The 57,671-nt window shown below is 69.9% G+C and carries 38 protein-coding genes and 2 riboswitches (1 of these 40 running past the window's edge); of the genes, 27 read left to right on the forward strand and 11 right to left on the reverse strand.

The genetic code is table 11. The annotated features are described in order from the left end of the window. Positions 1–241 (forward strand): hypothetical protein (locus H0X95_RS36065; protein WP_230878295.1); only part of this gene is annotated, 241 nt, incomplete at its 5' end. Positions 242–267: 26 nt separating this feature from the next. On the opposite strand, the gene H0X95_RS26590 is transcribed toward H0X95_RS36065, so the two are convergent. Further along, a complete protein-coding gene (locus H0X95_RS26590; RefSeq protein ID WP_006499094.1) occupies positions 268–915 on the reverse strand; it encodes a TetR family transcriptional regulator in 648 nt (215 codons plus the stop codon). Positions 916–1,066: 151 nt separating this feature from the next. On the opposite strand from H0X95_RS26590, the gene H0X95_RS26595 reads away from it, so the two are divergent. From H0X95_RS26595 to H0X95_RS26630, 8 genes are all read left to right on the forward strand, one after another. Continuing rightward, complete coding sequence (locus H0X95_RS26595) at positions 1,067–2,269, forward strand: MexX/AxyX family multidrug efflux RND transporter periplasmic adaptor subunit (RefSeq protein WP_006487246.1); 1,203 nt, start codon at positions 1,067–1,069, stop codon at positions 2,267–2,269. 15 nt (positions 2,270–2,284) lie between these two features. After that, positions 2,285–5,425, forward strand: a complete 3,141-nt coding sequence (locus H0X95_RS26600; RefSeq protein ID WP_006499092.1) for a multidrug efflux RND transporter permease subunit — start codon at positions 2,285–2,287, stop codon at positions 5,423–5,425. Then, positions 5,425–6,885: an efflux transporter outer membrane subunit gene (locus H0X95_RS26605; RefSeq protein WP_062911434.1), complete on the forward strand. Its 1,461-nt coding sequence runs from the start codon at positions 5,425–5,427 to the stop codon at positions 6,883–6,885. Before H0X95_RS26600 ends, H0X95_RS26605 begins: the two co-directional genes overlap by 1 nt. An 861-nt stretch (positions 6,886–7,746) precedes the next feature. Then, complete coding sequence (locus tag H0X95_RS26610; RefSeq protein ID WP_006486075.1) at positions 7,747–8,259, forward strand: fimbrial protein; 513 nt, start codon at positions 7,747–7,749, stop codon at positions 8,257–8,259. 122 nt (positions 8,260–8,381) lie between these two features. Continuing rightward, entirely contained in the window at positions 8,382–10,835 is a 2,454-nt protein-coding gene (locus tag H0X95_RS26615) for a fimbria/pilus outer membrane usher protein (RefSeq protein WP_006499088.1), read from the forward strand. A 15-nt stretch (positions 10,836–10,850) separates the two neighbouring features. Beyond that, entirely contained in the window at positions 10,851–11,597 is a 747-nt protein-coding gene (locus tag H0X95_RS26620; RefSeq protein ID WP_006486088.1) for a fimbrial biogenesis chaperone, read from the forward strand. Continuing rightward, positions 11,594–12,619: a fimbrial protein gene (locus tag H0X95_RS26625; RefSeq protein WP_006486070.1), complete on the forward strand. Its 1,026-nt coding sequence runs from the start codon at positions 11,594–11,596 to the stop codon at positions 12,617–12,619. Before H0X95_RS26620 ends, H0X95_RS26625 begins: the two co-directional genes overlap by 4 nt. A gap of 183 nt (positions 12,620–12,802) precedes the next feature. Beyond that, entirely contained in the window at positions 12,803–14,074 is a 1,272-nt protein-coding gene (locus H0X95_RS26630; protein ID WP_230878296.1) for a calcium-binding protein, read from the forward strand. Between the two features lie 155 nt (positions 14,075–14,229). Here H0X95_RS26630 and H0X95_RS26635 read toward each other — a convergent pair whose 3' ends face one another. Both H0X95_RS26635 and H0X95_RS26640 read right to left on the reverse strand, forming a co-directional pair. Further along, a complete protein-coding gene (locus H0X95_RS26635) occupies positions 14,230–14,994 on the reverse strand; it encodes a class I SAM-dependent methyltransferase (RefSeq protein WP_006499084.1) in 765 nt (254 codons plus the stop codon). A gap of 42 nt (positions 14,995–15,036) precedes the next feature. Further along, entirely contained in the window at positions 15,037–15,564 is a 528-nt protein-coding gene (locus H0X95_RS26640; RefSeq protein ID WP_059723767.1) for a DedA family protein, read from the reverse strand. A gap of 275 nt (positions 15,565–15,839) precedes the next feature. On the opposite strand from H0X95_RS26640, the gene H0X95_RS26645 reads away from it, so the two are divergent. Both H0X95_RS26645 and H0X95_RS26650 read left to right on the forward strand, forming a co-directional pair. Further along, entirely contained in the window at positions 15,840–16,505 is a 666-nt protein-coding gene (locus tag H0X95_RS26645; protein WP_006486077.1) for a response regulator transcription factor, read from the forward strand. Beyond that, positions 16,502–17,881: an ATP-binding protein gene (locus tag H0X95_RS26650; protein WP_034201801.1), complete on the forward strand. Its 1,380-nt coding sequence runs from the start codon at positions 16,502–16,504 to the stop codon at positions 17,879–17,881. Before H0X95_RS26645 ends, H0X95_RS26650 begins: the two co-directional genes overlap by 4 nt. Positions 17,882–17,956: 75 nt before the next feature. On the opposite strand, the gene H0X95_RS26655 is transcribed toward H0X95_RS26650, so the two are convergent. Together H0X95_RS26655 and H0X95_RS26660 are read right to left on the reverse strand one after the other, a co-directional pair. After that, complete coding sequence (locus tag H0X95_RS26655) at positions 17,957–18,094, reverse strand: HHHH-motif protein (RefSeq protein WP_171983991.1); 138 nt, start codon at positions 18,092–18,094, stop codon at positions 17,957–17,959. A gap of 46 nt (positions 18,095–18,140) precedes the next feature. Continuing rightward, complete coding sequence (locus tag H0X95_RS26660) at positions 18,141–18,362, reverse strand: hypothetical protein (RefSeq protein ID WP_059723583.1); 222 nt, start codon at positions 18,360–18,362, stop codon at positions 18,141–18,143. 293 nt (positions 18,363–18,655) lie between these two features. Between H0X95_RS26660 and H0X95_RS26665 the strand changes: the two genes are divergently transcribed. From H0X95_RS26665 to H0X95_RS26695, 7 genes are all read left to right on the forward strand, one after another. After that, a complete protein-coding gene (locus tag H0X95_RS26665; RefSeq protein ID WP_006486089.1) occupies positions 18,656–19,324 on the forward strand; it encodes an RNA polymerase factor sigma-70 in 669 nt (222 codons plus the stop codon). Positions 19,325–19,409: 85 nt separating this feature from the next. Beyond that, positions 19,410–19,652: an MbtH family protein gene (locus tag H0X95_RS26670; protein ID WP_006476052.1), complete on the forward strand. Its 243-nt coding sequence runs from the start codon at positions 19,410–19,412 to the stop codon at positions 19,650–19,652. 45 nt (positions 19,653–19,697) lie between these two features. Then, entirely contained in the window at positions 19,698–20,705 is a 1,008-nt protein-coding gene (locus H0X95_RS26675; RefSeq protein WP_006486082.1) for a TauD/TfdA family dioxygenase, read from the forward strand. Beyond that, complete coding sequence (locus H0X95_RS26680; RefSeq protein ID WP_006486076.1) at positions 20,705–21,553, forward strand: ABC transporter ATP-binding protein; 849 nt, start codon at positions 20,705–20,707, stop codon at positions 21,551–21,553. The genes H0X95_RS26675 and H0X95_RS26680 overlap by 1 nt, the downstream gene beginning before the upstream one ends. After that, on the forward strand, positions 21,550–23,640 hold the full coding sequence (gene fhuB / locus H0X95_RS26685) for a Fe(3+)-hydroxamate ABC transporter permease FhuB (protein ID WP_196446282.1): 2,091 nt from the start codon (positions 21,550–21,552) through the stop codon (positions 23,638–23,640). Before H0X95_RS26680 ends, fhuB begins: the two co-directional genes overlap by 4 nt. Next, positions 23,637–24,437, forward strand: a complete 801-nt coding sequence (fhuF, locus tag H0X95_RS26690) for a siderophore-iron reductase FhuF (RefSeq protein WP_125333107.1) — start codon at positions 23,637–23,639, stop codon at positions 24,435–24,437. Before fhuB ends, fhuF begins: the two co-directional genes overlap by 4 nt. Further along, positions 24,434–25,462, forward strand: coding sequence for an ABC transporter substrate-binding protein (locus H0X95_RS26695; RefSeq protein ID WP_060211504.1), 1,029 nt, complete (start codon positions 24,434–24,436; stop codon positions 25,460–25,462). Before fhuF ends, H0X95_RS26695 begins: the two co-directional genes overlap by 4 nt. A 191-nt stretch (positions 25,463–25,653) precedes the next feature. Here H0X95_RS26695 and H0X95_RS26700 read toward each other — a convergent pair whose 3' ends face one another. Next, the gene (locus tag H0X95_RS26700) at positions 25,654–27,399 is read right to left on the reverse strand and encodes a cyclic peptide export ABC transporter (protein ID WP_006499077.1); all 1,746 of its coding nucleotides are present in this window, start codon (positions 27,397–27,399) and stop codon (positions 25,654–25,656) included. 274 nt (positions 27,400–27,673) lie between these two features. Here H0X95_RS26700 and H0X95_RS26705 point away from each other — a divergent pair, with 274 nt between their 5' ends. The 8 genes from H0X95_RS26705 (at position 27,674) to H0X95_RS26740 (ending at position 50,350) form a co-directional block, all read left to right on the forward strand. Further along, a complete protein-coding gene (locus H0X95_RS26705) occupies positions 27,674–37,342 on the forward strand; it encodes a non-ribosomal peptide synthetase (RefSeq protein ID WP_196446283.1) in 9,669 nt (3,222 codons plus the stop codon). 9 nt (positions 37,343–37,351) lie between these two features. After that, entirely contained in the window at positions 37,352–42,361 is a 5,010-nt protein-coding gene (locus H0X95_RS26710) for a non-ribosomal peptide synthetase (RefSeq protein ID WP_196446284.1), read from the forward strand. Next, positions 42,351–43,388, forward strand: a complete 1,038-nt coding sequence (locus H0X95_RS26715) for a GNAT family N-acetyltransferase (RefSeq protein ID WP_125333104.1) — start codon at positions 42,351–42,353, stop codon at positions 43,386–43,388. The genes H0X95_RS26710 and H0X95_RS26715 overlap by 11 nt, the downstream gene beginning before the upstream one ends. Before the next feature lie 32 nt (positions 43,389–43,420). Beyond that, positions 43,421–44,797 (forward strand): lysine N(6)-hydroxylase/L-ornithine N(5)-oxygenase family protein, encoded by a 1,377-nt coding sequence (locus tag H0X95_RS26720; RefSeq protein WP_048986556.1) that lies wholly within the window; start codon positions 43,421–43,423, stop codon positions 44,795–44,797. A gap of 22 nt (positions 44,798–44,819) precedes the next feature. Continuing rightward, positions 44,820–47,087 (forward strand): TonB-dependent siderophore receptor, encoded by a 2,268-nt coding sequence (locus H0X95_RS26725; RefSeq protein ID WP_163123639.1) that lies wholly within the window; start codon positions 44,820–44,822, stop codon positions 47,085–47,087. Between the two features lie 86 nt (positions 47,088–47,173). Further along, entirely contained in the window at positions 47,174–48,013 is an 840-nt protein-coding gene (locus tag H0X95_RS26730; RefSeq protein WP_059723764.1) for a N(5)-hydroxyornithine transformylase PvdF, read from the forward strand. Continuing rightward, positions 48,013–49,029 (forward strand): GNAT family N-acetyltransferase, encoded by a 1,017-nt coding sequence (locus H0X95_RS26735; RefSeq protein ID WP_006496452.1) that lies wholly within the window; start codon positions 48,013–48,015, stop codon positions 49,027–49,029. The genes H0X95_RS26730 and H0X95_RS26735 overlap by 1 nt, the downstream gene beginning before the upstream one ends. Before the next feature lie 157 nt (positions 49,030–49,186). After that, positions 49,187–50,350 carry a M20 aminoacylase family protein gene (locus H0X95_RS26740; protein ID WP_125333103.1) on the forward strand — a complete coding sequence of 388 codons (1,164 nt, stop codon included), beginning with the start codon at positions 49,187–49,189 and terminating at the stop codon, positions 50,348–50,350. A 215-nt stretch (positions 50,351–50,565) separates the two neighbouring features. Here H0X95_RS26740 and H0X95_RS26745 read toward each other — a convergent pair whose 3' ends face one another. The 5 genes from H0X95_RS26745 to H0X95_RS26765 form a co-directional block, all read right to left on the reverse strand. Further along, the gene (locus H0X95_RS26745; RefSeq protein ID WP_059723572.1) at positions 50,566–51,870 is read right to left on the reverse strand and encodes a cobyrinate a,c-diamide synthase; all 1,305 of its coding nucleotides are present in this window, start codon (positions 51,868–51,870) and stop codon (positions 50,566–50,568) included. 2 nt (positions 51,871–51,872) lie between these two features. Continuing rightward, positions 51,873–52,475, reverse strand: a complete 603-nt coding sequence (gene cobO, locus H0X95_RS26750) for a cob(I)yrinic acid a,c-diamide adenosyltransferase (protein WP_006476035.1) — start codon at positions 52,473–52,475, stop codon at positions 51,873–51,875. 35 nt (positions 52,476–52,510) lie between these two features. Then, a complete protein-coding gene (locus H0X95_RS26755) occupies positions 52,511–52,888 on the reverse strand; it encodes a cobalamin biosynthesis protein (protein WP_006496449.1) in 378 nt (125 codons plus the stop codon). Further along, entirely contained in the window at positions 52,885–53,694 is an 810-nt protein-coding gene (gene cobA, locus H0X95_RS26760) for a uroporphyrinogen-III C-methyltransferase (RefSeq protein WP_230878297.1), read from the reverse strand. Before cobA ends, H0X95_RS26755 begins: the two co-directional genes overlap by 4 nt. A 109-nt stretch (positions 53,695–53,803) precedes the next feature. Continuing rightward, a riboswitch (cobalamin riboswitch) is annotated at positions 53,804–54,041 on the reverse strand. Positions 54,042–54,109: 68 nt separating this feature from the next. After that, complete coding sequence (locus tag H0X95_RS26765) at positions 54,110–56,248, reverse strand: TonB-dependent receptor (protein WP_059723568.1); 2,139 nt, start codon at positions 56,246–56,248, stop codon at positions 54,110–54,112. A gap of 152 nt (positions 56,249–56,400) precedes the next feature. Beyond that, positions 56,401–56,666: riboswitch (cobalamin riboswitch) on the forward strand. Positions 56,667–56,996: 330 nt separating this feature from the next. On the opposite strand from H0X95_RS26765, the gene cobW reads away from it, so the two are divergent. Beyond that, on the forward strand, positions 56,997–57,671 hold the 5' portion of the coding sequence (cobW, locus tag H0X95_RS26770; protein WP_006484022.1) for a cobalamin biosynthesis protein CobW. The gene runs 414 nt beyond the window's last position; the window shows 675 of its 1,089 coding nt (coding positions 1–675); it begins with the start codon at positions 56,997–56,999; the stop codon falls past the right edge of the window.

The raw sequence follows: 57,671 nt of genomic DNA on the forward strand, positions 1-57,671 counted from the left end.
GACGGGGCGGGCGGCGGGCGTGCAACAAAACAGGCCCCGCCAGGGGCCTGTGTCGTTTCCGTTCGACCCAACCTGCGGGGCAGTGCCCGCTTCGAACGGCGGCGTGCCTACCGGGTCGAACCCGGTTATCACGAAGACGCTAAAGAAAGATGACAGCGTCAGTCTACCGATGTTCCGCAAAACGTTAAAAATTTTAAAGGGGGTCAGCTCATTCGTTTCGCAGTGCGGTAAATCGGGTTAAATCAGCATTTGTTACGACGATTTTCGTCAGTCCGGCAATTTTTGCGCGCGCCCACGCAGCGCGGCGGAGGTCCGGACGGCGTCGAAGCCGGCGTCGAGCATCGCCTCGGCGTCGTTCCACAGGTTGCCGCGCAGCCGGTTGGTCCAGATCATCGACGCGAACACGCCTTCGAGCAGCGACACCAGATAAACGGCGGCCAGATGCACGTCGAGATCGGCGGCGAGCTCGCCGGCGGCGATCGCGCGACGCAGCAGCGCCTTCGTGATCCGCAGCATCTGCAGCTCGAGCAGCATGCGGCGCCGCTGCAGCGCGCCGTTCTCCTCGCTTTGCTCGCACTTCGTATAGAGAATCACGAGCACGCGCTGCATCGGGCCCGGCTCGCCGCATTCCTGCAGGTAGTGCGACGCGGCGCGGCGCAGCGTCGCGAACGGCGGCAGGCCGTCGCCCGCGTCGAAGCCTTCCGACGTGCGCGCGAACGCGCGGTCGCACATCGCCAGACACACTTCCATCTTGTTGCGGTAGTGGCCGTAGACGGCGCCCCGCGACATCCCGGCGGCCTCGGCGAGGTCCGCCATCGCGGTCTGCGCGACGCCTCTTTCGAGCAGCACGAGCTCGGCGGCGTCGAGGATCCGGTGCTTGATGGCGAGCGATTCTTCCCGGGTCTTGCGGGCCATGTCGTGAAATTCCTTACAGTTCGCTGTCGTTTTATTGAGACAGTGTGTCGGTCAGATTGAAACAGCATGTATTTAATCAGTCGTGACTGATTATAATCGGCCACCCTGAGCCGCCGCATTGTATCGGCGGCGAATGATCCGAGGTCAGAACATGAATAACAAACGCACCCTGTGGCGCCGCATGCGGCTGGCGCCGTTCGCGCTCGCGGCCCTGCTGGCCGTGGCCGGATGCGGAAAGGGCGACAAGGACGCCGCGCCGGAGACCGCGAAGCAGGCCACCGTCGTGACGGTGCGCCCGACGGCCGTGCCGATGACCGTCGAACTGCCGGGCCGGCTCGACGCCTACCGGCAGGCGGAAGTCCGCGCGCGGGTCGCGGGCATCGTCACCGCCCGTACCTACGAGGAAGGCCAGGAAGTGAAGCAGGGCGCGGTGCTGTTCCGCATCGATCCCGCGCCGCTGAAGGCCGCACGCGACGCCGCGCAGGGTGCGCTCGCGAAGGCGCAGGCCGCCGCGCTCGCCGCGACCGACAAGCGCCGCCGTTACGACGATCTCGTGCGCGATCGAGCGGTGAGCGAGCGCGACCACACCGAGGCCGTCGCGGCCGATACGCAGGCGAAGGCCGAGGTCGCATCGGCAAAAGCCGAACTCGCGCGCGCGCAGCTGCAGCTCGACTACGCGACCGTCACCGCGCCGATCGCGGGCCGCGCACGGCGCGCGCTCGTGACCGAGGGCGCGCTCGTCGGGCAGGACCAGGCGACCCCGCTCACGACCGTCGAGCAGCTCGATCCGATCTACGTGAACTTCTCGCAGCCGGCCGCCGACGTCGACGCATTGCGTCGCGCGGTGAAGAGCGGGCGCGCGACGGGCATCGCGCAGCACGACGTCGCGGTGACGCTGCTGCGCGCCGACGGCACCGCGTATCCGCTGAAGGGCAAGCTGCTGTTCAGCGATCTTGCGGTCGATCCGACGACGGACACCGTCGCGATGCGCGCGCTGTTCCCGAATCCGGAGCGCGAGCTGCTGCCGGGTGCGTATGTGCGGATCGCGCTCGACACGGCGGTCGACCAGCGGGCGATCCTCGTGCCGCGCGACGCGCTGCTGCGCACGGCCGACCGCACGTCGGTGCGGGTCGTCGGCGCGAACGGCAAGGTCAAGGACGTCGAGGTCACAGCCGACCAGATGAGCGGCCATGACTGGCGCATCACGCGCGGCCTCGCGGGCGGCGAGCGCGTGATCGTCGACGACGCCGCGCAGTTCGCGCCCGATACGGCCGTCAAGCCCGTCGAGAAAGCGCCGTCGTCGAAGGCGGCGCCGCCCGCGGCCGCTTCGCAGGCGGCCGCCCGTCAAACCTGACCGGTTCAAACCAACATGGCACGTTTCTTCATCGATCGCCCCGTCTTCGCGTGGGTGATCGCCATCTTCATCATGCTGGGCGGCCTGTTCGCGATTCGCGCGCTGCCCGTCGCGCAGTACCCGGACATCGCGCCGCCCGTCGTCAGCATCTATGCGACGTACCCGGGCGCGTCCGCGCAGGTCGTCGAGGAATCGGTGACCGCGCTGATCGAGCGCGAGATGAACGGCGCGCCGGGGCTGCTGTATACGTCCGCGACGAGCAGCGCAGGGGCGGCATCGCTGTACCTGACGTTCAAGCAGGGCGTGAACGCCGATCTCGCGGCCGTCGAAGTGCAGAACCGGCTGAAGACCGTCGATGCGCGCCTGCCCGAGCCCGTGCGCCGCGACGGCATCCAGGTCGAGAAGGCCGCCGACAACATCCAGCTCGTCGTGTCGCTGACGTCCGACGATGGCCGGATGACCGACGTGCAGCTCGGCGAATACGCGTCGGCGAACGTCGTGCAGGCGCTGCGCCGCGTCGAGGGCGTCGGCAAGGTGCAGTTCTGGGGCGCCGAATATGCGATGCGGATCTGGCCCGACCCGGTGAAGATGGCCGGGCACGGCCTCACCGCGTCGGACATCGCGTCGGCCGTGCGCGCGCACAACGCGCGCGTGACGATCGGCGATATCGGCCGCAGCGCGGTGCCGGCCAGCGCGCCGATCGCGGCGACCGTGTTCGCGGACGCACCGCTGAAGACGCCGGCCGATTTCGGCGCGATCGCGCTGCGCGCGCGGCCCGACGGCTCGGCGCTGTTCCTGCGCGACGTCGCGCGCGTCGAATTCGGCGGCAACGACTACAACTATCCGTCGTACGTGAACGGCAAGGTCGCGACCGGAATGGGCATCAAGCTCGCGCCGGGCTCGAACGCGGTGTCCACCGAGAAGCGCGTGCGCGCGACGATGGACGAGCTGTCCGCGTACTTCCCGCCGGGCGTGAAATACCAGATCCCGTACGAGACGTCGTCGTTCGTGCGCGTATCGATGAACAAGGTCGTCACGACGCTGATCGAGGCCGGCGTGCTGGTGTTCCTCGTGATGTTCCTGTTCATGCAGAACCTGCGCGCGACGCTGATTCCGACGCTGGTCGTGCCGGTCGCGCTCGCGGGCACGTTCGGCGTGATGTATGCGGCCGGCTTCTCGATCAACGTGCTGACGATGTTCGGCATGGTGCTCGCGATCGGCATCCTCGTCGACGACGCGATCGTCGTCGTCGAGAACGTCGAGCGACTGATGGTCGAGGAGGGACTCGGGCCGTACGACGCGACCGTCAAGGCGATGCGACAGATCAGCGGCGCGATCGTCGGGATCACCGTGGTGCTGACGTCGGTGTTCGTGCCGATGGCGTTCTTCGGCGGCGCGGTGGGCAACATCTACCGGCAGTTCGCGCTGTCGCTCGCGGTGTCGATCGGCTTCTCGGCCTTCCTCGCGCTGTCGCTGACGCCCGCGCTGTGCGCGACGCTGCTCAAGCCGGTGTCCGGCGACCATCACGAGAAGGGCGGCTTCTTCGGCTGGTTCAACCGTTTCGTCGCGCGGGCGACGCAGCGCTATGCGACGCGGGTCGGCACGATGCTGAAGAAGCCGGTGCGCTGGCTCGTCGTGTACGGCGCGCTGACCGCGGCCGCCGCGCTGATGCTCACGCAACTGCCGACCGCGTTCCTGCCGGACGAGGACCAGGGCAACTTCATGGTGATGGTGATTCGCCCGCAAGGCACGCCGCTCGCGGAAACGATGCAGAGCGTGCGCGAAGTCGAGTCGGCCATCCGCCGCGACGAGCCGACCGCCTACACGTATGCGCTCGGCGGCTTCAACCTGTACGGCGAAGGGCCGAACGGCGGGATGATCTTCGTCACGCTGAAGAACTGGAAGGAGCGCAAGGCCGAGCGCGATCACGTGCAGTCGATCGTCGCGCGCATCAACGAGCGTTTCGCGGGCACGCCGAACACGACCGTGTTCGCGATGAACTCGCCGGCGCTGCCCGATCTCGGTTCGTCGAGCGGTTTCGACTTCCGGCTGCAGAACCGCGGCGGGCTCGACTACGCGACGTTCAGCGCCGCGCGCGAGCAACTGCTCGCGGCGGGCGGCAAGGATCGCGCGCTCACCGACCTGATGTTCGCGGGCACGCAGGACGCGCCGCAACTGAAGCTCGACATCGATCGTGCGAAGGCGTCCGCGCTCGGCGTGTCGATGGACGAGATCAACACGACGCTCGCGGTGATGTTCGGCTCCGACTATATCGGCGACTTCATGCACGGCACGCAGGTGCGGCGCGTGATGGTGCAGGCCGACGGGCTGCACCGGCTCGATCCGGACGACGTGAAGAAGCTGCGCGTGCGCAACGCACGCGGCGAGATGGTGCCGCTCGCGGCGTTCACGACGCTGCACTGGACGCTCGGGCCGCCGCAGCTCACGCGCTACAACGGTTATCCGTCGTTCACGATCAACGGCTCGGCCGCGGCCGGCCACAGCAGCGGCGAGGCGATGAGCGCGATCGAGCGGATCGCCGCGAAGCTGCCGGCCGGCATCGGCTATGCGTGGTCGGGGCAGTCGTTCGAGGAGCGGCTGTCGGGTGCGCAGGCGCCGATGCTGTTCGCGCTGTCGGTGCTCGTCGTGTTCCTCGCGCTCGCGGCGCTCTACGAGAGCTGGTCGATTCCGTTCGCGGTGATGCTGGTCGTCCCGCTCGGCGTGATCGGCGCGGTGCTCGGCGTCACGCTGCGGATGATGCCGAACGACATCTATTTCAAGGTGGGGCTGATCGCGACGATCGGGCTGTCCGCGAAGAACGCGATCCTGATCGTCGAAGTCGCGAAGGATCTGGTCGCGCAGCGCATGTCGCTCGTCGACGCCGCGCTCGAGGCCGCGCGCCTGCGGCTGCGGCCGATCGTGATGACGTCGCTCGCGTTCGGCGTCGGCGTGCTGCCGCTCGCGTTCGCGTCGGGCGCCGCGTCCGGCGCGCAGATGGCGATCGGCACCGGCGTGCTCGGCGGCGTGATCACGGCGACCGTGCTCGCGGTGTTCCTCGTCCCGCTGTTTTTCGTGATCGTCGGCCGCCTGTTCGACGTCGGCCCGCGCCGACGCGGCGGCGCGCAGCCGACGACGATGGAGGGTTCGCAACCATGATGTTTGCGCTGAATGCACGCGGCGCGCTGCGGGTTCAGGTCGCGCTGGCCGCCGCGCTGGCGCTTGCCGGCTGTTCGCTCGCGCCGCGTTACGAGCGTCCGGCCGCGCCGGTGCCGGCGACCTATGCGCCGGTCGACGCCGGCACGGCATCGGCGGCCGAACCGGCCGCGGCGCAGGATGCCGCGTTGCTCGACGACTGGCATGCGTATTTCACCGATCCGGCGCTGCAGGCGTGGATCGACGCGGCGCTCGCGAACAACCGCGACCTGCGGATCGCGGCCGGCCGGCTCGACGAAGCGCGCGCGCTGTATGGCGTACAGCGCGCGGACCGGATGCCGTCGGTCGATGCGAATCTCGGCTATGAACGCGCGCGCCAGTACGACCCGGTCGTGCGCGAAAGCGCGATCAGCGGGCTGTATCGCGCGGGCGTCGGCATCAGCGCGTACGAGCTCGACCTGTTCGGCCGCGTGCGCAACCTGTCCGACGCGGCGCTCGCCGAATACTTCGCGACGGCCGACGCGCAGCGCACGGTCCGCATCGGCGTGATCGCCGAAGTGGCGGGCGCGTATGTTTCCGAGCGATCGTTGCACGAGCAACTGGCGCTCGCTCAGCGTACGCTCGAAGCCCGCGAGCGGATGGCCGCGCTCACGCAACGCCGCTATGCCGCGGGCACGAGCGACGCGATCGAGCTGCGCTCGGCCGAGATGCTGGTGGCGTCCGCGCGCGCGTCGCAGGCCGCGCTGCAGCGCGAGCATGCGCAGGCCGTACGGGCGCTGCAATTGCTGGCGGGCGATTTCGCGCGCAACGTGCCCGACGACGCGACCGCGCTCGACACGCTGTCGATCGCGCCCGTGGCGCCCGGCGCGCCGAGCCAATTGCTCGAACGACGGCCGGACATCCGGCAGGCCGAGGCACGGCTGAAGGCCGCGAACGCGAACATCGGCGCGGCGCGTGCGGCGTTCTTCCCGCGCATCGCGCTGACGACCGACTACGGCTCGGTGAGCGACGCGTTCTCGAACCTGTTCGCGGCCGGCACGAGCGTGTGGACGTTCGCGCCGCGCATCACGCTGCCGATCTTCGCGGGCGGACGCAATCGCGCGAACCTCGACGTCGCGCACGCGCGCAAGGACATCGCGGTCGCCGAATACGAGAAGGCCGTCCAGACCGCGTTTCGCGAAGTGGCCGATGCGTTCGCCGCGCGCGACTGGATCGACCGGCAGCTTGCCGCGCAGCAGGACGTGTATGCGGCGGACGGCGCGCGGCTGAAGCTCGCGGAGCGTCGCTATGCGGGCGGCGTCGCGACGTATCTCGAACTGCTCGACGCGCAGCGCAGCACGTACGAGTCGGGGCAGGAGCTGATCCGGCTCAGGCAGCTCAGGCTCGCGAACGCGATCGCGCTGTACCGTGCGCTCGGCGGCGGCTGGGCGCCGGCAACGGCGGAGGCCGCGGCTTCCGTGTAGTCGGCGATGTGTTGCGTGACACGGCAGCGTGCCACGCAATACGACGGCGGCCGCGCGATTCTACGTGCGGCCGCCATTTCAACGGGGCGTGCCGTGCCCGCCATGTCGCCGATCATCGTCGGCATTTCCTTTCGCTGTTCAGCACACCGCTCTCCGCTCTTTCATCGCTCGGCGGGGCGGCGGCGCTGCTTTCGCGGCGTCCCGCATCCGTGGGTCGATCGTGTCACCTGCCGGCGCAAACGTATGCGCGGCGCTTCGTCGTTTTCATCCCGTCCAATCCGGCACGCCAGCCGCGTTCCGGCGACCGCGCATGCATGCGATTCAAGATCGGCAATTGACGAAAGAATTAATCAATGTATTGGAATTAATGGCGGCGGCAAAATGTCGCGGTAAAACGTTTGTATGCTTTTCGCAATCGTTTGCGCGATAAGTCCGTATTGATGAAATGCCGTCTTTAATTTCCTGTCAGTTGAAAATGAGTCGATATTCGCGTTGCAATCGGGCAACGATGGCGGCGTAGGACAATGTTTTGTCTTTTGAGTGGTGGCTCCGCATGAGCCAATGCCGGCAAGGGAGAGCGGGGGTGGAGACGATTATCGGCAAGAAATCCCCTTAATCTTCAATCGGTTCCGGAAAATAAAAAAGGACTGCGGATAAAAATTTTGGGATTGTAAATTCAAAAGAAAGAGTGCCGTTTTAGAGTGCGGAATCGAACATTGTCAGAATCATTTGACAATGATTTACAGAAATCTTTCATGGTTATCTCGATAATGCCGCCTCGTGTCGGACGGGAGCCACCATGCGCTGCCGTTTGTGTCCGCCACGTCGTCCATTCCATTTGCACTCCTTACGGGAAACGTCATGAAAAAATCCATCCTGACCGCTGTCGCACTCGCGGCCCTGTCCACCTCGGCCTTCGCAGCGGGCACCGGCACGATCAACTTCACGGGCGAGATCGTCGCGGGCGCATGCGGCATCGATTCGAACTCGGTCAACCAGACCGTGCAGCTCGGCAAGGTGCCGACCAACAAGTTCAAGCAGGCCGGCGACAAGTCGGACCCGGTGTCGTTCGACATCAAGCTGACCGACTGCGACACCAGCATCGCGCAGAACGCGTACTTCACGTTCACGGGCACGTCGAGCGCCGGCCAGCCGAAGCTGCTCGCCACGATCGGTTCGGCCACCAACGTCGGCATCCGCCTGCAAGCCGCGTCGGGCGAATACCTCGACAACGGCGCCGAGCAGAAGGCGCCGACGCTGCTGCAGAACGGCACGAACACCGCACGCTTCGCGGCGATGTACGAAGCGACGGCAGCCGGCGTGACGCCGGGTACCGCCGACGGCGTCGCGAACTTCACGGTCCGCTACCAGTAAGCGTCCGTACCGGAGGAGGGGTGCATGCATCCCTTCCTCCTTCCTCTTTCCTCCCGTTTTCCTTCTCCCTGGACTCTCGGTAGCGCCGCGTGCGAATCAGACATTCCTTCCTTTGCGTCTCCGTGCTGGTCGTCGGCAGCCAGAGCCAGGCGACGGAATTCAATTCGTCGTTCCTCGACATCGACGGAACGAGCAACGTCGACCTGTCGCAGTTCTCGCAGGCGGACTTCACGCTGCCCGGCGAGTACATGCTCGACGTGCAGGTCAACGACCTGTTCTACGGGCTGCAAGCGATCGAATTCATCGCGGTCGACGCGTCGGGCGCCGGCAAGCCGTGCCTGCGGCCCGAGCTCGTCGCGCAGTTCGGGCTGAAGCCGTCGCTCGTGAAGGATCTGCCGCGCTTCCAGGGCGGGCGTTGCGTCGACCTCGGCGCGATCGAGGGCGCGACCGTGCGTTACCTGAAAAGCGACGGGCGGCTCAAGATCACGATTCCGCAGGCCGCGCTCGAATTCACCGATTCGACCTACCTGCCGCCGGCGCGCTGGTCCGAAGGCATTCCGGGGGCGATGCTCGATTACCGCGTGATCGCGAACACGAACCGCAACTTCGGTGCGGGCGGCGGACAGACGAATGCGATCCAGGCCTACGGGACGGTGGGCGCGAACTGGGATGCGTGGCGCTTTCGCGGCGACTATCAGGCGCAATCGAACGTGGGTAACACGGCGTACGCGGACCGGACGTTCCGCTTCAGCCGGCTGTATGCGTTTCGCGCGCTGCCATCGATCCAGTCGACGGTGACGTTCGGCGACGACTACCTGACCTCCGACATTTTCGACACGTTCGCGCTGACGGGCGCGTCGATCCGCAGCGACGACCGCATGCTGCCGCCGTCGCTGCGCGGCTATGCGCCGCTGATCTCGGGCGTCGCGCGCACCAACGCGACCGTGACGGTGTCGCAGGCCGGCCGCGTGCTGTACGTGACGCGCGTGTCGCCGGGCGCGTTCGCGCTGCAGAACATCAACACGAGCGTGCAGGGCACGCTCGACGTGGCGGTCGAGGAAGAAGACGGCAGCGTGCAGCGCTTCCAGGTGACGACGGCCGCCGTGCCGTTCCTCGCGCGCGCCGGGCAGTTGCGCTACAAGGCCGCGGTCGGCAAGCCGCGCCTGTTCGGCGGCGCCGGCATCACGCCGTTCTTCGGCTTCGGCGAAATCGCGTACGGCCTGCCGTTCGACGTCACGGCGTATGGCGGTTTCATCGCCGCGTCGGGCTACACGTCGATCGCGCTCGGCGTCGGTCGCGATTTCGGCGCGTTCGGCGCGGTGTCGGCCGACGTCACGCATGCGCGGGCGAAGCTGTGGTGGAACGGCGCGACGCGCAACGGCAACTCGTATCGCATCAACTATTCGAAGCACTTCGACGGGCTCGATGCCGACGTGCGCTTCTTCGGCTACCGCTTCTCCGAGCGCGAATACACGAACTTCGCACAGTTCTCCGGCGACCCGACCGCATACGGCCTCGCCAACAGCAAGCAGCGCTACTCGGCGACGCTGTCGAAGCGTTTCGGCGACACGTCGACCTATTTTTCCTACGACCAGACGACCTACTGGGAACGTGCGAACGAGCAGCGCGTCGGCCTCACGCTGACGCGCGCGTTCTCGATCGGCACGCTGCGCAACCTGAACGTCAGCGTGTCGGCTTTCCGCACGCAGAGCGCGGGCGCAAGCGGCAACCAGGTCTCGGTCACCGCGACGTTGCCGATCGGCGGGCGTCACACCGTCACGTCGAACCTGACGACGGGCAGCGGCAGCACGAGCGTGAACGCGGGCTACATCTACGACGATCCGAATGGCCGCACCTACCAGATCAACGCGGGCGCGACCGACGGACGCGCGTCGGCGAACGCGAGCTACCGCCAGCGCTCGTCGGCGTATCAGCTGACCGCGCAGGCATCGACGCTCGCCAACGCGTATGCGGCCGCGTCGCTCGAAGTCGACGGCTCGTTCGTCGCGACGCAGTACGGCGTGTCGGCGCACGCCAACGGCAATGCGGGCGACACGCGGCTGCTGGTGTCGACCGACGGCGTGCCCGACGTGCCGCTGTCCGGCACGCTCACGCATACCGATTCGCGCGGCTACGCGGTGCTCGACGGCATCTCGCCGTACAACGTGTACGACGCGACCGTCAACGTCGAGAAGCTGCCGCTCGAAGTGCAGGTGACGAACCCGATCCAGCGCATGGTGCTGACCGACGGCGCGATCGGCTTCGTGAAGTTCTCCGCCGCGCGCGGCAGCAACCTGTACCTGACGCTGACCGACGCGGCCGGCAAGCCGCTGCCGTTCGGGGCGTCGGTGCAGGACGCGGCGAACGGCAAGGAACTCGGCATCGTCGGCGAAGCCGGCGCGGCGTTCCTGACCCAGGTTCAGCCGAAATCCACGCTGGCGGTGCGGGCGGGCGAACGCACGCTCTGCACGATCGCCGCACTGCCGAACCAGCTCCAACTCGAAGGCACGCCGATTCCGGTGACGTGCCAGCCACCCGGCGAGTCGCATGCAGCGGCCGCGCGGGCCGAACGATGATTTCACGGATCCACGATGAAGCATTCCTTTTCCCGTTCTTTCCCGCGGCGCGCGCTGGGCGTGTTCGCGACCGTCGGCGCGATGCTGGCAGGTGCCGCCCAGGCGGCGATCGTGCCCGATCGCACGCGTGTGATCTTCAACGAAGGCGAGCAGGCCGCGATCGTCACGATCACCAACAAGAGCACGACGTATCCGTATCTCGTGCAGTCGTGGCTCGAAGATGCGAAGGGCAACAAGATCACGTCGCCGCTGATGGTCGTGCCGCCGCTGCAGCGGGTCGAGGCGAACGAGCGCAACGTGCTGCGGATCGCGAAGCTGCCCGGTGCGCAACTGCCGGCCGATCGCGAAACGGTGTTCTACCTGAACATCCGCGAAGTGCCGCCGAAGACCGACACGCCGAACACGCTGCAGATCGCGCTGCATACGCAGATGAAGCTGTTCTACCGGCCGAAGGCCGCGCAGCCCGCGCGCGACGAGGACTGGACCTTGCCGATGACGCTGCGGGTCGATGCGGCCGCGCACAAGCTGGTGTTCGACAACCCGACGCCTTACCACGTGACGGTGGTCGACGTGAGCGCGGGCACGCAGAAGACGCCGGTGCCGATCGAGCCGACGATGGTGAGCCCGATGAGCACGGCCGAGGTGCCGTTCAAGGCCGCGACGCCGTCGACGCTGTTCGTCACGCACATCGACGACTACGGCGGCCAGGTGGCGGTCGAGTATGCATGCGAGGCTGGTGCGTGCAAGAGCGTGAAGAAATGAGCGGGGGCGCGAAACAACGCGTGTCGCCGTTCGCGACGTGGCTGCGCTGGGCCGTGCTCGCGATGCTGATCGCGGTCGCGCAGCCGGCGTGGGCGCTGCGCTGCCTGGCCGACGGCGGCGCCGATTCGCTCACCGAGCCGATCGGCGGCGTCGCATCGTATCCGACGGATGCGCCGGACGGATACGTGATCTGGGTATCGCCGCCACGCACGACGACGGGGTACTGCTACAAGGACTACGGCGGGGCCGCACTGAACTTTGCCGAACAGGTTTACTTCTACGCGAACCCGAGATCGCAGGATCCCGCCGCCTGGGGGCTCGAGATCGGCATTCGCTATGGTGGCCGCGACTATTTCGGCCTGGGCAGCGGACCGGGTGCGCGCGTGGAAACCACCACCACCGTCGGCACGTGTTCGCAATGGAACTTCGACCGGGGGCTGTGCCCGAAGGTGCCGCTCAGCATCACCTATCAGGTGGTGGTGCGCAAGAAGGGCCAATGGATGCAGCCGCCGAACGATATCTATGCGGTCTTCCAGTTCGACGGCAAGGGCGGCCTCAACGCGGCTCGATCGAGTTTCCAGTACCGGTTGAGCGGGTTGTCCCGTCTGAAGCCGACACCCTGCCTCGTCGACGTGCTGGTGACGCCCGAGCCCGGCATCGTCAATTTCGGTCAGGTGCAGACCACCGGCAACGGCTTCCTGCCTGCCGTGCCGCGTCGGCGGTTCTCGTTGTCGCTGTCGAAGAAATGCAGCATTCCGATTCGCGTCGACGGCTATTTCGAGGCGACCAAGGGCGCCGTGCAGAACGGTTTGCTGGTGCCGGCGAAGGACAGCAACTTCGGAATCGGTCTCGAGGACAGCCAGGGCAAGCCGATCGACTTCAACAAGCAGTTCACGCTCACGCAATTCGCGGCCAACGTTGCGAATCAGACCGTGATGCTCGATGCGGTGCTCAAGTCGTTCGGACCACCGAAGATCGGGCCGTTCGACGCGGCCGCAACGATCCGGATTTTCCTGTATTGAGCGTGGTGCGGCATGAGCGGCGTGCACCGCGCAACATGCTGCCTGTACCGGATTTTCATTGATGTACGGACGGAGGAGAAGGGGATGCATCCGAGACGCAATGTCGTCGCGGCCGTGCTGGCCGTGTCGGCGACGAGCGCGGTTCACGCGCAGACGGTATCGGCCGGCGGTTATTCGCTGACCGTGATCGGCGACCTGGGCGGGCCGCGCGACGTGCGGTACGACGGCAATGCCGTCAGCGCTGACGGCAAGACGATCATCGGTTCCTACTGGAGCGAAGCGCAGCCCGGTGGCTCGATGGCCTTCTCGTGGTCGGCCGCGACGGGCTGGCAGCGGCTGGCCGCGCCGGCGAATGCCTATGACTCGCAGGCACGGACGGTGTCGGCCGATGGGCAGGTGATCGGCGGGTCGATCAGTGCGCGCGAGACGGACAGCAGCAACCTCGATCGATGGGCGGTGCGATGGCCCGGCGACGGTCGCACGCAGAAACTCGTTCCGGATACGGCGGGCCGGGATGCATCGGTTGACGTTGCGAACCTCGCCGGCACGAGGATGGCGGGCAGCCTGACGACGACCGGCGGCCGGAATGCACGGTTCATGTGGGACCAGCCGAGGGGTTTTCGCGAGTTGCCGCCGGGCGGCGACTATCTCGTGCACCTGCTCGCGATGACCTCGTCCGGGAACGCGGCAGTCGGGTTCGCCGGCAATGTCGACGGCGTGTATGGCTCGCGTGCGCTTCTTTGGTCGGAACGAGCCGGCGAACGACTGTTGCCGACGATCAACGCGGGCGTGGCCAGAATGGATCTGGCCCGTGGCGTGACCGAGGACGAACGGACGATCGCCGGCGCGCTCGGCACCCTGGTGGTCACGCCGGATGGGCAACGGGTCGACTCGGAGGCCGTGCTGTGGACGAACGGCGGCGACGACATCCAGCGGCTCGGTTTTCTCGACGGCGACGACAATAGCCATGCGTCGTCGATCAGCACGGACGGGCGGGTTGTCATCGGCGAATCGAGCAACCGGCAGACCGGTGTCGCGCGCGTCTTCGTGTGGACGCCGCAAAGCGGCATGCGCAGCCTCGTTGCGTTGCTCGAAGCGGCCGGCCTGTCGGTCGGCACGCTGAACCTGGTCAACGTGATCGGCGTGAGCCCCGACGGGCAGACCATCACGGGGCAGGGTTATCGCGACGGCGATCCCGACTACCGGCCGCAGTTCTGGCAAGTGCACATCGATGCGGCGACACTGCGCGCGCTGCGGCCGGCGAGCCCGGGGGCCGACGCGTTGCGGGTGCGGGCGACGCAGCCGAAGGCGATGGCGGTGTCGCGCATGCTGGCCGCGCAGCCGAAGGCAGCGATGCAGCGAAGCGCCTGCCGCCTGCCCGTCATCCCGGCGGCTCGCGTCGTGCCGGCTGCTGTTGCCGGCCGCGCGCTAGCGAGCAGGGTCGCATGCAGGTGAAGCGATGAAACGAGGCGCCGTTTTACGGCGCCTCGTTTTGTTTACCGCATCGCCGCGGCACACCTTGTGCCCGTGATGCTCGCTGCGGCACACGCAGTGCGGTTGCGCTTCCCCGATGGCCGGCGCGGGCAGTGCGGCGGCCATGGTGGCCGCGCTCACAGTTCGACGGCTCGGCTGTTTATCTGCCGATGCGAATCGGCACGGCCCGAACCAACGCGCGGGCCCTCGCTCGGGGACAGCACCACAGCGCCGGGGCGCCGGGTTGCGTCCCGACCACGCAAAGCCGTTGCATCGACAACCCTCTCCAGCGACGGCAGCGCACGAGCCCGGTGCCTGCCGGCCACGTCGTCGAGCCGTTCGAACCGGTACACGAAGGCCGGCGGAAAATTCATCCACGCGACGCCGATCCGGACGGCGCGCATGCGCATCGCCTCCAGATAGCGCGCCGGAATCGGGCAGCGCGGCACATAGGTGAACTGATAGAACGCGCCACCGGCAGCCAGGTGGCGCACGAATGCGCCGTGCACGATCGCGACGGCCCGTTCGACCGGCATCGCGACGAGCGGCAACCCGCTCACGATCGCATGCGCGCGCTCCCCGCCGAAGAAGTCGCCGGTCATCCCGAGCTGGGCCGCGTCCATCTGCATCACCCGCAACGCGGGAAACTGATGCCGCAGCGCGTTCGCGAACGCAGGGTCGGCTTCCACGAGCACCAGCCGGTCGCTCGCGACGCCGCGCGCGAGCAGCGCGCGCGTGAACACGCCGGTGCCCGCTCCGAGTTCGATCACGGACGCGCCGTCGCGCGGGACATGCGCGGTGATCAGCGCGGCGAGCGCCGGGCCGGATGGCGCGAGGGCGCCGACCCGGCGCGGATGGCGCAACCACGTACGCAGAAACAGCATCCATTCGGGGATTCGCATCGGCAGGCTCCTGGTGGATCGATCGGTCAATGACGGGCGCGGCTAGGCGGCCGCTTGCGCGGCGAGATAGCCGGCCGTGATGAACAGCGTGTTCCATAGCGCGATGCCGGCCGCGGCGCCGGATGCGAAACGCGTGAAGCTCGTTTCCAGCAATCCGGCGAGCGCCGGCGCGACGAGCCGGACGAACGGCACCAGTTGCGACCACAGGGCGAGCCGCGTGGGCCGCGCGCGGATACCTTCGATCAGCTCGTCGATTCGCGCGGGCTGCATCCTGCCCAGCGGCGCGAGGCGGCGCAGCAGGGTCAGCACGCCGTCTTCCGGCCACAGATTGCCGAGCGCGTAATGAAAGAGGCAGCCGGCGAAACTGCCGAGCACCGTGACGACGATCGCTTCCGGCAAGGTCCACGCACCTTGCGCACCGGCGACGCCGATCATCGCGAGCAGCACGTGCGACGGCAGCACGGGAATCAGCCGTTCGATCAGCGACAGCCCGGCGAGGCAGACGATGCTGTTGGCGCTGGCCAGGCTCAGCGCGAGGCCGAACGGAACGAGCGTGGCGAACTGGTTCATCGCACCGCTCCCGTGCGACGCGTGCACGACGCGTGCGGTCTTCCATGCCAGAATGGCCCGTACCGGCCCGGCGCGAAGGGGGTGCGCCGCGCCGTCTTGCATCGCAGCAACGGAATCGAACAACAGGACACGGTCATGGCGGGCCTCTCGGGAAAGCGCCGGATGCAGGGCGCCGGCAATGCGGCGATCGACACGCATCGTGGCCCTTCGGCTTTAAGAAGTTTTTAATCGCGGTCCGTCACGCTGGCGACCTCGCCATTCGAGGAGCGATACCGATGCATATCCTGCTGGTGGAAGACGATGTGATGCTGGCCGACGCCGTGCGGGCCGGCCTCGCGCAGAACGGCTGGCGCGCGGACTGGTCGGCCGACGTGCCGGCGGCACGGCTCGCGCTCGTCGGGCACGACTACGACGCGGTGCTGCTGGACCTGCAACTGCCGGGCGCATCCGGTTTCACGCTGCTGGCCGCGATGCGCGCGAACTACGATGCGACGCCGGTGCTGATCGTGACCGCGCGCGATCAGTTGAGCGACCGTATCCGCGGCCTCGACGCCGGCGCCGACGACTATCTCGTGAAGCCGTTCCAGCTGGACGAGCTTTATGCGCGGCTTCGCGCGCTGACGCGCCGCAGCCAGGGCCGCGTGTCGGAGCGGCTCGTTTGCCGCGATGTCCACGTCGATCCGGCGCGCCGGGAAGTCACGCGCGCCGGCGAACCGGTCGCGCTGAGCATCCACGAATACCGGACGCTGCTCGCGCTGATGGAGCGGCAAGGGCGAGTCGTCACGCGCGCGCAGCTCGAGGAGCGCGTGTACGGCAACGACGGCGCAATCGAAAGCAACACGATCGCGGTGTACATCCATCAACTGCGGCGCAAGCTCGGCGACGAACTGATCGTGACGGTGCACGGCTTCGGCTATCGCATCGGGGAGGGCACAGCATGAGGTCGCTGCGTATCCGCCTGCTCGCGACCGTGATGGCGACGGTCGTCGTGTTCTGGGCCGGCTGGGGCGCGTTTCTCGGCATCGCCCTGTGGCGCGAACAGCGCGGCTGGCGCGACGGCTTGCTCGAGGGCGCCGCGCAACTGCTGCTGTTGTCGTTGCCCGATACGATCGATCGCCTGCCGGAAGTGCGCGCGCAGGCGGTGGCGCCGAAAGCCGCATACGGCAAATACGACGTCGCGTTCCAGATCTGGGTCGACGGCCGCAACGTCATGCACAGCGCCGATGCGCCGGGGCCGGCGCTCAAGCCGGACATGCGCGACGGCTACGGCGTGAGCGCCGGGCGCGGGATCGCGCACGACGAGATCTGGCGGGTCTATTCGCTGTCGGGTCCGACCGGCCGGATTCACGTGCAGACCGGCGGGCCGGCCACGACCTGGCAGGAGAAGGCCAGCAATGCGGTGCAGCTCGGCCTGTTCAATACGGCGGTGATGCTCGCGATGCTGGGCGTGGCGATCTGGTGGGGGATCCGCTGGTCGTTCGGGCCGGTGCGCGACGTTCAGCGGGCGATCCAGCACAAGGCCGCATTCGATTTCTCGCCGTTGCCGCTGCTGACGCTGCCGCGCGAGCTTCGACCGCTCGTCGAATCGTTCAATCGGCTGCTCGCGCGGCTGAGTCAGGCCGTCGATACCGAGCGCCGTTTCATCGGCGATGCGGCGCACGAGTTGCGCATTCCGCTGGCGGCATTGTCGGCGCAGGCGGAAGTGGCGTTGCGGGCGGACAGTCCGGCGGACAAGGACGCCGCGCTGCGCCGGCTGGCAACGGGCGTGGAGCGCAGCGCGCGGCTGTCGGCGCAATTGCTCGAACTGGCGCGGCTGGATGCCGGCTCGCGTGCGGAGCAGCACGGGCCGGTCGACCTGGCGCGGCTCGTTGCGCTGATCGCGAGCGACTTCGATGCGGCCGCGCATGCGCGCCGGCAGACGGTGCGGGTGGCGATCGAGCCGGTATGCGTGTGGGGCGATCTCGACGAAATCGCGATCGCGGTGCGCAACCTGATCGACAACGCGCTGCGTTACGGCCGTGAAGGCGGACGGGTCGAGATCACGTGCGATGGCGCCGTGGAGGCGGGGCGGGTCAGGCTGCGGATCGCGGACGACGGGCCGGGCGTGCCGGTCGACCAGCGCGAGCGGATTTTCGAACGCTTTTACCGGGTGCCGGGCACCGCGCAGCCGGGAAGCGGCATCGGCCTGTCGCTGGTCGCGCGGATCGCCGAGTCTCATGGCGGAGCCGTCGACGTGACGGCCGGTATCGACGGGCACGGGCTCGCGGTGATCCTGTCGTTCCCTATCTGGCTCGCGCCGGAGCGATGGCAGGATTAGCGGCGGACGCCGCCTGGCGTTCGCAACGAAAAAAGCGCCGGCAAGCGGCGCTTGTTCGCATCGGCGGCGCGACGCTCAACGCACCCAGCGGCACACCTTGTGATGGTGATGCTCGAAGTGACACACGCGGTGCGGATGCGCTTCGGCGATGGCCGGCGCGAGTATGGCAGCGGCCATGGCGGCGGCGGTAAGGGTTGTCAGTAGCGTCTTCATGTCGAGGTCCTGTCGTCGAATGATGGATCAAGGGCGCGTCGCGGCATCACCACTGCGGCCGCTGATCGTCGCGGCGGTCGCGGTCGTCACGCGGGCCGGCATGCCGGGCTTCCCAGTCGCGGCGCTCCCAGTAGCGATTTCCGTCCCAGTAACGATCGCCATGCCAGCCGATCGTGACTTCGGCAGGGCCGGGGTAGGCGACGCACCCGGCGAGCATCACGCTCGACAGCGCGCCCACCATGACTGCGGATAACACGATGGCTTTCATGTCGTTCTCCCTTGGAAACGGCAGGTCGATCGTACGAGCCCCCAAAATTTCACGTGGTAAGAAGTTGCTACCGCCGATGACACGGGCGGGCGGTTCGTCAGGAACATGAAAGCATGCGTCGGCGCCGTGCGAACCGTCCGCGCGGCGCAGACGCACCCATGTCCGCTCCGGCAACGATTCGGATCATTGTTCAGACAAATCCTGACAACCGAAAGGGTCATCCTGTAATCGGATTGAGAATGATTTGCGTTTACGTTAAATTGCGCTATCTCGGAATTTGACGGAGCAGATCGATGGCCATGGCGGAAGTGCTCGACCGACCGGCGGCGGCAGCGGCAAACCCGTTCCTCGGCAGTTATCCGGACCTGCCGCCGCGCGCCGCGCCGCGTGCGCGCCGGGCGTCCGAGCCCCGCGCGCAGGGCGCGCTGCTCGACGTGCTGATCTCGCATCGCGCGATGCTCGTCAACGTCGCGCGCGGCTTCGTCGGCTGCGCGAGCCGCGCGGAAGACGTCGTGCACGACGTGTTCGTGAAGCTCGTCGAATTCCCGAACCAGGACGCGGTGCGCCAGCCGGTCGCCTATGTGACGCGGATGGTGCGCAACGCGTCGATCGACGCGTGCCGTCGGCAAAACCTCGAAAACGTCTATCACACGGAAGAGGACGACGGCTTCGACGTGCCGTCGCCCGAGCCGACGCCGGAAGCCGCGCTGATGACGCGCGACACGCTGCGGCGCGTGTGGGCCGCCCTCGACGACCTGCCGGCGCGCAGCCGAGCGGCCTTCGAGATGGTGCGGCTGCGCGAGGAAACGCTGCAGACCGCGGCGCGCGCGCTGAACGTGTCGCAGACGCTCGTGCATTTCATGGTGCGCGACGCGGAGCGCCACTGCGCGGAATGCCTCGACGCGTGCCATCGCGGCGTCGCCTGTCCGGTGTTCCTGGGCGGCCGCGCGCGGCGGCGGTAAAAAAACGCGCCGGCCAACCGTCTATCAGACAGGAGCGGCCGAATCCGCCGCTTCGCCTCCTTCAACCGCCCAGCGATTTCCGATCATGACGCAAGCCCCGACGCCTTCCGCCGACACCGACGATCTCGTCTATACGGTCGTCATCAACGACGAAGAACAGTATTCGATCTGGCCGACGTTCCGGCCGGTGCCGGCCGGCTGGCGCGAAGTCGGCGTGAGCGGCCCGAAGGCCGACTGTCTCGCGCACATCGAGACGGTCTGGACCGACATGCGCCCCGCGAGCCTGCGCCGCGCGATGGACGGCGAGCGCGCGACGCGCGCGTCATGACCTGCTGCGCCGCGTGTGCGGCGCGCCACCTGAAGAGGACGTTGCATGACCCTGCTTTCGTTGCCGACGCTCGACGACCTGCGTATCGAGCCGGGGCTGCCCACCGTCGTGTCGCCGCGCGGCAACGACGGGATGTCGATCGACGACGTCGCGCCGCTGGCGCGCGAGATCGCGGCCGACACGCTCGAACGGGCGGGCGGCGTGCTGTTCACGGGCTTTCACGTGCCGTCGATCGATGCGTTCCAGCAATTCGCGGCCTCGTTCGGCGATCCGCTGATCGGCTATGAATACGCGTCGACGCCGCGCAGCCAGGTCGAAGGCGCGGTCTACACGTCGACCGAATACCCGCCGCACCGCGCGATTCCGCTGCACAACGAGCAGTCGTACACGCGCGAATGGCCGCTGCGGATCTGGTTCCACTGCGCGCTTGCCGCGCCGAAGGGCGGGGCGACGCCGATCGCGGACAGCCGTGCCGTGTACCGCGCGCTCGATCCGGCGCTCGTCGCGCGCTTCGAGAAGCGCGAGCTGCTGTACGTGCGCAATTTCGGGCAGGGGCTCGACTTGCCGTGGCAGCAGTCGTTCGGCACCGACGAGCCGGCCGAGGTCGAGCGGATGTGCGCGGCGCGCGGCATCGAATGCGCGTGGCGCACCGACGATGACGGCGAACTGCTGCTGCGCACGCGCGAACGCTGCCAGGCCGTCGCGCGTCATCCGCGCACCGGCGACCGCGTATGGTTCAACCAGGCGAACCTGTTTCACCTGTCGGCGCTCGACGACGACATGCAGGAAGCGCTCGTCGACGCGGTCGGGCTCGAGAACGTGCCGCGCAACGTGTATTACGGCGACGGCGAACCGCTGGAAGCCGACGCGCTCGCGCAGATCCGCGGCGTGCTCGACCAGCAGCGCATCGTGTTCCCGTGGCGCACCGGCGACGTGCTGATGCTCGACAACATGCTGACCGCGCATGCCCGCGACCCGTTCGAGGGGCCGCGCAAGGTCGTCGTCGCGATGGCGCAGAGTTACACGGTCCCGCGCGACCGAACGGAGGATTGATGACGCGTAGTACCGCCGCGCTTGCCGCGCGCGGGCTGTCGGTGGGATATCGCGACCATGTCGTGATCGACGGGCTGGACCTGTCGATCGCGGCCGGCCGCGTGACCGCGCTGTGCGGACCGAACGGCTGCGGCAAGAGCACGCTGCTGCGCACGCTGGCGGGCCTGCAACCCGCGCGTGCCGGCCATGTCGAAGTGAACGGCCGACCGCTCGCGTCGTTTCGCCGTCGCGCGCTCGCGCGCGAGCTGACGATGCTCGCGCAGTTCAACCAGATTCCGTCGGGCCTCACGGTGCGTGAGCTCGTCGCGTACGGGCGCTATGCGTACGGCGGCTTCCTGCGCGGCCTGTCGCGGGCCGATCAGGCGGCGATCGACGAAGCGCTCGACACGAGCGGCCTCGCGGACGATGCGGAGCGCGACGTCGGCGCGCTGTCGGGCGGCGAACGCCAGCGCGCGTGGATCGCGATGGCGCTCGCGCAGCAGGCGCCGATCGTGCTGCTCGACGAGCCGACGACCTATCTCGACATTCATCACCAGCTCGACATCCTCGATGCGCTGCGTGCGCTGAACCGCGCACGCGGACTGACGATCGTGTGGGTGCTGCACGACCTGAACCAGGCGGCCGCGTACAGCGACGAGATCGTGCTGATGCGCGCGGGCCGTCTCGTCGCGCAGGGCACGCCCGACGCGATGCTCGACCCGGCGCGGTTGCGCGCGGCGTTCGGCGTCGAGATGCTGAAGCTCGCGCATCCGCAGACGGGCGCGCCGATGTGCGTACCGGCCTACGGACCGTCGACCGACGGCGCGCCGCAGGCGTCCGCCGTCTTCGACCGGGATCTCGCGGTATGACGACGTTCGCGATGCGCAAGCGCCTCGCGGCGACCGGCAAGGGGACGACGACGGGGCGGGCCGGCGCGATTGCGTGCGGCCTCGTCGCGTCGATCGCGCTGCTCGCGGCGCTGCGGATTGCTCCCGATCTGCGCGTGTGGTGGGGCGCGGCGCCCGGCAGCGATGCCGCGTCGCTCGCGCACGTGTTCCTGTTCGACCTCAATCTGCCGCGCGTCGCGGCCGCGCTCGTCGCGGGCGGCTGCCTCGGCATCGCCGGCGCGCTGTTCCAGTCGCTCACGCGCAATCCGCTCGCATCGCCCGACCTGCTCGGCGTGACGGGCGGCGCCCAGCTCGGCCTGCTCGCGGCGATGCTGGTGCCGGCGCTGGCCGGCGTCGCGTCGGTGCCGCTGCTGTTCGTGTGCGGGCTCGCGGCGGCTGCGTGCGCGATCGTCGCGGCGGGTGGCTGGCGCGCGACGCCGTTGCGGCTCGTGCTCGCCGGCAGTGTGTGCATGCTGCTGTTCGCCGCGCTGTCGACGCTCGTGCTCGCGTTCTTCGAACAGAACATCGCGGGCGCCGCGCTGTGGACCAACGGCAGCCTGTACCAGCCGGGCGCGACGGGCCTCGCGCTCGCCGCGCGCTGGCTCGTCGTGCCGCTCGCCGCGCTGCCGTTCGTGATCCGGCCGCTGAATCCGCTCGCGCTCGGCGACGATGCGGCGGCCGCGGCCGGCGTGCGCGTCGATGTGACGCGGCTCGCCGCGACGATCGTCGCGGTCGCGTTCACGAGCGTGGCCGTCAGCATCGCGGGCCCGCTGTCGTACGTCGGCCTCGTCGCGCCGAACCTGCTGCGCCAGGTGCGCGGCGCGCGCGCGGCGCGGCTCGGCGTGCTGGTGCCGTTGTCGGCGCTCGCCGGCGGCGCGCTGGTGCTGGTCACCGACAGCGCGGTGCTCGCGTCGGGCCTCGACGCGACGCTGTCGACCGGCGTCGCGATCGCGCTGGTCGGCACGCCGCTGATGCTCGCGATGATCCGGCGCGGCGCCGCGTGGTCGGGCGTGCTGCATGCGGATGCCGAACGCGCGGCGGGCGGCGGCGCGACGCGGCTCGTCGGCTGGCTCGAACGGCTCGGCTGGCCGCTGCGTACCGCGTTGTTCGTCGTGGCGGGCGTGCTGGTGGTGTGGGTCGGCATGTCGGCCGGCCCCGAGTGGCTGTCGCCCGCGCGCTGGTTCGCCGCACTGTCCGGTCACGATGCGCTCGCGCGCATGCTGATCGACCTGCGCATGCCGCGCCTGCTGTGCGCGCTGCTCGCCGGCGCGTTGCTGGCGGTCAGCGGCGTCGCGATGCAGAGCGTCGTGCGCAATCCGCTCGCGGGCCCCGAAGTGCTCGGCGTCACGCAGGGCGCGGGGCTCGTCACGCTGTTCGCGTTGTCGACGTGGCCGCTGATGGGCCACGTGACGCTGGCCGCCGCCGCGCTGATCGGCGGCGGGCTGTCCCTCGCGATCACGCTCGCGCTGAATCACCGGCATCGCTACGCGCCGCTCGCGGTCGCGCTGACCGGCATCGTGATCGGCGCGTTGTGGACCACGCTCGCGCAATGGCTGATCACGCAGGAAAGCGTGCAGCCCGCGCGCTTCGTCGTGTGGCTCGTCGGCGGCACGTACGGCCGCAGCTGGGGTGAGGTGTCGATGCTGCTGCCGTGGTGCGTGCTCGCGGTGCCAGTGTTCGCGTGGCTCGCGAAACCGCTCGACATGCTCGCGCTCGGTGACGACCAGGCGGCCGCGCTCGGCCTGCCGGTGGCCGCGCTGCGACCGCTCGCGCTGACGATCGCGACGCTCGCCGCGTGCGCGGCCGTCGCGGCGGTCGGGCCGGTCGGCTTCATCGGGCTGATGGCGCCGCACGTCGCGACGATGCTCGGTGCGCGCCGGCATCGCACGCGGCTGTGGCTCGCGGCGGCGTGCGGCGCGCTGATCCTCGGGTTGGCGGATCTCGCGGCGCGCACCGTCGTCGCGCCGCGCGAAGTGCCGGCCGGCGTGCTGACCGCGCTGATCGGCGCGCCGTACCTGCTGGGGCTGCTGATTCTCGAGGGGCGCCGCGCCCGGCGCGCGGGACGATGACGCCGGCGCTCGACGGCGCGCGCGCCACGCGCTTTTCGGCGTTCGCGCCGCCACCGTTCGCCGAACACCTCGACGTCGTGTGGCTCGGCATGCCCGACGACGCGCATGGGCCGGGCCGCGTCGTCGTGCCCGTCAGCGCGTTGCCCGCGCACCGCGACGCCGTGCTCGCCGCGATGGTCGACCATTACGGCGGCGATCCGGCGCAGCATGCGCGCGCGCTGATGTCGCAATGGAGCAAATACTATTTCGGCCGCGCGGCGCCGGCCGGTGTCGTCGCCGCGCTGACGCTCGGCCGGCCGCTCGACATGACGCCCGAGCGCACGTTCGTCGCGCTCGACGACGGGATGCCGGCCGCGCTGTATTTCGCGGCGGATGCGCTCGGCGCGCCGTGCGACGATCCCGCGCCGCGCTATGCGGGGCTGATCGCGCATCTCGGCGCGGTGATCGATCTGCTCGCGGCGATGGGCCGCGTCACGCCGCGCGTGCTGTGGAGCAACGCGGGCAATCTGCTCGACTACCTGCTCGATACCTGTCGTTCGTTGCCGTGCGCGGCCGATCCCGTCGGCGACGCGCATTGGCTGTTCGGTTCGACCTGCATGCACGGCGAATCGAATCCGCTGCGCATGCCCGTGCGCGATGCCGTGCCGCGCTCGCCGCTGCTGCCGACGCCGTTTCGCGCGCGCCGCGTGTGCTGCCTGCGCTACGAAATTCCTGGAGAAACGCAACTGTGTGGAAGCTGCCCCCTGCTACTGACGATGGACGACGCGGCGCTGGCCGAGCAGGACGCGATCCGGTGACGCACGCCGGCCGCCGGCATGCGCTCGGCGCGCTCGCGGCGGCACTCGGCGCCGTGTGCTGCGGTGCATTTCCCGCATCGGCGGCGGCTGCCGTTTCCGCGGCCGGAGGCGCAGGCGGTGCGCACGGCGGCGTGTCGCTGGCCGGCAATCCCGTCGTGTCGCAGGCCAGCGCGAAGATGCCCGTGCGGCCGCAGCGCGTGGTCGCGCTCGACTTCATGTTCGCGGAAAGCGTGATCGCGCTCGACCTCGTGCCGGCCGGGATGGCCGATACGGCGTTCTACCCGGGCTGGCTCGGCTACCGCAGCGAGCAGCTCGCGCACGTGACCGACATCGGCTCGCGGCAGGAGCCGGGACTCGAGGCGATCGCGGCGGTCAAGCCGGATCTCATCATCGGCGTCGGCTTCCGGCATGCGCCGATCTTCGACGCACTCGACCGGATCGCGCCGACGATCCTGTTCCAGTTCAGCCCGAACGTGTCGGAAGGCGGCGTACCGGTCACGCAGCTCGACTGGATGCGGCAGATCTTCCGGACGATCGGTGCGGTGACGGGGCGCGACGCGCGCGCGCAGGCCGTTGAAGCGCAACTCGACGCCGGCATCGCGCGCAACGCGGCGCGGCTCGCGGCCGCCGGCCGCCACGGCGAGCGCGTCGCGCTGCTGCAGGATCTCGGCTTGCCCGATCGTTACTGGGCGTATACGGGCAACAGCACGTCGGCGGGCCTCGCGCGGGCGCTCGGGCTCGATCCGTGGCCGAAGAAGCCGACGCGGGAAGGCACGCTGTACGTGACGTCGGCCGATCTGCTGCGGCAGCGCGACCTCGCCGTGCTGTTCGTGACCGCGTCGGGGATGGACGTGCCGTTGTCGACCAAACTCGATTCGCCGGTGTGGCGCTTCGTGCCCGCGTTGAAGGACCATCGGATCGCGCTGATCGAGCGCAACATCTGGGGGTTCGGCGGGCCGATGTCGGCGCTGAAGCTGGCCGACGTGATGACCGATACGATGCTGGAGCTGCCGGCCGTGCGTTGAGCGCGCGGTGCGCGTCGAGCCGCAGGCGATGCAACGTTTGACGGGCTGGGCGTTGTGATCGGCCCGACGACGCATGGCGTCCGCCTTTCCTGGTCGCCACACGTCAGCGGCTGAATTCCCCGCTGAAACGACCATCGCCGGCACACTGCCACTGCAGCGTGCCGGCGATTTTTTCATCGACTGTCGTCGTGTTACGCGCTCAGCGCATCGACGCCATCCTGCGCACGCAGGCGCGCCGGTTGCGTGTCGCTGACGATGCGCCCGTTGTCGAGCTTCAGCAGACGGTCGGCGAGATCGAAGTAGCGGTCGTCGTGCGTGATCACGATCACGGCCTTGCCGCGCGCGCGCAGCTCCGGCAGCAATTGTTCATAGAACACCGCCTTGAACGACGGGTCCTGGTCGGCCGCCCATTCGTCGAACAGGTAGAACGGACGATCTTCCAGGTACGCGACGACGAGCGCGAGCCGCTTGCGCTGCCCGGTCGACAGCGCGCGCGTCGAGAACGCGCCGTCGACCACCTTCACCTTGTGATCGAGCGCGAGTTTCGCGACGAGCGCGTTCGCTCGCGCATCGGCCTGCGCACGCGACGGATCGTCGGGATCGACGATGCCGAGCAGCGCATCGAACAGGTGGAAATCGTTGAACACCGCGCTGAAGCGCTGCCGGTAGGCCGCGCGCTCGCGCCAGCCGATCGTGCGGCCGTCGACCTCGATCGTGCCTTGCTCGGGCTCGTAGAGCCCCGTCAGCACCTTCGCGAGCGTGGTCTTGCCGCTGCCGTTGCCGCCGACGATGAACACGAGCTCGCCCGGCTTGATCGTCAGGTCGATCGGCCCGATGCTGAACATCCGTTCGTCGCGTTCGTGGAAGTACGCGTGCGTGACGCCGCGCAGCGTGACGGCGCCGGCCGGCGGCACGTCGGGCGCATCGGCCGCGGGCGGCACCGTGCGCAGCGCGCCGAACTCGGCCATCACGCCTTCGATCCGCGTGAGCGACACGCGCGCCGCGTTGACGGTCGGCAGGTTGTTCAGCAGGCCGTCGAGCGGCACCAGCATGAACAGGAACACGACGACGTAGCCGGCGGCCGCGGCCGGGTCGGCATGCACGCCGAGCTGCGGCCAGAACGACGCGACGCCGAGGAACACGTAGAACAGGAAGATGATCCAGCCGACCCCGACCGCATACGCGCTGAACGCGCGGCGTCGGTGGTCGCGCACTTCGCCGATCGCGGCGCCGAGCTGGCCGTCGACGAACTGGCGGGCGCGCGCATCGTGCAGCTTCAGTTCCTTCGCGCCGGAGAACAGCGAGCCGAGATAGCCGAACAGGCGGTCCTGCGCGTGGCCGGCGGCTTCGAGCGACGCGATCGCGCGGCGGTCGCCGGTGTGATAGCCGAGCGAGCCGGCGATGATCGCGGCCAGCGCCAGCAGGCACACGGGCCACGACAGCCACGCCAGATAGCCGAGGCAGCCGAACACGATCGAGCCGTGCATGACGAGGTTCGGCAGCGCGAAGAACAGCATCGACACGTTGGTCGCGTCGTCGGTCAGCACCGACTGCACGGGCGCGGCGCCGATCCGCTCGATGTCGCGCAATTCGGCCGCGCCGACGCGCCGCGCCAGATGCACGCGCAGCCGCGCCATCGTGTCCTGCGACAGACGGGCGAACAGCGTGCCCGACACGATCCGCGTGACGAGCGCGATCACCGCGCACAGCGCGAAGCGCCACGCGAGCGACGCATCGGCGGCGCCCGGTTGCGACAGCGCACGGTTCAGCGTCGCGACGAGCAGCACGCTCGCGACGCCGTTCAGCACGCAGGCGGTGAGCGCCAGCGTGAGCGACACACGGCTTTCGCGCAGCAGCGCAAGGATCAGGCGCGCCGCGGGGCGGCCGGGGGAAGCGTCGAGGGACGGCGGGGAAGAAGGCTCGTGGGCGGCTGTCATCGGCAACGTCGGTAAAGGGAAGGCAGGCAATCAAGCGGAAACGGCAAATCTGACGCGAAAGCGGCGGGCGGGGGGCGCGCCCCATTCCCGGCTTTCCTCCCTGATAGACGAACGGGCCGCGCAAATATTTAGCCCCATCGTCAAAAAAAGCCGCCGCACGCACTTTGCACGCAAAACGGTAAAAAATCGGCCGCGCCGTTCGTCACACCAGTGAAGCCGCCCCAAGCGGCCCCGAGACTTGGCCGAAGCGGCCGGACCGAAGGACTTCACGCACATGACGAGTTTCCCGACTGCGCTGCATCACCGAATCCGCGAACTGGCGCGCCTCGCGCCCGACGCACCCGCCATCGCGGTGCCTTTCCAGAACGACCTGCGCCTGTCGCGCGGTGCGCTCGACGCACGTGCATCGCAGCTCGCGCTGCAACTGCGCGCGGCCGGCGTCGGCGCCGAAGTGCGGGTCGGCGTGTGCGTCGAGCGTTCGGGCGAACTGTTCGTCGCGCTGCTGGCCGTGCTGAAGGCGGGCGGCGTATTCGTGCCGCTCGATCCGCGCCATCCGGCCGCGCGCCTCGACTGGATCGTGCAGGATGCGCAACTGCGGCACGGCATCGTCGACGCCGCCGGCCGCGCGGCGCTCGGCACGCCGTTCGAACACGCGTTCGACGCGACCGCCGACGCATCGGGCGTCGCGCAGGATCACGCGTTCGATGACGACACCGTGGCGGTGCACCCGCGTTCGGCCGCCTACATGATCTACACGTCGGGCTCGACCGGCACGCCGAAGGCGGTGGTCGTCGAGCACGGGCCGCTCGCCGCGCACTGCGACGCGCTTGCCGCCGCGCTGCCGATCGAGGCCGGCGACCGTCTGCTGCATTTCGCGTCGGTCAATTTCGACGCCGCGCACGAATGCTGGCTCGCGCCGCTCGCGGTCGGCGCCGGCATCGTCGTCGCGCCGCCGCAGCCGTTCGCGCCGGTCGACGCGCATGCGCTGATGGTGCGCGAAGCAGTCAACGTCGCCGCGTTTCCGCCTGCGTACCTGCGCGAATTCGCGGCCGTCGCCGCGCGCGACGGCGTGCCGCCGGCATTGCGCGTGCTCGCGTTCGGCGGCGAGGCGCTGCCGCAGCAGGCATTCGAATTCGTGCGCCGCACGTTCCCGGCCGTGCGCCTGATCAACGGTTACGGGCCGACCGAGGCCGTGATCTCGCCGATGCTGTGGCCGGTCGAGCCGGGCGAGACGCCGGTGCTGGCCGCGGACGACGCGTATGCGTCGTTGCCGATCGGTAGCGTGATCGGCCCGCGGGCCGCACGCATCGACGGCGCGGCAGCCGATGGCGTGGGCGAACTGCTGCTCGGCGGTGTGTGCGTCGCCCGCGGTTATCACGGCCGCCCGGCGCTCACGGCCGAACGTTTCGTTCCCGATGCGGACGGTGAGCCCGGCGCGCGCGTTTATCGCACCGGCGACCTGGCACGCCTGCGCGACGACGGCGCATACGATTATCGGGGCCGCCTCGACGATCAGGTCCAGGTGCGCGGCGTGCGCGTGGAGCCGGCGGAGATCGCCGCGTGCCTGCGCTCGCACCCGGCCGTGGCGGACGCGGCCGTCATCGCCGAAACCGCCAACGGGCCGACGCGGCTGATCGCATGCGTCGCGCTGCGCGCGGCGGCCGACGATGCCGCGTTGAAGGCGCACGTGGCCGCGCAGTTGCCGACTGCGTGGCAGCCGCACCGGTTCGTGCGTTGCGATGCGCTGCCGTACACGCTGAACGGCAAGCTCGACCGTGCCGCGCTGCGCGAGCGGATTGCCGCCGCGCGCGATACGACGCAAGCCGCCGGCGATGCGCCGCGCACGCCGACCGAACGGCAGATCGCCGGTCTCTGGCAAACGCTGCTGGGCCTCGACGTCATGCCGTCGCGCGACGATCGTTTCTTCGCGCTGGGCGCCGATTCGCTCGCCGCGATGCAGTTGCAGGCCGCGATTCGCGCGGCCGTGCGCGTGAATCTGCGGCTCGACACGCTGTTCGCCGATCCGGCGCTCGCCGAGTTGGCCGACACGGTCGATCGCGCGGAACGCGAGACCGGCGAACCGCTCGCCACGATTACCGCGCGCCGTGCGCCGGCCGCCGTGGCCGCGCCGTACGTCGATCGTGCGGCATCGCTCGCGCAGCAACGTTTCTGGGTGCTCGCGCAAACGCGCGACGCAAGCGCCGCGTATCACATCGCCGCACACTGGACGATCGACGGCGTGCTCGACCGCGACGCGCTGCAGCGCGCGCTCGATCACGTGATCGGCCGTCACGAAGCGTGGCGCACGACGCTCGTCGACAACGACGACGGCGTCGTGATGCAGCGGATTCATGCGCATCTGCCGGTGTCGATCGCCACGGTCGACCTGCGCGATCAACCGCCGGCCGCCCGCGACGCGCACGCCGCGCGTCTGGCCGAGCGCGATGCGGCCGAGCCGTTCGACCTCGCACGCGGCCCGCTGCTGCGCGCGACGCTGGTCGTGCTCGCCGACGACCGTCACCGGCTGCTGCTGACCGCGCATCACGCGATCACCGACGGCTGGAGCTCGCGCTGCGCGTTCGACGAACTGTCGGCCGCGTATTGCGCGTATGCCGAAGGGCGCGAGCCGTCGCTGCCCGATCTGCCGATCCAGTACGCCGACTACGCGGACTGGCAGCGCGACATGCTGGCCGGCGGCGAGGGTGAGCGTCAGCTCGACTACTGGCGCGGCGCGTTGCGCGACGTGCCGGGCCCGCTCGCGTTGCCGGTCGACCGCCAGCCGGGCGCCACGCGCACGCTGCAGGGCGCCCGCGTGTCGGTGCGCCTGCCCGATGCGGTCGCGGCCGACGTGCGGCAACTCGCACGGGACGCCCAGGCGACCGTCTTCACGGTGCTGCTGGCCGCGCTCGACGCGTGGCTGTCGCGCCTGACCGGTGAAACGGACGTCGTCGTCGCGGTGCCGGTAGCGCATCGCCAGCGCCCCGAAACGCGTGCATTGCTGGGTCTGTTCCTGAACACGGTCGCGCTGCGGGTACGCGTGGCGCCGACGCTGCCGTTCCGCGCGCTCGTCGACGCGGCGCGCACCGCGGCGCTCGATGCGGTCGCGCACCAGGACGTGCCGTTCGAGCGCGTCGTCGATGCGGTGAAGCCGCCCGTCAAGCGCGGCGACGAATGGCTGCGCGTGAAATTCGCGCAGCAGTTCGACGCACGGCACGACAGCGTGCTGCCGCGCGCCACGGCGGTCGCGACGCCGGGGCCCGATCTCGCCGCGCGCTTCGACTTCGCGCTGGATTTCACCGACGATGCGAACGGGATCGAACTGGTCGCGGCCTATGCGACCGACTGCATCGATGCCGATACCGCGCGTGCGTGGCTCGACAGCTATGCGGCGCTCGTCGGCGCGGCCGCGCACGCTCCGCAGCATACGACGGCCGCGCTGCCGTGCGATGCGTCGGCTGCATCGCGCCAGCCGCGCGACGGTCGCGCGCTGCGTATCGAGCATGCCGACATCGTCGCCGCATTTGCGCGGCAGGCGGCTGCCTATCCGCATCGCGTCGCGCTGTCGGACGCATCGACTTCGCTGACGTTCGCGGAACTCGACGACGCATCGAACCGCATCGCGCGGGCACTGGCGCAACGCGGCGTGGCCGCCGAAGCGGCCGTCGTGGTCTGCATCGAGCGCTCGACACGGTTCGTCGTCGGCCTGCTCGGCGCGCTGAAAGCCGGCGCGCTCGCCGTGCTGCTCGACCCCGCCCAGCCCGCCGCGCGTCTCGCCGCGGCTGCCGCCGACTGCGACGCGCGCTGGGCGCTCGTCGCGGAACCGGCCGCGTGGCCGGCCGGCATCGACGCGCAGCCGCTCGACGTCGACGCGCTCGCGCAGGACGCGACGCTCGCTCATGCGGCCGGCGTGCGCGTTGCGCCGCACCCGGAACAGGGTGCATACCTGATCTATACGTCCGGCTCGACCGGCACGCCGAAGGGCGTCGTCGTATCGCATGGCGCGCTGGCCGACTACGTGCAGGGGATGCTCGACGAACTCGCGTTCGCGCCCGATGCGTCGTTCGCAATGGTGTCGACGGTCGCGGCCGATCTCGGCCACACGACGCTGTTCGGCGCATTGTGCGCGGGCCGTACGCTCCATCTGCTGCCGGCCGCTTGCGCATTCGATCCGGACCTGTTCGCCGACGAAATGCGCCGCCGTGAAGTCGACGTGCTGAAGATCGTGCCGAGCCATCTGCAGGCGTTGCTCGACGCGCGCGTGCCGGCCGACGTGCTGCCGCGCCACGCGCTCGTGACGGGCGGCGAAACGCTCACGTGGGCGCTCTTCGCGCGCCTGGCCGCGCTCGCGCCGGCGTGCCGCGTGATCAACCATTACGGGCCGACCGAAGCGACGGTCGGCGCGCTCGCGTGCGATACGGCGTCGATTGCCGCCGACGCGCGCGATCCCGCGAGCGGCGTGCCGCTCGGGCTGCCGCTGCCGAATGCGCGCGCGCTGGTGCTCGACGCGTTCGGCGCGTGCGTGCCGGCCGGCGCGACGGGCGAGCTGTATCTGGGCGGGCCGGGCGTCGCGCGCGGCTACCTCGGACGGCCGGCGCAAACCGCCGAGCGCTTCGTGCCCGATCCGTTCACGCCCGGCGCACGGCTGTATCGCACGGGCGACCGCGTACGGCTGCGTACGGACGGACGCCTCGCGTTCCTCGGCCGGATCGACGATCAGGTGAAGATCCGCGGCTACCGCGTCGAGCCGGGCGAGGTGAGTGCGGCCGTGCGTGCGGCCGGCCCGATCGCGCAGGCCGAAACGCTCGCGATCGAGCACGATGGCCGCCTGCGGCTCGCGACCTTCGTCGTGATGCGCGACGGCGCGGCATTCGACGAAGCCGAGGTGCGCGCCGCGCTCGCCGCGAAGCTGCCCGACTACATGGTGCCCGCGCAGTTCGTCGCACTGGCGCGCCTGCCGGTGACCGGGAATGGCAAGATCGATCGCGCGGCGTTGCGCGAACTCGCAGCCGTGCCGGTTGTAGTCGCATCCAGCGATGCGCCGCAGGGCGCGGTCGAAACGGTGCTCGCCGACGTCTGGCAGGCCGTGCTGAAGGCGCCGAAGGTCGGCCGCGACGACAACTTCTTCGAACTCGGCGGCGATTCGATCCTCGTGCTGCAGGTGATCGCCCGTGCGCGCAAGCGCGGCGTGCGCTTCACGCCGAAGCAACTGTTCGACGGGCCGACCGTCGCCGAACTCGCGCGCGTGGCGAAAATCGACGACACGGCCGTTGCCGCGCAGCCGGCGAGCGCGGTTCCGACCGCGACTGCGGCTGCCACGGCCTCGCCGGCTGCCGCCGCGATCCTGACGCCCGCGCAGCAGCGCTTCTTCGTGCTTGATATTCCGCACCGCGGCCACTGGAACCAGTCGGTGTCGTTCGATGTGCGGGGCGCGTTCGATGCAGACGCATTCGCCCGCGCATTCGACGCGGTGCTCACGCATCACGATGCATTCCGCCAGCGCTTCGCACGCGGCGCCGACGGCACGTGGCACGCGAGCGATGCGGCGAAACCGTACGATGCGCTGCCGTTCGTGGAAGTCGCCGCACGCGACGAAGCCGACGCGCTGGCACGCTTCGACGCGCTGCAGCGCCGTCTCGACCTCGGCAACGGGCCGCTCGCGTGCGCGTGCGCGGCACGGTTGCCGGACGGTTCGACCCGGCTTTATCTCGCGATTCACCACGCGATCGTCGATGGCGTGTCGTGGCGCATCCTGCTCGACGACCTGGACAGCGCCTATCGCGCCGCATGCGAGCGCACGCCGGTTCGCCTGTCGCAGCCCGGCCTGCGCGCGGACGCCTGGGCCGCACGGCTCGCCCGCGCGGCGACGGAACCGGCGTCGCCGTTCGCGGCCGAAGCCGCCTACTGGGCCGGCATGGCTCAGGGCGACGACATCGTGGCCGATCACCCCGACGCGGCGGCGACGAACGCCGATGCGGCCGTCGTCGTGCAGACGATCGACGCGGCATTGACGCGCGCCGCGCTGACCGACGCGCACGCGGCCTATCGCACGCAGACGATCGAGCTGCTCGGCGCGGCGCTCGCGCTGGCGCTGGCCGGCGCGCGCGGCGCCGCATCGTGCCGGGTCGAACTGGAAGGACACGGCCGCGAAGCGCTGTTCGACGATGCGGACGCCAGCCGCACGATCGGCTGGCTGACGAGCCATTACCCGGTGACGCTGCCGGTCGAAGAGACGGCCCGCGACACGCTGTGCGCGGTCAAGGACACGCTGCGCGCGGTGCCGCACAAGGGGCTAGGCTTCGGCGTGCTCGCACACTATGGCGATGCAGCCACGCGCGCGGCGCTGGCCGCCGTGCCGCGCCCGCGCGTCACGTTCAACTATCTCGGCCAGTTCGACGCGCCGCGCGAGGCGACGCTCGTGCCGCGTTTCGGCGGCACCGGCACCGAGCGCGATCCGAACGGACCGCTCGGCAACACGCTCGCGATCCATGCGTACCTCGACACGGACGGCGACGGCGCGCGCACGCTGAAGGTCCATTGGGTCTACGGTGCGCCGCAATTCGAACGCGCGACGATCGACGCATTCGCCGAACGCTTCGCGGCCGCGCTGCGCGAACTCGTCGACGCCTGCGCGTCACGCGTCGCGCATCGCGGCGCCGGCGCGACGCCGGGCGATTTCCCGCTCGCGCAGGCCGCCGGCCTCACGCAGGGCGCGATCGAACGCGCGCCGCTCGACTGGCGCACGATCGACGACGTGTATCCGCTGTCGCCGATGCAGCAGGGCATCCTGTTCCATGCGCTGTTCGCGCCCGGCCACGCGAGCTACGTGAACCAGCTCGTCGCGACCGCGACGGCGCTCGACGCCGACCGGCTCGCGGCCGCGTTCGACGCGTCCATCGCGCGTCACGACATCCTGCGCACGAGCGTGATGCCGGACGAAGCCGCGCCGCTGCAGTGCGTGCATCGTCACGCGCGCATGCCGGTCGAACAGCTCGACTGGCGCACGCGCGGCGACACGCTCGACGCCGATTTCGACGCCTGGCTCGCGGCCGACCGCACGCGCGGCTTCGACTGGCGCGAGCCGCCGCTGATGCGGCTCACGCTGATCCGCGTGACGGACGACGCGTGGCGGGTCGTCTGGACGCGTCACCACGTATTGCTCGACGGCTGGAGCACCGCGCGCCTGCTCGCCGACGTGCTGCGCGACTATCGCGACCCGGACGCCGTGTCGCCGTTCGCGAGCCGTCCGGCATTGCGCTATCGCGATTTCATCGCATGGCTCGGCACGCGTGACCGCGATGCCGACGAGCGCTTCTGGACCGGGCGCCTGGCACGGCTCGACGCACCGACGCTGATCGCGGAACGCACGGCCGACCGCGCGGAAGCCGAGATGGTCACGTGGCGCGCGACGCTCGATGCCGACACGATGACGCGCGTCGCGCAGACCGCCCGCGCGCTGAAGCTGACCGTCAACACGCTGGTGCAGGGCGCGTGGGCGCTCGCGCTGCAACGGATGACGCACCAGCCGGCCGTCGCGTTCGGCGCGACCGTCGCGGGCCGTCCCGATGCGCTCGCGGACGTCGATTCGGTGCTCGGTCTCTTCATCAACACGCTGCCGGTCATCACCGCGCCGGCGCCGCAGCAACGTGCGGCCGACTGGCTGCACACGCTGCAGCGCGAGAACGCGGCCGCCGCCGAACACGCGCACACGCCGCTCGCCGACATCCAGCGCTGGGCGCGCGGGTCGGGCGGCGCACTGTTCGACACGCTGGTCGTGTTCGAGAACTATCCGGTCGACGAGTCGGTGCGCGACGCCGATCCGCGCGCGCTGGCGTTGAGCGGCGTGCGCAGCATCGAAGCGACCGATTTCGCGCTGACGCTCGTGATCGAGAGCGGCGCCGAACTGACGATCGACTACGGGTACGACACCGCACGCGTCGATGCGCGTCAAGTCGAGACCTGGCATCGCGCGTTTGCCTGCGCGCTCGATGCGCTGGCCCGCACGCCGGACGCGCGGCTCGGCACGTTGTCGATCGCCGATGAGGCGACCCGCGACGCGCTGGTACGTGCGCAGGACACCGCGCGGACCTGGCCGCCCGGGCAACGGCAGCCGCTGCACCTGCAATTCGTCGATGCGGCACGCGCGACGCCCGACGCGATCGCACTCGAGTACGCGGACACTCACGGCCGCGTGCAGCGTGCGACCTATCGCGAACTCGACGCCGCCACGTCGCGCATCGCGGCCGCGCTGCGCCGGCGCGGCGTGCGGCCCGACACACCGGTCGCGCTGTGCGTCGAGCGTTCGTTCGACATGGTGATGGCGCTCGTCGGCGTGCTGAAGGCCGGCGCCGCGTACCTGCCGGTCGATCCCGACTATCCGGCCGAGCGCATCGCATACCTGCTGCGCGACGCGCGGCCGGCCGTCGCGATCACGCAGGCGCATCTGCGCGAGCAGGTCGAGGCCGCGCTGGGCGAGGGCGCCGATACACAGCTGCTGACGGTCGCGGATCTGTTGGCCGACGAAGCGGGCGATATCGCCGATGAAACCGCGGCGATCGACGACGCGCAGCTCGCGTACCTGATCTACACGTCCGGCTCGACCGGCAAGCCGAAGGGCGCCGGCAACACGCACGGCGCGCTCGCGAACCGGATCGCGTGGATGCAGCATGCGTACCGGCTGACGGGCGACGACGTCGTGCTGCACAAGACGCCGTTCGGCTTCGACGTGTCGGTGTGGGAATTCGTGTGGCCGCTCGCGATCGGTGCGAAGCTCGCGATCGCCGCGCCCGGCGACCACCGCGATCCGGCGCGTCTGGCTGCCGCGATCCACGCGCACGGCGTGACGGTGCTGCATTTCGTGCCGTCGATGCTCGCCGCGTTCGCCGCGCATCTCGACGATTTCTCGGCCGCCGCGCAATGCGACAGCGTGCGCCTGATCGTCGCGAGCGGGGAGGCGCTGGCGCCCGAGCTCGTCGCGAAGATGGCGCGCCTGTTGCCGAACGCGACGCTCGTGAACCTGTACGGGCCGACCGAGGCCGCGATCGACGTGTCGCACTGGACCTGCGGGCCCGACGACGCGCAAGCGGTCGCGGTGCCGATCGGCCATCCGATCGCGAACCTGCAACTGCACGTGCTGGATGCCGCGTGGCAGCCGGTGCCGGCCGGCGCGACCGGCGAACTGTATCTCGCGGGCGCGGGCCTCGCGCGCGGCTATCTCGGCCGTCCCGCGCTGACCGCCGAGCGGTTCGTACCCGATCCGTTCGTGCCGGGCGCCCGCATGTACCGCACCGGCGACCTCGCGCGCCGGCGCGCGGACGGCGCGCTCGACTACCTCGGCCGGGTCGACACGCAGGTGAAGCTGCGCGGCCAGCGGATCGAGCCGGGCGAGATCGAGGCGCTGCTGCGCGCGGCGCCGGGCGTCAACGATGCGGTCGTGATCGTGCGCGACGAGCAACTGATCGGCTATGTCGCCCGCGGCGAGGCCGGCCCGCTCGACCGTGCGGCGCTGCTCGACGCGCTGCGCGCGCAACTGCCGGCGTACATGGTGCCGTCGCAGCTGATCGAGCTCGACGCATTGCCGGTCACGCCGAACGGCAAGTGCGATCGCCATGCGCTACCCGCGCCGGTGCGTGAAGCGGCCGACGCCGTCGAACTCGCGACCGACACCGAGCGCGCGCTCGCCGACATCTGGCAACGCGTGCTGCACGTGGACGCGATCGGCCGCGACGGCGATTTCTTCCTGCTCGGCGGCCATTCGCTGCTCGCGACGCAGGCCCACGCGCAGGCCAACCTGCACTGGGGCCTGGCGCTGCCGCTGCGCACGCTGTTCGACACGCGCACGCTGGCGCGCTGCGCGGAAGCGATCGACGCGGCCTGCGCGGCACGCGGCGCGACCGATGCGGCGAGCGCGATCGACGCGCTGCTCGGCGAACTGGAAACCCAATAAGGACGACGGATGACGAAGGTGCAACCCGACTGGCTCGCGCTCGCGACGCGTTTCGCGCAACTGCCCGACGCGCAGCGCGCGGTCTTCATCGACAAACTCGGCGCGGCCGGCATCGACTTTCGCGTGCTGCCGATCCCGCCGCGCACGCCGCGTACCGACCGCGTGCCGGCGTCGTTCGCGCAGACGCGGCTGTGGCTGCACGCGCGGCTGATCGATGCGCCGGACGCGTATCACATCACCGAGCGCCTGGCGCTGACGGGCCCGCTCGACGTACATGCGCTGCGCCTCGCGTGCGACGCACTGATCGCGCGCCATGAAGCGCTGCGTACGACTTTCGACGAAGCGCAGGACGGCGTCGCGCAGACGATCCACGCACCGCTGCGCTGCCCGTGGCGCGAAACCGATCTCGAAGCGTTGCCGGACGCGCAACGCGTAGCGCGCGCGGAAGCCGTCGCGACGGCCGACGAGGCCGAACCGTTCGATCTCGGCACGGCGCCGCTCGTGCGCGCGCATCTGGTGCGCTTCGACGCGACGCATCACTGGCTCGCGCTGACCGTCCATCACATCGTGTCGGACGGCTGGTCGTCGGGCGTGATGCTGTCCGAACTCGCCGCGTTCTATCGTGCGTATGCGTCGGGCGAACCGGTGCCGCTCGCGCCGTTGCCGATCCAGTATGCCGACTACGCGCTGTGGCAGCGCCGCTGGCTCGATGCCGGCGAGCGCGACCGTCAGCTCGCGTTCTGGCGCGAACGGCTCGATCCGCAGCGCGGTGTGCTGACGCTGCCCGGCGCGAGCGCCCGGCCGGCCCGGCGCAGTGCGCGCGGCGCGCGTCATGTGTTTTTGCTCGACGCGCGCCTCGGCGCGCAGCTGCGCGCGTTCGCGGCCGCATCCGGCGCGACGCCGTTCGCGGTGCTGCTCGCCGCGCTCGATGCGCTGCTGGCGCGCGCGACCGGCGACGCGCGGATCTGCGTCGGCGTGCCGGCCGCGAACCGCGAGCGCGCGGAAGTCGCCGGCCTGATCGGCTTCTTCGTCAACACGCTGGCGATCGACGTCGACGTGCCCGCGCACGGCGATTTCTCGTCGCTGGTCGAACGCACGCAGCGCGCGCTCGTCGACGCGCAGATGCACCAGGACGTGCCGTTCGAACAGGTGGTCGACGCGCTCGGCGTGCCGCGCAGCGCGAGCCACCATCCGCTGTTCCAGGTGATGGCCGCGTATGGCGAACGCCGCGCGCTGCCGGCGCTCGGCGCGGCGTCGGCCGCGTTGCTGCCGTCCGGCACGCCGTCCGCGAAGTTCGACCTGACGCTGTCCGTCGAAGCGACGCCGGACGGCACCTTCGACGCCGCCTTCATCTACGCGCTCGACCTGTTCGATGCGGACGCGATCGCACGGCTGGCCGCGCGCTTCGTCACGCTGCTGACCGATGCGCTCGCGCGTCCCGACCTGCCGATCGGCGATCTCGACTGGCTGCCGGCCGACGAACGTGCGCAGCTGTTCGCATGGAACGCGCCGGCCGGCGCGACCGATGCCGAGCCGTTCGTGCCGGTGCATGCACGCATCGCCGCGCATGCGCACGCACGGCCCGACGCACGCGGCGTCGCCGACGTCGATCGCGCGTTGACGCGCGGCGAAGTCGATGCCCGCGCGGCGCGCCTCGCGCGCCATCTGGTGGCGGCCGGCGTGCGGCCCGAGATGCGCGTCGGCGTCGCGCTGCAGCGTTCGGTCGACCTGCTCGTCGCGCTGATCGCGGTGCTGAAGTCGGGCGCCGCGTTCGTGCCGCTCGATCCGGCGCATCCGCGCGAACGGCTCGCGCAGATCGTCGGCGATGCGAACATCGCGCACGTGCTGACCGACGGCGCGAGCGCCGCGTCGTTGCCCGAATTGCCGGAACTGCGCGTGTGGCGCGCGGACGCAATCGATACACTCGACGAAGCCGCGCACGTCGCGCTGCCGGACGTGCTGCCCGGCCATGCGGCGTATGCGATCTACACGTCGGGTTCGACCGGCAAGCCGAAGGGTGTGATCGTCGACCACGCGTCGTTCGCCCTGCATTGCGCGGCGATCGCCGAGCGCTACGGCGCGGGCGAGAACGACGTGTTCCTGCTGTTTCAGTCGGTCAATTTCGACGGCGCGCACGAAGGCTGGTTTTCGCAATACATGTCGGGCGCCGCGGTGTCGGTGACGGCCGACGTGCTGTGGCCGCCCGCGCAGACCTGCGCGATGATGATGCGCGACGGCGTGACGATGACCTACGTGCCGCCCGGCTGCGCGGCACAGCTCGCCGAATGGGCGCTCGCGCACGGCGCACCGCCGACGCTGCGTTCGCTGACCGTCGGCGGCGAGGCGACGTCGCGCGAGGCGTTCGCGATGCTGCGCCGCGCGCTGCCGAACGTGCGCGTGGTCAACGGTTACGGCCCGACCGAAACGGTCATCACGCCGACGCTGTGGATGTTCCGGCCCGGCGACGATCTCGCGAAACTCGGCGATGCCGCGTATCTGCCGATCGGCACGCTGGTCGGCGCGCGCACCGCGCACGTGCTCGACGCGCGGCTGCATCCGCTGCCGGTCGGCGTGATCGGCGAACTGTACCTGGGCGGCGAGGGCATCGGCGTCGCGCGCGGCTATCTCGATCGCCCGGCGCTGACGGCCGAGCGTTTCGTGCCCGATCCGTACGGCGCGCCGGGCGCGCGGCTGTACCGTACCGGCGACCTCGTGCGGCGCCGCGCGGACGGCGTGTTCGATTTCATCGGCCGCGTCGATCACCAGGTGAAGCTGCGCGGCCTGCGCATCGAACTCGGCGAAATCGAAGCGCAGCTCGCCGCGCACGACGCGGTGCGCGAAGCCTGCGCGGTCGTGCACGGACAGGGCGCGCTCGCGCAGCTCGTCGCGTATGTCGAATTGACCGCGGAGGCGCAGGCGGCCGCGCAGCCGGTCGAAGCCGCGACGCTCGACGCGCACCTGCGCCGCACGCTGCCCGATTACATGGTGCCCGCGCAACTGATCGTGCTCGATGCGCTGCCGCGCAACGCGAACAGCAAGGTCGACCGTGCGCGGCTGCCGGCGCCGGTGCGTGTCGAACGCGCGTACGAGGCGCCGCACGACGGCGACGAAGCCGCGCTCGCGGCGATCTGGTGCGACGTGCTGAACCTGGAACGCGTCGGCCGCGGCGATCACTTCTTCGATCTCGGCGGCCATTCGCTCGCGGCCGTGCGTGTCGCGACGCGCGTGGCCGAACGGCTCGGCCGCGACGTGCCGGTGCGTGCGCTGTTCGAGGCGCCCGTGCTCGCGCAATACGCGCGGCAGGTGGCCGATGCGCCGCGCGCCGCGCATACCGGCGCCACGGCGCCAGGCGTCGCCGTGGTCAAACCGGACGCCCACGGCGTGTGGCCGCTGTCGCCCGCGCAGCTCGGCCTGTGGTTCCTGTGGCGCGCGCAGCCGGACAGCGCCGCGTACAACATTCCGGTTGCGTTGCGCGTGCGCGGGCCGCTCGATGTCGATGCGCTGCGCGCCGCGTTCGCGGAGGTGGCAGCCGGGCATCCGGCGCTGCGGGCACGGCTCGTCGTCCGCGACGGCGCGCTGCCGGGCCAACGGATCGACGCAGACGTTGCCGTCGCGCTGCCGGTGATCGACCTGTCGACGCAAGCCGATGCACTGGCCCGCGCGGCCGCGCTGACCGATGAGGATGCGCTCGCGCCGTTCGACCTCGCGACCGACGCACCGCTGTGGCGCGCCCGCGTGCTGCGGCTCGCGGCGGACGATCACGTGCTGTCGGTGACGATCCACCACATCGTGTCGGATGGCGAATCGATCGAGCTGTGGCTCGACGCGGTGCGCGCCCGCTATGTCGCCCGCGTGCAAGGCAGCGCCGTGCCGGCCGACGAAGCCGATCAGCCGGCCGTCCGACCGGCCGTCCAACTGGCCGTCCCGCTCGTGCTCCCCGCGCCGTGCCATCCGGCGCGTGTCGCGTACTGGCGCGATGCGCTCGCCGATCTGCCGTCGCGCGTGCTGCCACAGCGCGCCGACGCGCCGGCGGTGCCGCAATGGCGCGCGGCCCGCATCGCGTTCGAATTCGATGCGCAGCTGATTCGCGCGGCACGCGACGCCGCGTCGGCCTCGCACGCGACGCTGCCGATGCTGCTGCACGCGGCGCTCAACACCGCGCTGTTCCGCGCGACGGGCGTGGCCGACCAGCCGGTCGGCGTGCTCGCGTCGACGCGCGAGCTCACCGGCGACGCGGCCCGCGCGGCGCTCGGCCTGTTCATCAACTCGGTCGTCGTGCGCACGCGGATCGACCCGGCCGCGCGCCGCGCGGACGTGCTCGCGCAGGTGCGCGACACGGCGCTCGCCGCGTATGCGCATGCCGACGTGCCGTTCGCCGACGTCGTGGCCGCGCTGCGTGCGCCGCGCGCCGCGCAGGCCAATCCGCTGTTCCAGGTGATGTTCAACTACCTGCGCCCGACCGGTGCCGCCGCACGCGACTGGGCCGGCCTGTCGCTGACCGAATTCGACGACGTGCGCCATCGCGTCGTGTTCACGCTGGAGCTGGACGTCGTCGAGCATCCGGACGGCCGCGTGAGCGCCGCGTTCTCGTATGCGGACGAACTGCTCGCGCGCGACTTCGTCGAGGCGCTCGTCGAGCTGTACCACGACGAAGTCGCGCGTTTCGCCGGCGCGTCGGAAGCGGCGCTCGGCGCGCCTGATGCCCGTGCAGCCGAGCAGGCTGCGTTCGGCGCCCACGTCAACGCGGTAACGCGGCCCGACGCCATGCCGTCGCATGCAGCCGCCGTGCTCGCCGCGCTGTGGTCGGACACGTTCGCGACGGCCGCTCCCGAGCCCGATGCGGATCTGTTCGAAGCCGGCGCGACGTCGTTCGACGTCGTGCGCTTCGTCGACGCGGCCGGCCGCGCCGGTCATGCGCTGGCGGTCGCCGACGTGTTCGCGGCGCCGACGCTCGCGGCACTCGGCGCGCGGCTCGACGCCCAGGCGGAAACGGGACAGGAGGCGCGCCATGCTGGCTGAAGTCCGTCCGGACGGATTCACGATGCTCGATACCTACCGCCTCGCGTTCGCGGACGGCCTGTTCGCCGTGCGCGACGGCGCGGAAATCCGCGTCGCGCACGGCGACGGCATCGGCGCGCAGTTGCTGCGCGCGCAGCTCGGCGACGACGGCGCGCTGCGCCTCGTCGCCTACAACCATCGCGCGGCGCCGGCCGACCAGCGGCGGGCGCTGCTGGCCGCACTGGCCGCGGCGTTTTCGGACAGCGCGTGCCACGCGGCGATCCGGCTCGACCCGGCCGCCTGGCCGGCCGTCGCGCTCGACGCGCTGCGTGCGAGCGGCGTGCTCGCCGACGGCGGCCGCTGCCTGCGCGATGGCTGGGCGCAACAGGCCGACCTGTGGCGCGTCGGTCTGCATTTGCCGTGCGCGACGCTGCCGACGATCACCGACGGCCGGCGTCATCCGCGCCGGCCGCCCGCGCCGCGCGGCGAGGTCTACGCGCGCGACCTGCCGGCGCTCGGCGTGCGCTTCACGCTGCGCGGCTGGCAGCCGGCGGAGGACGCCGAGCGGCTCGCCCGCTGGTTCGACGAGCCGCGCGTGCGCGACGGCTGGCCGGGCGCACCGCCCGCGCAACGCGGCGCGGAAGACCGGCAGCCGCAGGAAGCCGATCCGCATGTGACGCCGCTGATCGGCTGTTTCGACGGCGAGCCGTTCGCGTATTTCGAGGCGTTCTGGCTGAAGGAGGACGCGCTCGGGCCGCACGTCGCGGCGTGCGACTACGACCGCGGGCTGCGGATGCTGGTCGGCGAGTCGCGCTGGCGCGGCCCGCACCGCGTGGCCGGCTGGCTGCCGTCCGTCGTGCATTACCTGTTTCTCGACGACCTGCGTACCGAAGCGGTCGGCTGTGCCGTGCCGGCCGGCCACACGCGGGTTGCCGACCATCTCGCGCGGCATGGCTTCGCGCGGCAGCGCCGTCTCGCGCTGGCCGACGCGCGGCCGCTGTGGATGCGCACGCTGCGCGAGACGTTCTTCTCCGGCCGTCACGTCTGACGGGCCGGATTCACCGACAAGGGAGCTGAGACATGCAGAGAGAAACCGTATTCGACCTGATCGGCGTCGGCTTCGGGCCGTCGAATCTGGCGCTGGCCGTGCGCCTCGCGGAGCGCGGCGGCGCGCACACGCTCGCCCATTGCTTCGTCGAGCGTCAGCCGGCATTCGGCTGGCATCGCGGGATGCTGCTCGACGACTGCCGGATGCAGATCTCGTTTCTGAAGGATCTCGTCACGATGCGCGATCCGAAAAGCCGCTACACGTTCATCAACTACCTGTTCGAACGCGGCCGGCTGAACGAATTCGTCAACCTGAAGAACTTCTATCCGACCCGCGTCGAATTCCACGACTACCTGAGCTGGGTAGCCGACGCGTTCGACGATCGCGTCCACTATAGCGAGACGGTGCTGGGAATCGAGCCGGTGCGCGGCGACGGCGCGAGGATCGACGCGCTGCGCGTGCTGTCGCGCGACGCGGCCGGCCACGAGCGCCAGCGCGTCACGCGCGCGCTGTCGGTCGGCGTCGGCGGCACGCCGGCGATTCCCGATGCGTTCGCCGCGCTCGGCCGCGACCGCGTGATCCATTCGTCGTCGTACCTGACCGACATCGACCGGCTCGTCGCGTCGCCCGACGGCGAGCGCCGCCGCGTCGCGGTGATCGGCGCGGGGCAGAGCGCGGCCGAGGTGTTCATCGACCTCGCGCGCCGTTTCCCGCACGTCGACGCGAACCTCGTGATGCGCGCCGGCGCCCTGAAACCGGCCGACGACAGCCCGTTCGTCAACGAAATCTTCAGCCCCGAATTCACCGACGTCGTCTACGCGCAGCCGCAGGACGCGCGTCGCGCGTTGCTCGAGCGCTATCGCGACACGAACTACGCGGTGGTCGACCGGCCGCTGATCGAACAGATCTACGAAATGCTGTACCTGCAGCGCATCGACGGCACGCCGCGTCACGCGCTGCTCGCGAACAGCGCGATCGAGGCCGCGGTGCGCACCGCCGACGGCCGTATCGAGCTGACGCTGCGCGACCGGATGAGCGGCGCCACGCGCGTCGAGCGCTTCGACGCGCTCGTGCTCGCGACCGGCTACCGCCGCGACACGCATTCGGCGCTGCTCGAAGGGCTCGCGCCGCATCTGGGCGACGCGCTCACGCGCGGCGACGTGACGCGCGACTACCTGCTCGCGACGCCCGAGCACTTCGCGCCGCGCATCTACCTGCAAGGCTGCTGCGAAGACAGCCACGGCCTGTCCGACACGCTGCTGTCGGTCCTGGCGCGCCGTGCGGACGAAATCTGCGCGTCGCTCGAAAACGGGATCGCGCCCGCGCACGATGAAGGTGCGGCCCGGGCCACGCACGAAAAACGACTGAATAACGGGGTGAGCGCAGGCCGGATGGCTTTCGCTCTTTGACAAAGGCGCGGTCGGAGACCGCATGAAAAAACTGGAGCAGAAGAAGATGGAGTGGGCAACAGGCACGCGTTTGCGTGCGATCGCAGCCGCGGCAAGCGTGGCGTTCGGTACGGCGGCGGCAGGGCACGCATACGCCCAGACGGCGCCGGCCGTGAACGCGGGCGCCGCGGCGTCGGCCAGCAGTGCGCAAAACGGCGCGACGACGAATCCGTCGACCGGCGCGCAAAACGGCACGCTGCCGGCGATCACCGTCAACGCGGCCTCGGCAGGAGACGGCACGGTCGGGCTCGTCGCGAAGCGCAGCACGACCGGCACCAAGACCGACACGCCGCTCAACGAGATCCCGCAGACGATCAACGTCGTCACCGCGCAGCAGATCGAGATGACCGGCGCCACCGACGTGAACGCGGCGCTGCGCTACGTGCCGGGCTTCTCGTCGTACGGTTCGGACAACCGCTCCGACTGGTACGCGGCGCTGCGCGGCTTCACGCCGACCGCCTACGTGAACGGGCTGCAGGTGCCGAACACGATCAACCTCGCGAGCTGGCGCGTCGATCCGTACATGATCGACAGCATCAGCGTGCTGCGCGGGCCGACCTCGGTGCTGTACGGCGCGGGCGATCCGGGCGCGATCATCGACGTGCACACCAAGCTCGCCGACGGCGAGCGCGTGCGCGAAGCGGGTGTGCAGATCGGCAACTACGCGCGCAAGCAGTTCATGATCGACGTCGGCGACAAGCTCGACCCGGACGGCAAGTATGCGTACCGGTTCGTCGGCGTCGCGCGCGACGGCAACGCGATGACCGGTCCGAACAACGACCAGCGCGTCGCGCTCGCGCCGTCGTTCCGCTGGCGCCCGGACGCCGATACGTCGCTGACGCTGTCCGCGACCTACCTGCAGGACTGGGGCGACATCTCGTCGAACTTCCTGCCCGCGCAGGGCACCGTGCTGCCGAACCCGAACGGCCAGATCAACAAGGACATCTACGAAGGCGACGGCAACTTCAACTACTACCGCAAGAAGCAGTGGTCGATCGGTTACCAGTTCGAGCGCAACCTGACGCCGGCCTGGACGTTCCGTCAGAACACGCGCCTGATGCACCTGTCGCTCGACAATGCGTCGGTGTTCGCCAACGGCTTCGCCGGCGATAGCCTGACCGACGTATCGCGCTGGGCCGGCCTGTTCCAGATGAACTACAGCCGCTTCGACATCGACAACAACCTCGAGGGCCGCTTCGCGACGGGCCCGCTGCAGCATACGCTGCTGCTCGGCTTCCAGTACAACCGGCAAACCGCGACCGACAGCGAATGGCTCGCCGCCGCGCCGACGCTGAACCTCTACAACCCGGTGTATACGCCCGTCACGATGGGCGTGTTCTCGGACCCGGACGCCACGAGCCGCACCAACACGTACACGACGATGAACACGTTCGGGCTGTACGCGCAGGACCAGATCAAGTGGAACCGCTGGACGCTGACGCTCGGCGGCCGCGAGGACTGGGTCAACATGCGGCAGGACGACCGCGCGGCGGGTACGTCGACGAAGGCGGACGTCACGGCGTTCACCGGCCGCGTCGGCCTCACGTACCAGGGCGATTACGGGCTGTCGCCGTACATCAGCTACGCGACGTCGTTCAATCCGCTGATCGGCGTGAACCTGCTCGGCGGCGGGCTGCCGCAACCGACGCGCGGCAAGCAGATCGAAGCCGGCCTGCGCTGGCAGCCGCCCGGCAAGAACCTGATGCTGAACGCGGCTATCTACCAGATCAACCAGACCAACGGGATCACGCCGGCGCTGCCGAGCCAGGATCCGGGCGGCACGAAGTCGGTGCAGTCGGGCGAGGTGCGCTCGCGCGGGATCGAGCTGAGCGCGACCGGCAAGGTCACGCCGAACCTGTCGGTGGTCGCGTCCTATGTCTACCAGGACGTGAAGGTCATCCAGGCCAACGACGTCTCGCTGAACAACTGGCCGGTCGACATTCCGCGGCCGCGCCAGATGGCGTCGCTGTGGACCGACTGGACCTGGCACACGGGGCCGCTCGCCGGCTTCGGCCTCGGCGGCGGCATTCGCTACCAGAGCGCGTCGGCCGGTGCGGCCGACAACTCGCTGACGGTATCGAGCGTCACGCTGTTCGACGCGGGCGTGCATTACGACACGCGTAACTGGCGCTTCGCGGTGAACGGGACGAACCTGTTCAATCGCCACTACATCAGCGGTTGCCAGTCGATGAACGTCTGCATTTTCGGGACCGACCGCACCGTGATCGCGACCGCGAAATACAACTGGTGACGTCGCGCGCCGCGGCGCGCCGGCCGGCCTCGCGGCCGGTGCAGGTGGGCCGCGGCGCCGTCGTCCGCTTTTTCCACGACGCATCCATGCCGAAGAAAAATCTCGTCTACATCCAGTCGCTGCGCAACGGCGCGGCCGATCGCGCCGGCCAGCCGGTCGCTTATCGCGGCGGCACGCGCTACATGAAGGCGCCGCTCGAATTCCTCGTCGAGCGCCTGAACGATTCGCCGCTCGGCGAACGCTACACGCTCCAGGGCGTGATCGTCGACGACGACGAAGGTTCGCCCGCCGACCGCGCGAAAGTGGCCGACTACGGGTTCGCACGCACGCCGGGCCGCCCGTGGATCCTGCCGGAAGGCCTGACGGTGCAGGGCCGGCCGGTCGACACGCTGTTCTGTTCGATCCCGTCGACGTACCGGCGGCTGCCGCGCGACGCACGTGAGCGCGTGGCCGGCAAACAGGCGTTCGAGCGCCGCCTGCTCGAGCGCCTGCTCGAACTCGACGCCGACATCGTCGTGCTCGACGGGCTGCTCGTGATCCTCGACGAACTCGTGCGGCCGGGCGCGCGTTTTCACCGGCGCATCGCGAACATCCACCCGGGCATCACGGCCGACGGTTCGCCGTACCAGCGGCGCGGCGCATGGGCGACGCTCGACGCGCTGCACGGTGCGCGCGGCGAACGGGTCGACTGGGCCACCGGCGCGACGTCGTCGATCGAACCCGTGACGATGACGGGTGCGTCGTTCCACTACGTCGACAACGGTATCGATTCCGGCGAGGTGATCTGCGACGTGCTCGACACGCCGATCGCGCCGGACGACACGATTCTCGAACTGCGCTGGAACAACTTCCAGCGCAGCCTGTTTCCGGCGCTCGAGCGCGGGCTGCACGTCCTCGCCGATCGCCATGACGCGGGAGCATGCTGATGCAAGACACGCTGACGAAACCGGCCGGCGCAGCCGACGCCGTCGAAGGTGAAGTGGCCGCGGCGCTCGACAGCGCCGCGCGCGGGCAGGCGGCGGTCGTCGTCGAGCATGCGCTCGACGCGTGGCGGCCCGACGACGCGCCGGACGCGCTGCTCGCGACGTTCGTCGCGCTGTTCAACACCGACACGCGGCACGACGCGGCGACGATCTCGGTGCCGCTCGGCGGCGCCGATGCGACGGCCGTCGCATCGTACGTCGCGCGGGCGGTGCGCGAAGGCGTGATCGACGGCGCGCAGGTCGCGGGCGACACGCTGCGGCTCACCGTGTCGCGCACGACGTTCTGGCAGAACCCGCGGCCGTGGCTGAAGGCGCCCGCGTCGGGCGGAATGCCGCTGCGCTACGCGATCACGAACGGCCATCGGCATCCGGTGCGGCCGCCGTCGCCGGCCGGCGAGATCTATGCGCGCAGCATGCCGCAGGTCGGGATGACGTTCAGCCTGCGCACCGTCGACATCGACGCCCACGCGGACCTGTTCAGCGGCTGGATGAACCTCGACCGCGTCGCGCATTTCTGGGACCAGCGCGGCACGCGCGACGAGCACGCGGCGTATCTGGCCGAACGGCTGGCCGATCCGCACATGCACCCGATGATCGGCTATTTCGACGACACGCCGTTCGGCTATTTCGAGTTCTACTGGGCGAAGGAGGACCGCCTCGCGCCGTTCTACGACGCGCACGACTACGATCGCGGGCTGCACCTGCTGATCGGCGATTCGCGTTTCCAGAGCGCCGGCAAGCTGCACGCATGGTGGAGCGGGGTGTTGCACTACATGTTCGTCGACGAACCGCGTACGCAGCGGCTCGTCGGCGAGCCGCGCGTCGATCACGTGCGGCATATCGCGTACATGCACCGGCTCGGGTTCTACACGCTGAAGGAATTCGATTTCCCGCACAAGCGCGCGGCGCTCACGGTGATCGAGCGCGATACGTTCTTCGACACCTTCCGGTTGCCGTGACGGGGCGGGGCGCGCGGCGTCGATGCGACGGCGTGCGCGGCCTTGCAACAGGTAGCAACCATGAGTTGCCACCACGACGACTTTCCGTCTGCCCGGTTGCCGTCGAATCGACTATCGTTGCCTGCATGTTCCCCATCGCACATCAGGAGACGACACCGTGACGCACAGCGTGATCCCCGCAGGCCTCGCCGACGAAATGATCGAGATCCGGCACCGCATCCACGCCCATCCCGAGCTGGGTTTCGAGGAATTCGCGACGGGCGATCTCGTCGCGGAGCAGTTGCAGTCGTGGGGCTACACCGTGCATCGCGGGCTCGGCGGCACCGGCGTCGTCGCCCAGTTGAAAGTCGGTGACGGCAAGCGGCGCCTCGGCCTGCGCGCCGACATGGACGCGCTGCCGATCCACGAGACGACGGGCCTGCCGTACCAGAGCACGATCGCGGGCAAGATGCACGCATGCGGCCACGACGGCCATACGGCGATGCTGCTCGCGGCCGCGAAGCACCTCGCGCGCGAACGCCGCTTCTCGGGCACGCTGAACCTGATTTTCCAGCCGGCCGAGGAAGGGCTCGGCGGCGCCAAGAAGATGCTCGACGAAGGGCTGTTCGAGCAATTCCCGTGTGACGCGATCTTCGCGATGCACAACATGCCGGGCTTCCCGACCGGCAAATTCGGCTTTCTGCCGGGCTCGTTCATGGCGTCGTCGGATACCGTCGTCATCGACGTGCAGGGCCGCGGCGGCCACGGCGCGGTGCCGCATCGGGCGATCGATCCGGTCGTCGTGTGCGCGCAGATCGTGCTGGCGCTGCAGACGATCGTGTCGCGCAACGTGTCGCCGCTCGACATGGCGATCATCACGGTCGGCGCGATCCACGCGGGCGAAGCGCCGAACGTGATCCCCGATCGCGCGCAGATGCGCCTGTCGGTGCGCGCGCTGAAGCCCGACGTGCGCGACCTGCTCGAAACGCGCATCAAGGAGGTCGTGCATGCGCAGGCGGCCGTGTTCGGCGCGAGCGCGACGATCGACTACCAGCGCCGCTATCCGGTGCTCGTGAACGATGCGGAGATGACGGCGTTCGCGCGCGGCGTTGCCCGTGAATGGGTCGGCGAAGCCAACCTGATCGACGGCATGGTGCCGCTCACCGGCAGCGAGGATTTCGCGTTCCTGCTCGAGAAGCGGCCGGGCTGCTACCTGATCATCGGCAACGGCGACGGGGAGGGCGGCTGCATGGTGCACAACCCCGGCTACGACTTCAACGATGCGGCGCTGCCGAGCGGCGCGTCGTACTGGGTGAAGTTGGCCGAGGCGTTTCTGGTGTGACTGGGGATGCGAGACATGCGGCATCGGGCCGACTATCGGCCCCGCTTTGGAGTCGCGAAACGGATGAAACCCTCGACGTCACCCGTGTCCCGCATCAACCGATGGACATCGAACGACATCTGTAGCCGCGCACGTCGGATGCCGTAATCGCTGCAAAGCGCTGCTCGATACCGACAGCATTGCGCCACGTCGACGCGGACACGGCACCGATCGGTCTAGAACGCTTCCCCGCTGAACAACGCCACGACCGCAGCCGGATTCGACGGCCAGTACATGTGCATGTACGTCGCGACGATCGCGCCGCTGCGATAGACGGCTTCGCCGCTGCCGGCCTCGCCGTCGGGGCGGGCGGCGGTCGCGACCGGCACAAGCGGCGTTTCCAGCCGCGAATAGTGAAACGTATGTCCGCGCATCGGTCCGGTGCGCGTATCGAGTTGCTGCATGCCGAGCGCCACGAACCGGCGCTGCATCGTCGCATGGCCCCGAAGCACGCCGAGCATCGGCGTCGTCAAGCCGTCCACGTCGGTCAGCGATTCGCACAGATACACCATCCCCCCGCATTCCGCGACGATCGGGCGGCCAGCGGCCGCATGCGCGCGAATCGTCCGTGCGGCCGCGGCATTCGCCGCCAGCGTCGCCGCATGCAGTTCCGGATAGCCGCCCGGCAGGAACAGCGCGTCGCACTCGTCGGGCACGGGTTCGTCGGCAAGCGGCGAAAAGCACCGCAACTGCGCACCGAGCGCACCCAGCAATGCGAGATTCGCCGGATAGATGAACGAAAACGCCGCATCGCGCGCCACCGCGATCCGCTTGCCGGCCAGCGCACGCGGCAGCGGCGCGGCCACGTCCGGCTCCGCGAACGCGACGGCCGGCGGTAACTCGGCCAGCGCCGTCTGCGCGAGCACATCGGCCGCGCGCTCGAGCCGCGCGTCGAGATCGTCGATGTCGGCCGGCTGATGCAGGCCGAGATGGCGCTCCGGCAGCGCGATGCCCGCATCGGCCGGCACGTGGCCGAGCCAGCGCAGATCCGCGGGCAGCGCCTGTTGCAGCAGCTCAGCGTGCCGCGCCGAGCCGACGCGGTTGGCCAGCACGCCGTGAAACGGCAGCTCCGGCCGGAACCGTGCGAGCCCGAACGCGATTGCCGCGAACGTCTGCGCCATCGCCTTCGCCGAAATCACCGCGACGACCGGCACGCCGAACGCGGCCGCGAGATCGGCGCTGCTCGGCGTGCCGTCGAACAAGCCCATCACGCCTTCGATCAGGATCAGGTCCGCGTCGCGCGCGGCGTCGGCAAGCAGCGCCCGGCAACCGGCCTCGCCGACCATCCCGAGGTCGAGCGCATGCACCGGCGCGCCGCTTGCCCGTTCGAGCAGCATCGGATCGAGGAAATCGGGCCCGGTCTTGAACACGCGTACGCGACGGCCGAGCCGGCGGTGCAGCCGCGCGAGGCCGGCCGTCACCGACGTCTTGCCCTGGCCGGACGCGGGCGCGCTGACGAACAGCGCGGGGCAGGCCGGCATGCTCAGAACTCCACGCCGCGCTGCGCCTTCACGCCTTGCTCCTTGTACGGATGCTTGACGAGCCGCATTTCGGTGACGAGGTCGGCCGCATCGATCAGCGCATCGGGCGCATGCCGCCCGGTGACGACGACGTGCACCGACTCCGGACGCGCGACGAGCGTGGCGAGCACTTCGTCGAGCGGCAGGTATTCGTACTTGAGCACGGTGTTCAACTCGTCGAGGATCACCATCCGGTAGTCGCCGCTTTCGATCATCCGGCGCGCCTCGTCCCAGCCCTTGCGCGCGGTCGCGATGTCGGCGTCGCGGTTCTGCGTGTTCCACGTATAGCCGTCGCCCATCGTCACGAAATCGCATTCCGCGACCGCGCCGAGGAAGTCGCGCTCGGACGTATGCAGCGCCCCCTTGATGAACTGCACGACACCGAGCCGCATGCCGTGGCCCAGCACGCGCACGGCCATCCCGAACGCGGCCGTGCTCTTGCCCTTGCCGTTGCCGGTGTGGACGATCAGCAGGCCTTTCTCCTGGGTGGCGGCGGCCTGCTTTTTCTCGTGGCCGGCGCGGCGGCGTTCGGCCATCCGCTGATGGGATTCGGAATCGGTCTTCATCGGGAATCGTCCTGTCGAAAGCGAAACAAGGGTTTTCAGAGCGGGCCGGCGAGCGCGACCGTCACGCCGTCCCGGATGGATTTGGGGCCGAGCAGCCGGCCATGCGGCGCGGCGAGCTGCGCGCACGGCTCGGCCACGCCCGCGATGCCGAAGCGGGCCAGCGCGGCGTCCGACGGGCCGCTCGCGGCCAGTTCCGGACGACTCGCGAGTTGCGCCGCGTCGAACGCGACGAGCGGCCAGCCGCGGCGCGCGCACAGCGTGCGGAGCGCACGGGCGCGAGCCTTGTCGACGAGCGTCGCGACGAGCGCCGGTTCGGCGGCCGGATAGCGCGCGAGCGCGGCGCGGATCGCGGCATCGAGTTGCGCGGCCGTGACGCCGGCGCGAAAACCGACACCGAGCGCGACGCGCATCATGCGTGGCCGCCGAGCGCCGCACGCACCGCCGGATCGTCGGCGAGCGCCGCGACGCGGCCGATCACGACGATCGCCGGCGATCCGATGCCGGTTTCGCCGACGCGCGCGACGAGCGTATCGAGCGTCGCGTGGACGTGGCGCTGTTCGGGCCGCGTGGCGTTCTCGATCGCCGCGCACGGCGTGTCGCCGGGCAGGCCGCCGTCGCGCAACGCCGCGGCAATCGCGTCGAGCCGGCGGATGCCCATGTAGACCACGATCGTCATGCGTGTGGCCGCGAGCGCGCGCCAGTCGGGCTCGTCGGCCCCCGCGCCGTGGCCCGTGACGAAGATCACGCCCTGCGCGTCGCCGCGGTGCGTGACCGGGATGCCGAGCGCGGCCGGCGCGGCGATGCCCGCGGTGATGCCGCTGACGACTTCCACCGGAAAGCCCGCCGCGCCGAGCGCGATCAGCTCCTCGCCGCCGCGGCCGAACACGAACGGATCGCCGCCCTTGAGCCGCGCGACGCTGCGGCCCGCGCGCAGGTGCGCGAGCATCGCGGCGACGATCGCTTCCTGCAGCGTCGACGCATGGCCGCCACGCTTGCCGACGTGCTCGATCAGCGCATCGGCGCGCGCATGGCGCAGCACGTCGGGGTTCACGAGATCGTCGACGAGCAGCACGTCGGCCGCGCCGATCGCGCGCACGGCCCTGAGCGTCAGCAGATCGGCGTCGCCGGGGCCGGCGCCGACGAGCCAGGCGCGGCTCATCGCGCGCGGCACGGCGCGCACCGTGTCGAAACAGTGGAACAGGAAAGGCGGGCGGCGCATCGGCGGCCGGCGGACAGGCAGTGCATGGCGGATCGGGCGAAACCCGCGCGAACGCGGGGGAATGCGCACCCGGTCCGTCCCCCGCGGATCGGGCGTTCGGCGAGCAGCGCGCTCGCCCCTTGCGTCGGCCGGTATCCGGGCTGGCCGCTTGCCAGACCGCAGCCTTCCCGCCCGGTCGAAGGGCAGTGGCATCGCGGGCGGCCTGGGCGCACGCGCGAGGAAGCGCGCGGCGCGGGCGGCGTACCGTTGCGGGGACAGCACAGGCCGGGCGGATGTCCGCCTCCTGTTTCCCGTTTAACTGCATGCACCGAATGCGCATGCGAGCACCGAACGCGGCGCATACGATAGCACAGGCCTGCAACGCGCAAGCCGCCCGGCGGAGCGGCTGCGCGGGGCGCCGGCGCCGCCCGCGAGATCAGAACTTGTATGCCGCCGTCAGCGTGAACGTGCGTGGCGCGCCGGGCACGATCTGCGCGAGGCCCGTCGCATTCGCGTAGTAGTCGCGATCGGCCAGGTTGACGGCCGCCAGCGTCACCTCGAGGTCGCGCGTGCGATAGCCGGCCTTGCCGTCCCAGCGAAGGTACGCGGGCAGTTCGAGCAGGTTGTCGCGATCGGCGTAACGCGCGCCCTCGTACACGACCCCGAGTTCGGCGAAAAACCCGCGCAGCGGCGCATGGCTGACGAACAGGCTGCCGTTCGACGCCGACACGCCCGCCGAGCGCTTGCCCGCATACTTCGGCTCGGCGTCGACCACCCGCGCGTGTTGCCAGCCGATGCCGCCGCGGACGAACCAGTCGCCCGTGAGCCGGCCGGCGACGCCCAGTTCCAGGCCACGATTGCGTTCGAGGCCGGTGAGGTCGAAAAAGCCCGGGCGAACCGGGTCGGCGATGCGGCGGTTGTACAGGTCGAGCTGAAACAGCGCGAGCGTCGTGCTCAGCGCGCCATCGCGCCAGTCGCTTTTCACGCCGATCTCGTATTGGCGCGTGTATTGCGGGCCGAGATCGTTGGCGTTGCCGCGCGCGTCGGGCGTGATGCCGATCAGGTCGCCGCCGACCGGCGCGAAGTTCTTGCTGTACGACGCATACAGGCTGTGCGCGCCGACCGGCGACCATACGACGCCGAGCCGCGGGCTCCATGCCGTCGTCGTGCGCCGCGCATGCAGACCGTTCAGCGCGTTGGTCGAATCGACGTCGAAACGTTCCGCGCGCAGGCCGCCGAGCAGCTTCCACGCTCGCCCGAGGTCGACGCGATCCTGCGCGAACAACGCGTAGTCGCTGACACGGTGACGGTTCATCGCGTACGGGCGCGGCGTCGAGCCGACGAGGGCGAAGCGATCCGGTCCGGTCACCGGAACCGGCGCCGCGTCGGCCTGCCAGAGCGCCGGCGTGCGCTTCTGCCAGCCGTATTCGATGCCGAACAGCAGGTGATGCAGCGCCGGACCGGTCGCGACCTTGCCGCCCAGTTCGACGCCGGTCTGCACGTTGAGCTGCGTCATGTCCTGCAGGTAGCGTGCGCGTTGCACGTGCCGGTAGTCGCGCGGCTTCGCGACGTAGCTTTGCGTGACGTAGGTATTGTCGAAGGTGCTGCGCAAATCCAGCACGCCGAGCGTATGGCGCAATTCCCAGTCGCCGTCGAGCGCATGCGTGAAGACCGAGCGCCAGTTCATGGTCTCGTCGCGGATCGTGTCGCGGCCCGCCGCGCCGAAGAAGGTTGCGCGTGGCGCGGACGGCAGCGAGAACGCGAACGGCTTGCCGGCCGCATCGACTGCGGCGACCGGCGCCGGCATGCCGCGATCGGGCACGCGTCGGTACGTGTCGTATTCGAACTGCAGCAGCCAGCTTCGCCGCGCGTCGTGCCACTTGATCGACGGCGCGACGAACTGACGCGTACCGTCGACGTGGTCGCGGAAGCTGCCGGCGTGTTCGCGTCCCGCATTGAGCCGCATGCTCCACGCGCTGGACAGCATCCGGTTGAGATCGACCGACGCGCCGAGCCGTCCGTAGCTGCCGGTCGTCGCCGACACATGTCCGAAGTTTTCCGGCAACGGCTGCTTGGTGATCCGGTTGATGACGCCGCCGCCGCTGCCGCGCCCGTACAGCGCGGCAGCCGGCCCCTTCAGCACCTCGACGCGTTCGATGTTGCCGAGGCTGCGTACGTATTGCGCATCGTCGCGCATGCCGTCGAGCAGCAAGTCGCCCGCGCTGGAAAAGCCGCGAATGCGGAACGAATCGAAGCGCGTGTCCGACGTATTCGACACACCGGGCACGCCGGCCAGTGCGTCGGCAAGCGTGCGGCCGCCATAGGACAGCGTTTCCTCGACCGAGACGCTGTCGATGGTTTGCGGTACGTCGCGCGGATCGCTCGCGGTGCGGGTCGCCGTGCTCACGCTTTCCGCACGCGGATCATTCGGATGACGGCGGCTGCGCACCTCGACCGCGGGCAGTTCGTCGTCGAACTCGGCCGCCGCGGCAGGGCAGGAAGCAACGCCGGCAATCGAGCACAGCGACAGGGCCAGCACAGGAAAACGCCGCCCGGATATCTGTCGTTTCGACATGGAAATTTGAGGATGACTGAGTGATTGCCTCACATGGCCGTTGCGCGGTGGTTCGTGTTGTTCTCGGGTGAAGTCTATCTCGTGTAGTTGAAAACGACAATCATTCGCGTTCGTCGCCGGTCGCTCGCCTTGACGCTCCCCGCACCGCCGCCTACACTCGCACGCGTTTTGGTGCTCGCGCGCGCCGCTCCGGCGTGCGCAGTTAAACGGGAAACAGGGAGCCTGCCTGCGCCGCAGTCGAGCCAACCTGTGCTGCCCCCGCAACGGTAAGCGAACGCGTCGCGCGCAAGCGCCACGCAGCGCCGCTTCGCCGCATGCCGCGCGCATGCGGACGACCGCCACTGGATGCCGCGCGTATCCGGGAAGGCGAAGCGGCGTGTTCGTCAGCCCGGATACCGGCCTAAACGTTGGGGTTCAGCGCCGCGGGGAGGCGGCGCATCGTCCACGGCCGCCGCAGGCCCGACGCCCGGTGTTTCCCGCTGTTTGCCCCGATCCGCCCGCCGCGCGAACGCGCCCGGGCCGGCACGGCGAACGGCAGGCGACACGGGCTACGCACGCGGCAGCCGTGTTGGCATTCACGATGTCGACCGTTCGCAAGGAAGCACCATGTCCGATTCGTTGTCCCGCCCGCCGCGCGGCTGTCCGCGCGGATCACGCGGCGAGCTTCCCGCGCACCGCCCGCTGAATTGCCGCGTCGCCGCCGACGCGACGATCCCGTCCTGATTCCCTCTTCGACACCGGACCTACCATGACCCTACGCAAGCTGCCCGTCACGATCGTCACGGGCTTTCTCGGCAGCGGCAAGACGACGCTGATGCGCCACATCCTGCAGCACGCCGAAGGCCGCCGCATCGCGGTGATCGTCAACGAATTCGGCGAGCTCGGCATCGACGGCGAAATCCTCAAGGGCTGCGGGATCGGCTGCGACGATGCCGACGGCGCGCAGGGCGAGGCAACGGGCCAGCTGTACGAACTCGCGAACGGCTGCCTGTGCTGCACCGTGCAGGAAGAGTTCTATCCGGTGATGGAAGCGCTCGTCGAGCGCCGCGCGGACATCGATCACGTGCTGATCGAGACGTCGGGCCTCGCGCTGCCGAAGCCGCTCGTGCAGGCGTTCAACTGGCCGACGATCCGCAACAGCTTCACGGTCGACGCGGTCGTGACCGTCGTCGACGGGCCGGCCGCCGCGAGCGGCCAGTTCGCGGAAAACCCGCAGGCCGTCGACGCACAGCGCCGCGCCGATCCGAACCTCGACCACGAATCGCCGCTGCACGAACTGTTCGCCGATCAACTGTCGTCCGCCGATCTCGTGATCGTGAACAAGGCCGACCTCGTCGGCGACGGCGAGTTCGCGCAGATCGAAGCCGCGATCCGCGACGAAATCCCGCCGCAGGTCAAGATCGTGCGCGCGACGCGCGGCGAG

This window comes from Burkholderia sp. 9779_493, from assembly GCF_015712215.1.
Lineage (GTDB): Bacteria > Pseudomonadota > Gammaproteobacteria > Burkholderiales > Burkholderiaceae > Burkholderia > Burkholderia cenocepacia.

Excerpts from the sequence above, each read along its gene's own strand:
- H0X95_RS26590 (WP_006499094.1), bottom strand. The coding sequence starts at position 915 with ATGGCCCGCAAGACCCGGGAAGAATCGCTCGCCATCAAGCACCGGATC.
- H0X95_RS26595 (WP_006487246.1), top strand. The coding sequence starts at position 1,067 with ATGAATAACAAACGCACCCTGTGGCGCCGCATGCGGCTGGCGCCGTTC.
- H0X95_RS26600 (WP_006499092.1), top strand. The coding sequence starts at position 2,285 with ATGGCACGTTTCTTCATCGATCGCCCCGTCTTCGCGTGGGTGATCGCC.
- H0X95_RS26605 (WP_062911434.1), top strand. The coding sequence starts at position 5,425 with ATGTTTGCGCTGAATGCACGCGGCGCGCTGCGGGTTCAGGTCGCGCTG.
- H0X95_RS26610 (WP_006486075.1), top strand. The coding sequence starts at position 7,747 with ATGAAAAAATCCATCCTGACCGCTGTCGCACTCGCGGCCCTGTCCACC.
- H0X95_RS26620 (WP_006486088.1), top strand. The coding sequence starts at position 10,851 with ATGAAGCATTCCTTTTCCCGTTCTTTCCCGCGGCGCGCGCTGGGCGTG.
- H0X95_RS26625 (WP_006486070.1), top strand. The coding sequence starts at position 11,594 with ATGAGCGGGGGCGCGAAACAACGCGTGTCGCCGTTCGCGACGTGGCTG.
- H0X95_RS26635 (WP_006499084.1), bottom strand. The coding sequence starts at position 14,994 with ATGCGAATCCCCGAATGGATGCTGTTTCTGCGTACGTGGTTGCGCCAT.
- H0X95_RS26640 (WP_059723767.1), bottom strand. The coding sequence starts at position 15,564 with ATGAACCAGTTCGCCACGCTCGTTCCGTTCGGCCTCGCGCTGAGCCTG.
- H0X95_RS26645 (WP_006486077.1), top strand. The coding sequence starts at position 15,840 with ATGCATATCCTGCTGGTGGAAGACGATGTGATGCTGGCCGACGCCGTG.
- H0X95_RS26650 (WP_034201801.1), top strand. The coding sequence starts at position 16,502 with ATGAGGTCGCTGCGTATCCGCCTGCTCGCGACCGTGATGGCGACGGTC.
- H0X95_RS26655 (WP_171983991.1), bottom strand. The coding sequence starts at position 18,094 with ATGAAGACGCTACTGACAACCCTTACCGCCGCCGCCATGGCCGCTGCC.
- H0X95_RS26660 (WP_059723583.1), bottom strand. The coding sequence starts at position 18,362 with ATGAAAGCCATCGTGTTATCCGCAGTCATGGTGGGCGCGCTGTCGAGC.
- H0X95_RS26665 (WP_006486089.1), top strand. The coding sequence starts at position 18,656 with ATGGCCATGGCGGAAGTGCTCGACCGACCGGCGGCGGCAGCGGCAAAC.
- H0X95_RS26670 (WP_006476052.1), top strand. The coding sequence starts at position 19,410 with ATGACGCAAGCCCCGACGCCTTCCGCCGACACCGACGATCTCGTCTAT.
- H0X95_RS26675 (WP_006486082.1), top strand. The coding sequence starts at position 19,698 with ATGACCCTGCTTTCGTTGCCGACGCTCGACGACCTGCGTATCGAGCCG.
- H0X95_RS26680 (WP_006486076.1), top strand. The coding sequence starts at position 20,705 with ATGACGCGTAGTACCGCCGCGCTTGCCGCGCGCGGGCTGTCGGTGGGA.
- fhuB (WP_196446282.1), top strand. The coding sequence starts at position 21,550 with ATGACGACGTTCGCGATGCGCAAGCGCCTCGCGGCGACCGGCAAGGGG.
- fhuF (WP_125333107.1), top strand. The coding sequence starts at position 23,637 with ATGACGCCGGCGCTCGACGGCGCGCGCGCCACGCGCTTTTCGGCGTTC.
- H0X95_RS26700 (WP_006499077.1), bottom strand. The coding sequence starts at position 27,399 with ATGACAGCCGCCCACGAGCCTTCTTCCCCGCCGTCCCTCGACGCTTCC.
- H0X95_RS26705 (WP_196446283.1), top strand. The coding sequence starts at position 27,674 with ATGACGAGTTTCCCGACTGCGCTGCATCACCGAATCCGCGAACTGGCG.
- H0X95_RS26710 (WP_196446284.1), top strand. The coding sequence starts at position 37,352 with ATGACGAAGGTGCAACCCGACTGGCTCGCGCTCGCGACGCGTTTCGCG.
- H0X95_RS26715 (WP_125333104.1), top strand. The coding sequence starts at position 42,351 with ATGCTGGCTGAAGTCCGTCCGGACGGATTCACGATGCTCGATACCTAC.
- H0X95_RS26720 (WP_048986556.1), top strand. The coding sequence starts at position 43,421 with ATGCAGAGAGAAACCGTATTCGACCTGATCGGCGTCGGCTTCGGGCCG.
- H0X95_RS26725 (WP_163123639.1), top strand. The coding sequence starts at position 44,820 with ATGAAAAAACTGGAGCAGAAGAAGATGGAGTGGGCAACAGGCACGCGT.
- H0X95_RS26730 (WP_059723764.1), top strand. The coding sequence starts at position 47,174 with ATGCCGAAGAAAAATCTCGTCTACATCCAGTCGCTGCGCAACGGCGCG.
- H0X95_RS26735 (WP_006496452.1), top strand. The coding sequence starts at position 48,013 with ATGCAAGACACGCTGACGAAACCGGCCGGCGCAGCCGACGCCGTCGAA.
- H0X95_RS26745 (WP_059723572.1), bottom strand. The coding sequence starts at position 51,870 with ATGCCGGCCTGCCCCGCGCTGTTCGTCAGCGCGCCCGCGTCCGGCCAG.
- cobO (WP_006476035.1), bottom strand. The coding sequence starts at position 52,475 with ATGAAGACCGATTCCGAATCCCATCAGCGGATGGCCGAACGCCGCCGC.
- H0X95_RS26755 (WP_006496449.1), bottom strand. The coding sequence starts at position 52,888 with ATGATGCGCGTCGCGCTCGGTGTCGGTTTTCGCGCCGGCGTCACGGCC.
- cobA (WP_230878297.1), bottom strand. The coding sequence starts at position 53,694 with ATGCGCCGCCCGCCTTTCCTGTTCCACTGTTTCGACACGGTGCGCGCC.
- H0X95_RS26765 (WP_059723568.1), bottom strand. The coding sequence starts at position 56,248 with ATGTCGAAACGACAGATATCCGGGCGGCGTTTTCCTGTGCTGGCCCTG.